This window comes from Methylobacterium sp. R2-1, assembly GCF_014191355.1.
GTDB lineage: Bacteria > Pseudomonadota > Alphaproteobacteria > Rhizobiales > Beijerinckiaceae > Methylobacterium.
Genome location: NZ_JACHWM010000018.1, coordinates 1 through 57,671 on the forward strand (window position 1 = coordinate 1; position 57,671 = coordinate 57,671).

The 57,671-nt window shown below is 63.2% G+C and carries 35 protein-coding genes, 1 tRNA gene and 2 pseudogenes (1 of these 38 running past the window's edge); 13 read left to right on the plus strand and 25 right to left on the minus strand.

Translation table 11 applies throughout. The annotated features are described in order from the left end of the window. Window positions 1-218: 218 nt before the first annotated feature. The 5 genes from FHU13_RS22510 to FHU13_RS22530 form a co-directional block, all read right to left on the minus strand. Complete coding sequence (locus FHU13_RS22510; RefSeq protein WP_183438083.1) at window positions 219-3,575, minus strand: helicase-related protein; 3,357 nt, start codon at window positions 3,573-3,575, stop codon at window positions 219-221. Window positions 3,576-3,940: 365 nt separating this feature from the next. Further along, window positions 3,941-4,693 (minus strand): TerC family protein, encoded by a 753-nt coding sequence (locus tag FHU13_RS22515; RefSeq protein WP_183438085.1) that lies wholly within the window; start codon window positions 4,691-4,693, stop codon window positions 3,941-3,943. A gap of 239 nt (window positions 4,694-4,932) precedes the next feature. After that, window positions 4,933-5,904, minus strand: coding sequence for a tripartite tricarboxylate transporter substrate-binding protein (locus FHU13_RS22520; RefSeq protein WP_183438086.1), 972 nt, complete (start codon window positions 5,902-5,904; stop codon window positions 4,933-4,935). A gap of 67 nt (window positions 5,905-5,971) precedes the next feature. Then, window positions 5,972-7,477 (minus strand): tripartite tricarboxylate transporter permease, encoded by a 1,506-nt coding sequence (locus tag FHU13_RS22525; protein ID WP_183438088.1) that lies wholly within the window; start codon window positions 7,475-7,477, stop codon window positions 5,972-5,974. Between the two features lie 16 nt (window positions 7,478-7,493). Next, entirely contained in the window at window positions 7,494-8,159 is a 666-nt protein-coding gene (locus FHU13_RS22530; protein ID WP_183438089.1) for a tripartite tricarboxylate transporter TctB family protein, read from the minus strand. Window positions 8,160-8,613: 454 nt separating this feature from the next. Between FHU13_RS22530 and FHU13_RS22535 the strand changes: the two genes are divergently transcribed. Next, window positions 8,614-8,865 carry a hypothetical protein gene (locus FHU13_RS22535; protein WP_183438091.1) on the plus strand — a complete coding sequence of 84 codons (252 nt, stop codon included), beginning with the start codon at window positions 8,614-8,616 and terminating at the stop codon, window positions 8,863-8,865. Between the two features lie 139 nt (window positions 8,866-9,004). Here the strand turns inward: FHU13_RS22535 and FHU13_RS22540 are convergent, their stop codons facing one another. Continuing rightward, on the minus strand, window positions 9,005-9,472 hold the full coding sequence (locus FHU13_RS22540) for a 5' nucleotidase, NT5C type (protein ID WP_183438092.1): 468 nt from the start codon (window positions 9,470-9,472) through the stop codon (window positions 9,005-9,007). 262 nt (window positions 9,473-9,734) lie between these two features. Between FHU13_RS22540 and FHU13_RS22545 the strand changes: the two genes are divergently transcribed. Next, window positions 9,735-10,379: a 2,3-bisphosphoglycerate-dependent phosphoglycerate mutase gene (locus tag FHU13_RS22545; protein WP_183438093.1), complete on the plus strand. Its 645-nt coding sequence runs from the start codon at window positions 9,735-9,737 to the stop codon at window positions 10,377-10,379. Window positions 10,380-10,593: 214 nt separating this feature from the next. Here the strand turns inward: FHU13_RS22545 and FHU13_RS22550 are convergent, their stop codons facing one another. Together FHU13_RS22550 and FHU13_RS22555 are read right to left on the minus strand one after the other, a co-directional pair. Next, window positions 10,594-11,595, minus strand: a complete 1,002-nt coding sequence (locus FHU13_RS22550; RefSeq protein WP_183438095.1) for a phosphoribosylaminoimidazolesuccinocarboxamide synthase — start codon at window positions 11,593-11,595, stop codon at window positions 10,594-10,596. A gap of 1,714 nt (window positions 11,596-13,309) precedes the next feature. After that, a complete protein-coding gene (locus FHU13_RS22555; protein ID WP_246714797.1) occupies window positions 13,310-13,933 on the minus strand; it encodes a DUF938 domain-containing protein in 624 nt (207 codons plus the stop codon). A 190-nt stretch (window positions 13,934-14,123) separates the two neighbouring features. On the opposite strand from FHU13_RS22555, the gene FHU13_RS22560 reads away from it, so the two are divergent. After that, entirely contained in the window at window positions 14,124-15,620 is a 1,497-nt protein-coding gene (locus FHU13_RS22560) for an MDR family MFS transporter (RefSeq protein WP_183438097.1), read from the plus strand. 24 nt (window positions 15,621-15,644) lie between these two features. On the opposite strand, the gene FHU13_RS22565 is transcribed toward FHU13_RS22560, so the two are convergent. After that, window positions 15,645-16,610 (minus strand): GlxA family transcriptional regulator, encoded by a 966-nt coding sequence (locus tag FHU13_RS22565; protein ID WP_183438098.1) that lies wholly within the window; start codon window positions 16,608-16,610, stop codon window positions 15,645-15,647. A 118-nt stretch (window positions 16,611-16,728) separates the two neighbouring features. On the opposite strand from FHU13_RS22565, the gene FHU13_RS22570 reads away from it, so the two are divergent. From FHU13_RS22570 to FHU13_RS22580, 3 genes are all read left to right on the plus strand, one after another. After that, on the plus strand, window positions 16,729-17,406 hold the full coding sequence (locus FHU13_RS22570) for an HD domain-containing protein (protein WP_183438099.1): 678 nt from the start codon (window positions 16,729-16,731) through the stop codon (window positions 17,404-17,406). Window positions 17,407-17,592: 186 nt separating this feature from the next. Beyond that, a complete protein-coding gene (locus FHU13_RS22575) occupies window positions 17,593-18,372 on the plus strand; it encodes an alpha/beta fold hydrolase (protein WP_183438100.1) in 780 nt (259 codons plus the stop codon). A 596-nt stretch (window positions 18,373-18,968) separates the two neighbouring features. Beyond that, window positions 18,969-19,235: a hypothetical protein gene (locus tag FHU13_RS22580; protein WP_183438101.1), complete on the plus strand. Its 267-nt coding sequence runs from the start codon at window positions 18,969-18,971 to the stop codon at window positions 19,233-19,235. Between the two features lie 290 nt (window positions 19,236-19,525). Here FHU13_RS22580 and FHU13_RS28615 read toward each other — a convergent pair whose 3' ends face one another. Then, entirely contained in the window at window positions 19,526-19,972 is a 447-nt protein-coding gene (locus FHU13_RS28615) for a DUF559 domain-containing protein (protein WP_183438102.1), read from the minus strand. Between the two features lie 212 nt (window positions 19,973-20,184). Between FHU13_RS28615 and FHU13_RS22590 the strand changes: the two genes are divergently transcribed. Together FHU13_RS22590 and FHU13_RS22595 are read left to right on the plus strand one after the other, a co-directional pair. Further along, a complete protein-coding gene (locus FHU13_RS22590; RefSeq protein WP_183438103.1) occupies window positions 20,185-20,727 on the plus strand; it encodes a hypothetical protein in 543 nt (180 codons plus the stop codon). Between the two features lie 411 nt (window positions 20,728-21,138). Further along, a tRNA-Arg gene (locus FHU13_RS22595) sits at window positions 21,139-21,215 on the plus strand. On the opposite strand, the gene FHU13_RS22600 is transcribed toward FHU13_RS22595, so the two are convergent. Then, on the minus strand, window positions 21,186-22,853 hold the full coding sequence (locus tag FHU13_RS22600) for a recombinase family protein (RefSeq protein WP_312889632.1): 1,668 nt from the start codon (window positions 22,851-22,853) through the stop codon (window positions 21,186-21,188). The two genes, FHU13_RS22595 and FHU13_RS22600, sit on opposite strands and share 30 nt — an antisense overlap. Before the next feature lie 918 nt (window positions 22,854-23,771). Between FHU13_RS22600 and FHU13_RS22605 the strand changes: the two genes are divergently transcribed. Further along, complete coding sequence (locus tag FHU13_RS22605; RefSeq protein WP_183438104.1) at window positions 23,772-24,977, plus strand: hypothetical protein; 1,206 nt, start codon at window positions 23,772-23,774, stop codon at window positions 24,975-24,977. A gap of 400 nt (window positions 24,978-25,377) precedes the next feature. On the opposite strand, the gene FHU13_RS22610 is transcribed toward FHU13_RS22605, so the two are convergent. From FHU13_RS22610 to FHU13_RS22670, 13 genes and pseudogenes are all read right to left on the minus strand, one after another. Further along, a complete protein-coding gene (locus tag FHU13_RS22610; protein ID WP_183438105.1) occupies window positions 25,378-26,073 on the minus strand; it encodes a hypothetical protein in 696 nt (231 codons plus the stop codon). Next, a pseudogene (locus FHU13_RS22615) lies at window positions 26,057-27,162 on the minus strand (IS3 family transposase); the annotation flags it as partial. The pseudogene FHU13_RS22615 and the gene FHU13_RS22610, both read right to left, overlap by 17 nt. A gap of 75 nt (window positions 27,163-27,237) precedes the next feature. Next, window positions 27,238-29,061: a cytochrome P450 gene (locus tag FHU13_RS22620; protein WP_183438106.1), complete on the minus strand. Its 1,824-nt coding sequence runs from the start codon at window positions 29,059-29,061 to the stop codon at window positions 27,238-27,240. Between the two features lie 172 nt (window positions 29,062-29,233). Next, window positions 29,234-30,337, minus strand: a complete 1,104-nt coding sequence (locus FHU13_RS27940; RefSeq protein ID WP_246714798.1) for a DUF3047 domain-containing protein — start codon at window positions 30,335-30,337, stop codon at window positions 29,234-29,236. Window positions 30,338-30,449: 112 nt separating this feature from the next. Then, complete coding sequence (locus tag FHU13_RS22630) at window positions 30,450-31,232, minus strand: thioesterase II family protein (protein ID WP_210287802.1); 783 nt, start codon at window positions 31,230-31,232, stop codon at window positions 30,450-30,452. A gap of 14 nt (window positions 31,233-31,246) precedes the next feature. After that, window positions 31,247-33,040, minus strand: coding sequence for a fatty acyl-AMP ligase (locus FHU13_RS22635; RefSeq protein WP_183438108.1), 1,794 nt, complete (start codon window positions 33,038-33,040; stop codon window positions 31,247-31,249). A gap of 78 nt (window positions 33,041-33,118) precedes the next feature. Further along, entirely contained in the window at window positions 33,119-33,382 is a 264-nt protein-coding gene (locus FHU13_RS22640) for an acyl carrier protein (protein WP_183438109.1), read from the minus strand. Beyond that, window positions 33,373-35,388 (minus strand): acyltransferase domain-containing protein, encoded by a 2,016-nt coding sequence (locus FHU13_RS22645; protein WP_183438110.1) that lies wholly within the window; start codon window positions 35,386-35,388, stop codon window positions 33,373-33,375. Before FHU13_RS22645 ends, FHU13_RS22640 begins: the two co-directional genes overlap by 10 nt. Then, a complete protein-coding gene (locus FHU13_RS22650; protein ID WP_183438111.1) occupies window positions 35,385-38,366 on the minus strand; it encodes a type I polyketide synthase in 2,982 nt (993 codons plus the stop codon). Before FHU13_RS22650 ends, FHU13_RS22645 begins: the two co-directional genes overlap by 4 nt. Before the next feature lie 29 nt (window positions 38,367-38,395). Then, the gene (locus FHU13_RS22655) at window positions 38,396-43,417 is read right to left on the minus strand and encodes an aminotransferase class III-fold pyridoxal phosphate-dependent enzyme (protein WP_183438112.1); all 5,022 of its coding nucleotides are present in this window, start codon (window positions 43,415-43,417) and stop codon (window positions 38,396-38,398) included. Window positions 43,418-43,466: 49 nt separating this feature from the next. Further along, window positions 43,467-44,759 carry an NAD(P)/FAD-dependent oxidoreductase gene (locus FHU13_RS22660; RefSeq protein ID WP_183438113.1) on the minus strand — a complete coding sequence of 431 codons (1,293 nt, stop codon included), beginning with the start codon at window positions 44,757-44,759 and terminating at the stop codon, window positions 43,467-43,469. A 50-nt stretch (window positions 44,760-44,809) separates the two neighbouring features. Further along, on the minus strand, window positions 44,810-51,643 hold the full coding sequence (locus FHU13_RS22665; RefSeq protein ID WP_183438114.1) for an SDR family NAD(P)-dependent oxidoreductase: 6,834 nt from the start codon (window positions 51,641-51,643) through the stop codon (window positions 44,810-44,812). Between the two features lie 55 nt (window positions 51,644-51,698). Next, a complete protein-coding gene (locus FHU13_RS22670) occupies window positions 51,699-52,439 on the minus strand; it encodes an SDR family oxidoreductase (RefSeq protein ID WP_183438115.1) in 741 nt (246 codons plus the stop codon). A 1,582-nt stretch (window positions 52,440-54,021) separates the two neighbouring features. Here FHU13_RS22670 and FHU13_RS22675 point away from each other — a divergent pair. Next, on the plus strand, window positions 54,022-54,480 hold the full coding sequence (locus FHU13_RS22675; protein WP_183438116.1) for a helix-turn-helix domain-containing protein: 459 nt from the start codon (window positions 54,022-54,024) through the stop codon (window positions 54,478-54,480). A 93-nt stretch (window positions 54,481-54,573) separates the two neighbouring features. On the opposite strand, the gene FHU13_RS22680 is transcribed toward FHU13_RS22675, so the two are convergent. Next, on the minus strand, window positions 54,574-55,161 hold the full coding sequence (locus FHU13_RS22680) for a DUF2380 domain-containing protein (RefSeq protein ID WP_246714799.1): 588 nt from the start codon (window positions 55,159-55,161) through the stop codon (window positions 54,574-54,576). A 110-nt stretch (window positions 55,162-55,271) separates the two neighbouring features. On the opposite strand from FHU13_RS22680, the gene FHU13_RS22685 reads away from it, so the two are divergent. From FHU13_RS22685 to FHU13_RS22695, 3 genes and pseudogenes are all read left to right on the plus strand, one after another. Beyond that, window positions 55,272-56,291, plus strand: a complete 1,020-nt coding sequence (locus tag FHU13_RS22685; protein WP_246714800.1) for an AraC family transcriptional regulator — start codon at window positions 55,272-55,274, stop codon at window positions 56,289-56,291. Between the two features lie 47 nt (window positions 56,292-56,338). Beyond that, a pseudogene (locus FHU13_RS22690) lies at window positions 56,339-56,674 on the plus strand (transposase); the annotation flags it as partial. Window positions 56,675-56,997: 323 nt separating this feature from the next. After that, a protein-coding gene (locus FHU13_RS22695; protein ID WP_183438117.1) for a hypothetical protein crosses the window boundary here: on the plus strand, window positions 56,998-57,671 show its 5' portion. Its footprint extends 118 nt past the window's final position; only the first 674 of its 792 coding nucleotides appear in the window; it begins with the start codon at window positions 56,998-57,000; its stop codon lies beyond the right edge, outside the window.

Below are 57,671 nucleotides of genomic sequence, written 5' to 3' on the forward strand. Positions count from 1 at the left end.
AACCCCTTCACCGCGCGCCGCGCCAAGGACGGATTCTACGGCGGCTTCACCCTCGTCGTTCCGCTCGGAACCCTCCTCGGACTCGCACCGGGCTAAGAGGCGGTTCCTCGCTCGACCCTCCCGGTCGCCTGACCGGGAGGGTCTTCTTCGTTTTGATGCCTTTCAGGATCTATTCGGTCGACCTGTTCGGACGTCCGTCACGGTCCTCATCGAGGCACTCAAGTACGCCTGTCGCAAACCTCTTCGAGGCGGCGCAGGAAGACCGCGGCCTGCCGTCCGCGCTCGATCGCGTCCTCACCGCCCCGGCGCAGCACGATGCGCCCGTCGCGCACGGTGATCTCATCGGAGACCGGAAGCACCGGCGTCGGCCTGTCCGGGTGGAAATCGGCGGCGATGCCCTGCGGACCGCCGCTGAGACGGACGATGCCGAGGGTGAGGCATCCGGTGCGCAGGCGCGCGAGGGTGAACAACGCCTCCACCGCCTCCGGTGGCGGCCCGAAACGATCCTCGACCTCGTCGCGCAGGGCGTCGATCTCGGCCTCGTCGCGCAGGCGCAGCAGGCGGGTGTAGAGGCTGAGACGGATCTCGGGCTCGGGGATGTAGTCGGCGGGTACGCGGCCGTTCAAGCCGATCCGCACCTCCGGGCTCCAATCCTCGGCCGCTTCGCCCTTGGCCGCGCGCAGGGCCAGTTGCAGCAGGTGCTGGTAGAGGCCGAGGCCGACGAGCTTGACGTGACCGGATTGATCGTCGCCGACGAGATCGCCCGCCCCGCGCAGATCGAGATCGCGAGCGGAGATGGCGAAGCCCGCGCCCAGCCGATCGAGCGCCTCCAGCGTGCGCAGCCGCTTCTCCGTCGAGGCGCTGAGCGGCTTCTCGGGATGGCCGAACAGGTACACCACCCCGCGCCGCTGCCCGCGCCCGACCCGGCCGCGCAACTGGTGCAACTGCGCGAGACCGAACCGCTCCGCATCCCAGATCAGCATCGTGTTGGCGCGCGGCACGTCGAGCCCGCTCTCGATGATGCTGGTGGCGAGCAGGACATCGCCCTCGCCGTCGGCGAAGCGGACCATCGCGTCATCCATCTCGGCCGGCTTCATGTCGCCGTGCGCCGTCACGACATCGAGCGTCGGCACGAGCGCGCTCAGGCGCTTGGCCATCGGTGCGATGTCCTCGATGCGTGGGCAGACCACGAAGCTCTGGCCGCCACGGCGATGCTCGCGCCGCAGGGCGGCGGCCAGTGTCGCCTCTTCGAACGGGGCGGTCACCGTGCGGATCGGTTGGCGCACCGCCGGAGGCGTGGCGATTACGCTCAGGCTCTGCAGGCCGACCATCGCCGCCTGGAGCGTGCGCGGGATCGGCGTCGCGCTCAAGGTCAGGATGTGGGCGTCGCCCGCCGCCTTGCGCAGGCTTGCCTTGGTCTTCGCCCCGAAGCGCTGCTCCTCGTCGATGATGGCAAGCCCCAGATCATGGAACGCTACACCGCGCCCGGCGAGCGCCTGGGTGCCGACCACGAGGCGCACGCTGCCCTCGGCGAGGCCCTGCTTCACCCGCTTGGCCTCGACGGGAGACACAAGGCGCGACAGGTGCGCCACCTCGATGCCGAAACGGGCAAACCGCCGCCGGAATGTCTCGACATGCTGGCGCACCAGCACCGTGGTCGGCGCCATCACGGCGACCTGACGGCCGGCGAAGACCGCCGCCGCCGCGGCGCGCAGGGCCACCTCCGTCTTGCCGAAGCCGACATCGCCGCAGACTAGACGGTCCATCGGTGCCTCGCTGGCGAGATCGGCCAGGGTCTCCTCCACCGCCCGGGATTGATCGCCGGTGAGCGGATAGCCGAAGCCGGCCGCGAACCGCTCCATCTCGCGCTCCGGCGGCACGATCAGCGGCGCGTGCGCCTTGCGGCGCTCCTGCGCGGCCTTCAGCATCGCCCGTGCCGCCTTGGCGAGCGTCGCCTCCGCCTCCAGGCGGCGCCGGCCCCAGGTGCCCCCGTCGAGCCGGTCGAGGGTCACGGCCTCGGCTTCCGAACCGTAGCGCCAGATCCGGTCGGCCTGGCTCACCGGCACCATGAGGATGGCCTCGTCGGCGAACCGCAGACGCAAGGCATCTTCCTCGTCTTCCTCGCCAGCGCGGATCGCTTCCAACCCCTCGAATACGCACAGGCCGTGATCGCGATCGATCGCAACATCGCCCACTCGCAGCTCGACCTCGCCGATCGGCAGCACGGCGGCCCGCCGCTGCGTCCCCGCGGCCAGATGCCCGAACAAATCCGCGGCGGCGATCACCGTTGCGCCGGCCTCCGGCACGCGGAACCCCGCCTCGATAGGCGCCTCGATCGCCAGCATCGCGCCGGGCTCCGCCGCCTCGGCCTCGGCCCAGCCATCGATCAGGCGCACGGTCCGCTCATCGACGGCGGCGGCCGCCCGCACGAGGCGGCGGAGCGGCGCCTTGGGACCGGCGAGCACGACGCGCTCACCGGCCTTGAGGGCCGCGCGCACGACTTTGGCGAAGGCCGCCTCGGGCCGGCGCTCCCGAGAGAAGACAGGCCCGGCCACCCGCTCCGCTGCGGCTCCGGTCGCGGCCGCGAGGTGGCGGGGCTCGATCAGCGCCTCCCACGCCTCGCGCGCGAGATAGAGATCCGGCTCCCGGCAAGGTTGGCGGCACGGCTGGGATCCCGGCCCGCTTCCGGCGGAGGATGACAAGTCCTCCGCCTCGCGCCCCTCGACGATCTGCTCGAAAAACGCGGCGGTGCGCTCCTCCACGCCGGCCTCTACGACGAGGCGTGCCTCGGGCACGTAGTCGAGAACCGTCACGAGCGACGGGTAGAAGCGTGCCAGACGGTGCTCCTGGCCGGTGAAGGGGTCCAGGGAAACGCCCGAATCCGGGTCCAAGATGATCTCGGTAGCGGGATCGATCACCAGCCGCTCGGCCTCGACCCGCGAGCGCTGCGACACCGGATCGTAGGAGCGAATCGCCGTGATGCGGGCGCCGTCGTGCTCGACCCGGCAGGGGAGCGGCGCGGCCGCCGGGAATACGTCGATGGTCCGCCCCCGGACCGCCACCTCGCCGGGCTCGTCAACGCGATCGTCGAGGATGTAGCCGAGCCGTGCCAGCTGTGCCGTCAAATGCTCCGGATCGAGCGGATCGCCGACGCGCAGCTCGACATGGGCGTCGGCCCACGTCTCCGGCGGGGGCACGCGCTGCAGGAGCGCGGGGGCGGTGGTGAGCATGATGTCGGGTTGCGCCTGGCGGTCGGTCAGCCAGCGCAGCACACCGGTGCGCGCGCCCATGATCCCGCGCGAGGGCGAGGCGCGATCGTAGGGCAGGCAATCCCATTCGGGATAGACCGCCACGGTCCGCTCCGGTGCGAACGCCCGCAGAGCCGCGGCAATCTCATCGAGGCGGCGCCCGTCGCGGGCCACGTGGATCAGCGGTCGCGTATCCTGCGCGAGGCCGAGCAGGGCGACCGCCAGGGCACCCGTCGGGATCAGCGGAGCGACACCCGCGTCTTGGTTCGCATCCTGATCGTCTCGGGGCTTCGCGGTCGTGTGCGTCGCGGTCCTGGGCTTTGCCATCTCTGTTCCGTCGAGCGACTTCCGGGGTCGGCTCCCGGGAACGCCGCACGGGCCGCCGGCGGTTCCTCCGCGAGGACGCGATCGCCCGCTTTCCCCAAACTTCGCTGGGGACCGCTGGGCACGAGGATGGGAGGACGGCACGGCCGCGCCTTCGGCCCTTACGATCTCGGCACGCTCTCGCGACACCATCGCGCCCGCAGCTGAGTTCGGCCCTCACGAGCCCCGGTCGGCACCCATGGTTCAGCCGGATCGGCCCACGCCTCTGATCACGTGGGCTGTAACGCGCAACTGCGACGGATCACTCGCCGCGAGCGTGCCCGTCATGCGCTCCTCTCTACAAGTGCCGCGACCACCCGGCCAAAGCCTCAGCGGCCGAGGACGTCGGCTTCCGCCGTGCCCACGGCCTCGGCCTGCTCGCCCGCGACGGCCCTGTCAGACTTTCGCTTGAGAAGGGCACCGATGCCGACGACGAGAGCGGCGCCGAAAGCGCCCGCCGCGGAATGCAGCGTGGGCTGCAGGACGGTGGGCAACGCCTCGATCCCGTGCTGCTGCACCAGCCGATCGGTGATGATCATCTCGCCCGCCACCCAGCCGAGAAGCCCGCCGCCGAACCAGATCAGGATCGGGAACCGGTCGATCAGACGGGTGATCAGGGTCGCGCCGACCACGAGGAGCGGGACGGAGAGAGCGAGGCCGATGATGAAGAGTTCGTCGTGCCCCTTGGCGGCTCCCGCCACGGCGACGACGTTGTCGAAGCTCATGACGGCATCGGCCACGGCGATGGTCCAGATCGCCTTGGGAAGGCTGGATTGCTCCTTGATGGCGCTCTCGTCCTCCTCCTCGCCTCGCACCAGCTTTACGGCGATGTGCAGCAGGATGAGCCCGCCAACGACTTTCAGCAGCGGCACCGCGAGAAGCTGCGAGATGATGAGGGCGAAGACGATCCGCAGAAGCGCCGCGACCAGGGCACCGGCATAGACCCCGATCCGCCGCTGCCGCTCGGGCAGGCCGCGGCAGGCCAGGGCAATGACCACGGCGTTGTCACCCGACAGGATGATGTCGATCCAGACGATCTGGAGAAGGGACAGCAGGAAGGAGGAGCTGAGATAGGAATCCACGATCGCACGCTTTCGCTGCCCCAGCCCGTCGCAGCCGCGACGCGAACGGCAGGCGTTCGCACCGCGATCTCAGAGGACAATGAGGATGTTCGGTGAGCCCTGTCGCGTCTCCCGGTGGGAGCGCCGGCTCGATGTGCTTCTCCGGCGAAGGGACGCCGGATCGCTGCAGGTCACGCAGCGGCGTTAACCGAGAGCCGGTCCCGATGGCAACCTGCCCGGGCCCGGCCCTCGAACGAGCGTCAGGGATTGGCGTCGACGGCGGATCTGAGAACGGGCGTCCAGCGGGCGACCTCGCTCTCGACGAGCTTCTGCAACGCGTCGGGTCCGGCCTCGGCCTCCTTCGGCACTGTACCGCCGAGTTCCAGGATGCGCTTCTTCGCGCTCGGATCCTTGAGCGCGGTATCGAGGGCGGCCACGAGCTTGGCCCGGACATCGGCTGGCAGCCCCTTCGGCGCGAAGACGGCATTCCAGGCGCTGACCTCGTACTCGGGCAGACCCGCCTCCTTCGTGGTCGGCACATCGGGCAGGCTCGGGGAGCGCTCGGGCGTGGCGATCGCGTAGGCCTTGATCGTGCCGCCGGTGATCTGCGGGGCGACATTGACGATCTGGTCGGTCATGAAGTCGACCTGCCCCGCCACCAAGTCGTTCAGCGCCGGCCCGGTGCCGCGATAGACGACGAGCGTCGGCTTGGCGCCGACGAGCGAGTCGAACAACACGCCGGTCGAGTGCGAGACGGAGCCGACGCCCGCATGCGCTTGGTTCATCGAGGCGCCGCCGGTCTTGAGCGCCTCGATGAAGCCCTTGAGGTTCTCGGCCGGCAGGGATTTCTTGGCGACGATGACGATCGGCGTGCCGGCGGCGAGCCCGATCGGATCGAAGCTCTTGGCCGGATCGTATTTCAGGCCCTTGAACAGGGCCGGCGCCGCGCCGTGCGTGCCCATATGGCCCATCATGATGGTGTAGCCGTCGGGTGAGGCCTGTGAGGCCCGGGTGATCCCGGTCGTGCCACCGGCGCCGGTGACGTTCTCGATGACGACCTGCTGGCCCAGCGCGCGTGACATCGGCTCGGCGACGATGCGCGCGACGACGTCGGTCGGGCCGCCGGCCGCGAAGGGCACCACCATGGTGATCGGGCGCTGGGGGTAGGTGTCGGCCGCCGCTCCGAAGGCGGCGAGCACCGACAGGAGACTGATTGCGAGAGCCGTTCTCATGGGTTCCTCATCCCTTCCTGATCTTGTCTTGTCTCAAAAATCTTCGAGCCCTACGGTCTTCCGCCGCTCAGGCTTCCGTGAAGACTTCGTCGCGGCTTCGTCGCAGCGACGGCAGCAGCGCCAGCGCCAGAATGGTAAAGGCGACGAGGAACAGCAGCGCGCTGACCGGACGCTCCAGGAAGACCATCGCGTCGCCGCGCGACAGGGTGAGCGCGCGGCGCAGGTATTCCTCCATCAGCTTGCCCAGCACGAAGCCCAGCAGGAGCGGCGCGGGCTCGAAGCCGAACTTGATCAGCGCGTAGCCGAACACCCCGAAGGCCGCGATGAGCATCACGTCGGTCGGCAGGGAATTGATCGAGTAGATACCGATCGAGCAGAACATCAGGATCGCGGGGAACATCAGCCTGTAGGGCACCTTCAGGAGGCGCACCCAGATGCCGACCAGCGGCAGGTTGATGACGAGCAACATCAGGTTGCCGATCCACATCGAGGCGATCATGCCCCAGAACAGGTTGGGGTTCTTGGTCATCACGCCGGGCCCCGGAACGATGCCGTGGATGGTCATCGCGCCGACCATCAGCGCCATCACGGCATTGGGCGGGATGCCGAGGGTGAGGAGCGGGATGAAGGCCGTCTGCGCGCCCGCATTGTTGGCGCTCTCCGGACCGGCGACGCCTTCGATGGCGCCGCGGCCGAAGCGGCTCGGGTCGCGGGCGAGGCGCTTCTCGACGGTGTAGGCCGCAAACGGGCCGAGGACGGCGCCGTTGCCGGGCAGGATTCCGAGCGAGGCCCCGATCGCGGTGCCGCGCAGGGTCGCGGGCATCGCCTGCCGCAGATCCGCCAGACCCGGCAGCAGGCGGCCGATCCGCGCCCGCGCGATGTCCCGCGTCTCGGTCTGGTCGAGGTTGCGCAGGATCTCGGCCACCCCGAACAGGCCCATGGCCAGCACGGAGAAGTCGACGCCGTCGGTCAGGAAGGTGAAGCCGAAGGTCATCCGCTCCTCGCCGGTCTCGAGGTCGGTGCCGATGCAGGCGAACAGGATGCCGACCAGGATCATGGCCACCGCCTTGAGCACGGAGCCGTGGGCGAGGACGACAGCGAAGGCCAGCCCCATGACCATCAGAGCGAAGTATTCCGCCGGCCCGAAGATCAGCGCGAGGCGGGTGAGCGGCGCACCCAAAGCCGCGATCAGCAGAGTGGCGACGGTGCCGGCGAAGAACGAGGCGATTGCGGCGGTGCCGAGCGCGATACCGGCCCGGCCCTGCCGCGCCATCTGATGCCCGTCGAGGGTGGTGACGACCGAGGTCGCCTCCCCCGGGATGTTGACGAGGATCGCGGTGGTCGAGCCGCCATATTGCGCCCCGTAATAGATACCCGCGAGCATGATCAGCGCGCCCACCGGATCGAGGCCGAAGGTGATCGGCAGGAGCATGGCGATCGTGGCGATCGGACCGACGCCGGGCAGCACGCCGATCAGCGTGCCGACGAGGCAGCCGAGGAAGCAGAGCAGCAGGTTCTGCAGACTCAGCGCGACGGCGAAGCCGAGACCGAGATTAGAGAGAAGATCCGGCACGGGGTTGCGCTTCCGATCAGGCGGTCATCGAGTGCCGGGCGACATCGGTCCCGCCCCGCCGGGCAGACCGGCGCTGCAGGAGCAGCAGCCCCAGTCCCGTCAGGGCGAGTGCACCCGCCATCAGCCGCAGGAGCACTCGCGAGGGAATTTTTCCGCTCGCCGCCTCGACCAGGGCGGTGGGAAAGAGCGGGATCGGCAGGTTGAGCAGATCTCCGAACAGCAGCATGCACCCGGCCGTGAGGAGCAGCGCCAGGATCAGTAGCTCACGGAACCGCGCTTCGGGGCTCGCATAGCCTGCGAGGATGACCGCGAGGGGGCCGGCGACGATCAGTCCGAGGCCGGGCGTGGTGATGGGGCCGAGGGCGGTGGGCCGGATCGTCGCTGCGAAGGCGAGAATGGCCAGGACGACGACGACCGGGCCGCGCAGGCCGACCGTCTGAAGCCCCGCGCCCCCGCGGACGAAGCCCGTCGCGGCCAGCACGACCCCGCAGATGGCCACGCCGATCGCGACCCAATGCGGCAGCATGCCGGGCCCCATCGCTCCGAGGGTACCTCGCGGCAGATCGCCCGCAGCCCAGACGCCGAACACGCCGAGCAGGACGAGGCCGAGGCCGGCCGCCACGTTCTGCGACAGGCGCGGAATCGCACGGTCCGCCCTAACGCCACTCGACCGGTCCCTCATCGTCCCCTCTCAACGGGCATGCCCGCACCGGTATTCCGGTGTGCGCGGCACAGCGGGAACGACCGGACCCTCCCCCGAGGAACTTTGTCCGGAGCCTATGCTGCGAAACGAAGCCTCGGCAAGACCTCACGCTCTCGAAACACTCTTCTCCCAGATCGTCTGCTGTCGACAACAGAGTCGGCGGCTCCGACGCCGGGAGCGCTCTTGGCTGACGTGGGTGCCGGCCCCGCACCAAGGCGTGCATCAAAACAGTCAAAATCGCAGGCTGGACAATAGGCCGGAATCGCCCCGGAGTGCCACGTCGCGAAGGTTGTTCGGTTGGCGGCAGGATCTGAGCCGCAACTCAGACGAACGCTCGAGCCGGAGCGACGGCGCGACCCGACGCATGAACCCTTTTCTGTGGTTGCGCGTTTGTCCACCCGGTTCAACAGCATAAAGGAAGGGGAGAACGTCCATGCGCAAGATCCTGGTTGTGACGGCCGCCCTCGGATCACTGATGATCCTCGATGTTCCGAGCTTCGCGCAGGGGATCCGCATTGGTCCCGGCGGCGTGGAAGTTGATGATGGCCGCGGTTACCGCGAAGAACGCGATGATCGCCGCTACCGCCGCATGTGCCGAGAACTCCGCGACCGCTGCGAGAACAAGGACATGTATGGCGAGGAAGGTCAGGGCAACTGCCGGCGCTACCGCCGCATGTGCGGCTGAACGCGTCGAGGCCTGCTGATTGCCGAGCGCCGTATCCGACCTGATTGAATCGGGTCGGATACGGCTTTGGCCAAGCCAGACAGACATGCGCGCCAAACTCGATGCAGCAGGCACGTTCAAAACACCCTGACGGTCGCGATCAGATGAACCCGTGCGCGCGCAGGGCCTGAATCGACGAAGCAGCGTCCCGATGATGGATGAAGACGCCGCCGGCCTCCTCCCAGCGATGCCTGTGCGTGGTCCAGTCATCGACGAGCGCGTCGCCCGGACGGCAATGCTCGCGCTTTAGCGCGGCGGTCGTCGCGATCATCGGAACGCCGGGAAAGTGGCTCTCAGCCCAGCGCCGCTTTTGCGGCTCGGCCCAGTTCCCCCGCGGCAAACCGGTGAGGATGATGGGGCGGCAGGCGCTGACGGCCTCATAGAGCTCCCGTGCATCCGGCAATAGGTCGAGCTCCGCGAAGAAGTCGGGCTCCGCTGCCAGCCGGCTCCAGAACGGCTTCAGACCGAATTGGCGTTGGAAGGCCTCCGGTGACATGCCGAGCACGCGTGTGGCTCCACGATCGAAGTCGGCCAACACTCCATCACAGTCGAGAAACACCGTCGGCATCGCTGCGTCACACCATCCATTGTCTTGCGTCGCGCACCCGCGCGAGGACCGACGGATAACGCGTATCGACGGCTTCGGCTCGCAGCGGCAGCAGAAGGCCGCGGTTCCCATCCCGGCGCGTCGGTCAAGGCTCGAAGCGCCCCACCCCTGGCATCGTCACCGCCGCGGCCAAGCGTCGGCAGGAGCGGGTACCGACACCCTCGCGGGATATTGTTGCGAGCGTGTTCGTAACGCGATAGCTCGCCCCTGCGAGCGGATGGACATGGAACGCCACAAACACACTCTCGTGCTCGTGCGGCACGGCCAGAGCGAGGACAATGAGCGGGAGCTCTTTTCCGGATTGCGAGATCCAGCCCTCACACCTCGCGGTGTCAGGGAAGCTAGCGCGGCCGGCGCCACACTCAGGACGCTCGGATATCGGTTCGACGATGTGTTCACGAGCCGGCTCCAGCGTGCTCAGCACACCCTCGCGCTGATCCTCGATGCATTGGGCCAATCCGATTTGCCCGTGCATGCGGATGCGGCTCTGAACGAACGGGACTACGGAGCCCTTGCTGGCTTGAACAAGACGGAAGCGCGCGCTCGGTTCGGAGTTGATCAGGTCCGCACTTGGCGGAAGTCCTACGATGCGGTGCCGCCCGGCGGCGAGAGCTTGGCGATGACAGGGGCTCGCCTCTGGCCGTTTTTCGAGAGCGCCATTGCCCCCCGTGTTCGAAGCGGCGGGTGCGTGCTCGTCGTCGCCCATGGAAACTCGCTGCGATCGCTGCTCATGCGCCTCGACTGCATCGAACCTCGGCACATCGAAGATGTGAATATCGGCACGGCCGAGATCCTCGTCTACCGCAGCGACGCGGCGTCTCGAACGTTCACCCGGGCGGCGGCGATCGCAACGACTCCGCGCGCTTGATCGGCCGTCGAAACTCGGCTCATGGGGAAACAGCCACGAAGTCTGCGCGCTCGTTCAGCGTGGTGATGGCGACGCTCCGTCCGGCCTGCATCCTGTTCGCTGCATCTCCGGCAACGCTTTCACGGGCGCCGGTCGCGCTTGGTACCGGCCTGCCAGCGCCCTGATCTCCGCGCTACCCTTGCGCGCGAAGTGTCGCACGCAAGGGTAGCAAGGCTCAGATCGGCTCTTTCGGCGTATCGCCACGCAGGTACGTTTCGAGATTGCGTTGGATGCGCGCGAGCGGAACCTCGGCCGGATCGGGCAGGACGAAGGTCTCCTGCGTGATGGTCTCGTAGGCGCGGATGTAGACGGCCGCGGCCCCGAGCACGACATCGGGCGGGATTTCCGGAATCGGATCACGATAGGGGTCGCAGCGCGCCACGACCCAGTTGCGGACATAGTCCTTGTCGAAGCTCTCGGGCGCCGTTCCGGCCGCGAGCCGATCAGGGTAGCTTTCCGCGAACCAGTAGCGGCTGCTGTCCGGGGTATGGATCTCGTCGGCGAGCACGATCCGTCCGTCAGGGTCGGTCCCGAACTCGTACTTCGTGTCGGCGAGGATGAGGCCGCGCTCGGCGGCCAGGGCTTGGCCGCGAGCAAAAAGCGCCAGCGCCATCTCGGAGACGGTCTGCCATTGCCGCGCGGTGAGCAAACCCTGTTCAAGGATCGCCGCCTCGCTGAGCGGTTCGTCGTGTCCTCCGTCCGCGGCCTTTGTCGTCGGCGTGATGACCGCCTCCGCCAGACGCTCGTTTGCGCGCAGACCATCGGGAAAGCGATGACCGTACATCTCGCGCTCCCCTCGCTGATAGCGGGTGAGGATCGAGGTGGAGGTCGTCCCCGCAAGGTAGCCTCGCACCACGATCTCGACCGGCAGAATGTCGAGGCGGCGTCCGACGACGACATTGGGGTCCGGATAGGCGAGCACGTGGTTTGGACAGATGTCGGCGGTCCGCTCGAACCAGTAGCGCGCGGTTTGCGTCAGCACCTGCCCCTTGAAGGGAATGGCGGCGAGCGGGCGATCGAACGCACTGATCCGATCGGTGGTGATCAGGATCCGGCGGCCATCGGCCAGATCGTAGTTGTCGCGAACCTTACCCCGGTAACGGCTGGGCAGCCCGACGATCTCCGCCTCGTCCAGAACGTGATGCGCGTACTGCGCGAGGGAGCTTGCGTCCTTCATTCGTCTCACCCGCTCGTTTCAGGAAGGAAGGTCAAGCAAGCCTCGTAGCAGGGAACTACCCCGTCCGCCTCTCTCGATCGCGCCCGCATTCCGAGACGGACGGAAAGGGTTTCGAGGCCGACCATTCGTACGTCGTGGCCGGAGTTGGAGCCACGCCCAATTCCGGTGGATCGGGTCACGTTTCAGGTCCTGTTTGAGACAGGACCTTTGTTTCGGCGCGCCTTCCGACGTCGAATCAGCATACATTCGTCCGAACCAGCAAAAAGCGCCCTCACATCTGCTCGGGCCCTCAGGAAACCTCAGATCATTCTGCGCCCGAGGAATATGCCCCAAATTATATCGGTACCAGCTCGATCTTACGCGCACTCACCGCTATCGAGCGACGACCATTGCGAGAAATCGAAGCCGCTTCACCATCCTATTTCTGGCCATAGACTTGCAGCGAGTTGATCGTCCTGTTTGAGGCAGGATCCCAACGGCGGCGCCTCAGGGTCTGCGGACACATTGCCGGCGCTTGAGCGGCCCCTCCACCGCTCCCTGGCGGGCCTGACACGACTCGAACGTGTGACCTTTGCCTGAGGAGGTCTGCGCTAGCATCCCTTTGAGCGAACAGCACACTCGATCGCCCTGCACAGCGCCGTTACGTCGGCCGCCCAGTTGGGCTGCTCACGAGCCACGGTCAGCACCCGTAGCTCAGCCGGATAGAGCGTTGCCCTCCGAAGGTGGAGGACCCGGCTCTCCAGCCCACTAAGTGCCTCCTGCAACATCAGAAACTTAGCTCGCGGCCCTCGGAGATCCGAGGGCCGCGAGCGTTGCACGGCGCAATTGGGCCACATCCGCGAGCGGCCGGGAGGTGGGACCAAGAACCCGATCTCGGCACTCTGAAGGCGGATGCGATCAGGCTGTTCTCGTGCGGCGCAGATCAGACCGAGCCGTTTGCCATGCTCGGATTGAGAGAGAGCGAAGTCCTAGAAAATCTGCCTTCCCGGCAGGGGAGTGCCTTCTGAGCTCACGAGCTTCGCCGAGCCATCCTCGGCGCACGGATGGCATCTCATCGCACTAGCGAAGCTGCGCGCTGCGCGAGCTGCCACCGGATCAAGTTTGGAGCACCTTGAGTATCAGAATGGGCGACCCCATCCACGCAAGATCAGCGATGCTCCGTCTTCCGGTCAGCTCCCGAAACGGGGCTCCCCGCAAGGCTTGTTCGGATGAACGCCCGCTTCCAAAGCCCGGACACGCCCCCAGGCGATGTGCACGCGCAGGCGAGTGACGTGTAAGATCGCTTCCCAGCTCTGAGGTCTGGCTGCTTCCGGCCTCATCGTCTCCAGACGCCGAACTTCCTCTACGAGGGCGTCCCACTGCTGCCGTTGCTTCTCTAAAACGGAATCCATGCTCGATCTCGCAGAAGTTCAAGAAGCGTCACGTGGCTCATCGTGCCGGGGTGGCGCCGTCGCATCCACCTTATGCAAGGGAACTCAGCGGAGGGTAACACTCAGCGCACTCCGCCGCCCACCAATCCCGCGGCAGGGCATTCATTTCACTCCGTTCGGATGCTGCTCAGCCTACCCCCAGCAACGTGCCGCAGGCGTCGACGACGCGGTGGTCCTAGGCACTGAGCTGGAGACAGCTCGTCGCATTGGCGGAGCCAAGCATTGCCGGAACTGCAACAGGATCAGGTGCAGAGCACTCCGAGCCAGAGACGTACTACGAAGGTTCAAGCCCCGGCCTTCCTCAAGACCACGCTGAGGTTGTTGGCTGGCATGGGGATCTGGCTGGCGAGGTGCAGGCCGTGCTCGGCCGCGACGGCGAGGACCGCCTCGAAGTCGCGCACGCCCCACTCCGGATCGCGGGCCCGCAGGTCTTCATCGAACTGCGTGTTGCTCGCAGCCGTATGCGCGCCGCCGATCCGGAAGGGGCCGTAGAGATAGAGAGGCCCGCGATCCGGAAGCAGGCGGCCGGCGCCCGCGATAAGTCCCACGGTCGCCGTCCAGGGCGCGACGTGGATCATGTTGATGCACACGATCGCGTCGGCTCGCGTCACGGGCCAAGCCTGTGCTCGAGCATCGAGCTCGACCGGAGTGAGGAGATTTGGCAGGCCGGCGCTGCGGGCATGCGCGGCGATGCTCCCGAGCGCTCTGCGGTCTGGGTCGCTCGGCTGCCATCGCAGGTCCGGCAGGCCAGCTGCGAAACGCACCGCGTGCTCGCCCGATCCGCTCGCCACCTCAAGGACCTGGCCGCCACGCGGCAGGACGTCCCGTAGGACATCGAGAATGACCGCCCCGTTGCGGGCCGCGGCTGGCGCGACCAGGGCCTCGTCAGTGGCGTTCTCACCGCTCAAGATGCATCTCCCGCAATCTTGCCTCAGCCGGCGGCGTGGCAGCACGCCCCGTCCGTGCGCCTCCCTCCCGCCCCAATCAAGCTCTGTGTGGCTCGACCGAAATAGGACAGCGCCGCTCGCTCCTTGAGCCCATCGTCGGGCGAGACTTAAGGCTCGACGGCGCCCCTCCCTCATCCAAGGCAAACTAGTCTTGAACGCACCCCATCGCGCCGCTGCATCGCCGCGCCTCAGCCCGGCCGAGATCCGCTCGATCATCATTGGCCTCGTCGCCGCGATGCTGCTGGCAGCTCTCGACCAGACCATCGTGGCCACTGCCATGCCGACGATCGGGCTCGAACTCGGCGATGCCGCGAACCTGCCCTGGATCGTTACAGCCTATCTCCTCGCCTCCACCGCGGTCACGCCGCTCTACGGCAAGCTCTCCGACATCCATGGCCGGCGGATCATGCTGCTGATCGCGATCACGACCTTCAGCGTTGGCTCCCTGCTCTGCGCGCTCGCCCCGACGATGATCGCTCTGGCGCTCGCCCGCGGCCTTCAGGGCATCGGCGGGGGCGGGCTGATCGCGCTGTCACAGACCATCCTCGCCGACATCCTTTCGGCCAAGGAGCGGGCACGCTATCAGGTCTACATTGCGGGCGTATTCGCCCTGTCCTCGGTGGCCGGGCCGCTGCTCGGCGGCTTCTTCGCTCAGCACCTGCACTGGTCGGCGATCTTCTGGATCAACCTGCCGATTGGGCTCGCAGCCTTCATCCTCACCAACGACAAGCTCAAGCTCCTGCCGCGCAACGAGCGGCGGCACAGCGTCGACTATCCCGGCGCGGCCCTCCTCGTCGTGAGTTCGACCAGCCTGATGCTGGCCCTGAGCTGGGGCGGCGTGCGCTATCCCTGGGCCTCGGCTCCCGTGCTCGGGCTCGCCGCCTTCGGCCTCCTCAGCAGCGCGGGTTTCGCCGCCCGCCTCGCAACCGCGGGCGAGCCGCTGATCCCCTTGAGCGTCCTACGCGACCGCGTGGTCACCAGCGCGACGCTCGCCGCCTGCTTCGCCATGGGCACCCTGATCGGGCTCAGCATCTTCGTGCCCATCTTCCTCGAGGGCGTCATCGGGCTCGATCCCAGCCGCTCGGGCCTCACGATGGTGCCGCTGATGGTCGGAACGGTGGTGGGCGCTACCCTCTCGGGCCGCTCGATGGCCTATCTCCGGCACTATAAGCGCGTGCCCCTGGCGTTGCTGACGCTGAGCGTTGGCGCCTGCGCGCTGCTCGCCTTCGCAGGCCACAGGCTTCCGCTTTGGCTTATTGAGATCCTGTTCGTGGTGCTCTCGATCGGGATCGGCACGGTGCTTCCGCTCTCGACGATTGTGGTCCAGAACGCGGTCGCGCCGCACCAGCTCGGCATCGCCACCGCCTCAATGAACTTCTTCCGCTCGCTTGGCGGTGCTCTGATCGTGGCGATCTTCGGCACCCTCGTGCTCGGCGGCGTGGGCGGGACTGGGGAGAGTGCGGCGCACGACATGGCGGCGCTGATCCAGGGGGCCGATGCCGGCCAGCTCGGACAGACCTTCCGCCTCGTTTTCCTCGCGGCCTGCTTCGGCCTCGTACTGGCCCTCGGCTGCCTCAGCTTCGTGGAGGAGCGCCCCTTGCAGGACTCCGGCGGTCACAAGCGTGACAGGCAAGGTCAGAAGGGATAACGCCCGCAGATCTGAGATGTCTCTTCAGCCACGTGCGTGCCGGCGCCGGTATTCGGCCGGCGTCGTCCCAACCCGGCGCATGAAAGCCCGCCGGAGCGTATCCGGATCGCGAAAGCCGCAGGCGCCGGCAACTTGCTTCAGGGCAACGTCATCCCGCTCGAGAAGCCGGCGGACGGCCTCAATCCTGACGTTCTCAACGTAAGCGGCCGGGGTGAACCCTGTCTCCACGCGGAACAGGCGAGCGAAGTGCCGCGGGCTCATCCCAGCCCTCTCGGCCAGCCGCTCGACGCAGTGATCGTCAGCCGGATGGGCCGCAACCCAGCGCTGGACCTCCTGCAGGGCTGAGCGTCCGACGGGCGCGCTCAGCCCGCGGCGACTGAACTGCATCTGGCCACCGCCGCGCTTGAAGAACATCACGAGCTGGGCGGCGACTTGGCGCGCGATCTCGGCGCCGAGATCCTCCTCGACGAGCGCCAAGGCGAGGTCGAGCCCTGCCGTTACGCCGGCAGCCGTCCTCAGCTTTCCGTCGAAGAGACAGATTGCATCGGGTTCGATGAGCGCTTCGGGGTAGCGGGCTGCCAGCGCATCGGCCACGGCCCAATGCGTCGTGGCCCGTCGGCCGTTCAGAAGGCCCGCCTGTCCGAGAAGGAAGGCGCCGCTGCAGACCGAGCCGTAACGGCGACTATGCTTGGCGACCTGACCGAGCCAAGCGAGGAGATCGGCCTGGAGATCAAGCTCGTGGATGCGGGGTGCGCCGGCCACGAGCAGAGTGTCGAAGCTTGTCGGGGCGACTGAAGGCGCGACGGCATCGGCGATCAGCCCACGCCCGGACGAGCTGATGATCGGGCCGGCTTGGATGCCAACGACGGCGAGATCGTAGACCGCCTCACCGACTTGCGCATTGGCCTCTGCGAAGACGTCGAGTGGGCCGGCGACATCCAGAAGCTGAACGCCGGGAAGGGCGAGAATCGCGATGTGCCGGGGGGCCATGCCGCCTCCGTGGCTGTCGCCGTGTGCCTGATGGCAGAAATCGCCTGGTATCGACGATTGATGCCATTGGTTGGATCGCCTAGCAGATTAGGAGGCTTCCCGCAAAGGAAATTAGACCATGAGCATCCCGTCAGAAGCAGCGATCCCTGATAGCAAACTCGCCCAGGCGATCACGGAATTCGTCAGAGACAACGAAACCGATCTCCTCTTCAATCATTCAAGCCGAGTCTATCAGTTTGGTGCACTTGCCGGTCTCCATCGCGACCTAAACTTTGATCGCGAACTGCTCTATGCCGGTGCCATGTTCCATGACCTTGGTCTGATGCCCGAACACGGCAGCACAACCGAGCGCTTCGAGGTGGACGGGGCCAACGCGGCTCGGAACTTTCTGAAGGCGCACGGGGTGCCGGAGGCGGACGTCTACACGGTCTGGACCGCCATCGCGCTCCACACGACGCCAGGCATTCCAGTCCACATGCATCCCGTGGTCGCGCTGGTCACGGCGGGTGTCGAAATGGACGTCCTTGGTCTGACCTATGGCGAGTATACGGATGCTGAGCGCGAGGCCGTCGTCTCCACCTTCCCGCGCACGCCGGGCTTCAAGGAGGACATCATCCAGGCCTTCTACGAAGGCATCCGACACAAGCCCGACACCACCTTCGGTAACGTCAAAGCTGATGTGATTGCCGACAAGGAGCCGGGCTTCCGCAGAGGCAACTTCTGCAGCCTGATCCGCAATTCGCGCTGGCCGGGCACGGCACATGCATCGAAATGCGGATGCGGGCAGCACGACTGAACAACGCGTCCGCTCGTCGGAGCGGCGCGCCCACCGCCGGACGTCGCGTTACTTCGATCAGTTGATGTAGGATCGTGCCGGCAAAGCCGCTGTCATCGGCGAGCAAGAATGCGTTTCCTTCGACCCTCCGACAAATGGGGACGAAAACCCGCTTTGCACGCATCCTCCAGAACGGAGACAACCACAATGATGACCAGGAGAACACTGAACCAAGCGCTCGCAGCCGGCGCGGCCATCGCTCTTCTTTCAGGAAGCGCGTCAGTCCAGGCGTTGCCGCAGGCGCGCAATGTCGTCCTCGTGCACGGCCTCTTCGCTGACGGTTCGTGCTGGTCCGAAGTGATCCCGCGGCTGCAGGCGGTGGGCCTGAACGTGACCTCGGTGCAAAATCCGCTGACCACTTTGGATGAGGCGGTTGCATCCGCTCAGCGTGCGCTTGCCCGGCAGGAGGGACCGACGGTCCTCGTTGGACACTCGTTCTCCGGGATGATCGTGACCGAAGCCGGCATTGATCCCAAAGTTACCGCGCTCGTCTACGTTGCGGCCCGAGCACCGGATGCTGGCGAGGACTATACGGCGCTGGCCAAGACTTATCCGACGCCGCCCGCCTCGGCTGGCATTGTGTTCGACGGGGACGAAGGGCGTCTGAGCGAGGCAGCCTTCCTAAAGGACTTTGCTGGCGATCTTCCACCAGAGCGAGCGAAGGTGCTGTTTGCCGTCCAGCAGCCGTTCCGCCGGTCTCTGCTGACAGGAAAGACCACCCAGGCAGCGTGGCGGTCGAAGCCTAGCTTCTACGCGGTGTCGGCCGAGGATCGGACGATCAATCCCGACCTTGAGCGTTTCATGGCCAAGCGCATGAACGCGAAGACGGTCGAGCTGAAAGCGAGCCATCTGTCATTGATCTCGCAACCTCAGGAAATTGCCAATCTGATCCTTGAGGCTGCCGGCCATCCGCAAGAGCGCCCTTGATTGTTGTCCAGTCTTGGCAGCTACGCGAGCGCGGCCGGTGGGGTAACGACGCAGTGCGGGCTCCGGATCGCGGGCAACATGAAGCCGCGATACCGCGCTCGCATTTGAGGCTTGAAGCCCGGGCTGCCGACCTCATGGGCGTCGCAGCAAGACACCGATGAGACTAAGCCTGAGTGACCTCTGCGCGTGCCGTTGAGATCTCGCGTTGGGACGCGATGGCTGGCACCAGCGGGCGGACGAACATGGACAGCATCGCGCATACTCTCGTGCTCGTGCGGCACGGCCAGAGTGTCGCCTGTGTCCCTTCCCTAGCGATGGAGGCGCGGGGCGCGGCCGGGAGCGAGCATGCAAGTTCCTGATGTTCCAGGCTCCGGCGAGCTGGACGTTGCTGTCATCGGTGCCGGAGCGGCCGGCTTTGCCGCAGCCCGGCAGCTCGCCGAACGGCACTGCGCGTCGTCGAGCTGGACATCAAGCTCACATGGGGCTCAACACCCAGCCCGTGGCCCCCTTTGCGGAGACAACCTAGACGACAGCGAGACCCCTCGCGGCCTGCCGTCGGTTGAAGTAGCTTCGGTGTCACCACAGGAGTGTTCGAGATGGCCCTACTCATCCGCGAGCTTCAACGATCCGCCAAAGGCCCTGTCGAAAACGATGAGGATTGGTGGCGTCTGGTCTTCGACACGGACACGAAGCGCCTCTACGTCGAGCACGAATGGCAGCATACGGACGTGCGTGGGGCTGGCCACTCAAACCAGGGTAAGGAGCAGCTTGAAATTCCGGAGTATCTCTTGCAGGCGGGGCAAACGACGGGGCACCGCGAACTCTGGCGGCTCATCCGAACACTCTTTGCTGAGGCGCACTGACCGCTGCGCTTGCCGGCCTACAGATCCCGTCACGGCATCGCTGCCGATCTGGACCACCGCGAGATCCCAACTGCGCAGGGGGGCAGCAGAAGCAGCTTTGGCAACACTGCACCGGTCTCCTCGACCTGCCGCAGGCCGCTCTTGATGGCGCGCTAGAGGCAACCAATCTTGAAGGCAGGGTTCGAGGTTCGCCCGCCGCTTGGTTGGTGTCGCCGGCTACGGTGTGGTGGGTGAACGGCTATCGCGATGGAGGAACTGATGGCGCGCCTGACGCAGTCGCTACGCTTGTTCTATGACCATCTGTGCTCACAGATCCGAGCATCGGCCGAGAGGCACGAAGCCGAGGCGGCACGCCTTCGAGCTGAGCTCGCCAAGCACTCCGGAGGACCGCCCGAAACTGCCCGTTGAGGTCCTGGCCGTGCCGGCCGAGGAGACCCCAGAGGATCAGGGCCTGTTTCGGCGTCGGCATCCCGCCGATCGCTCCCCCTCGGTCGTGCCGCCCGCAGTCGAACAACGGCGCGGATCTTCTCAATCGCCAGAGGCAGGTCGGCCGCAACCTGCTCGTTGGTCAAGCGCAGCACGAGGTAGCCCGCGGTCAGCAACTCGTAATCGCGGTGGCGATCATTGCCGAATTTCGGCTCGGTCCGATGCTCGGGTCCGTCGAGTTCCACGACGACGCGATGCGCGCGACAGAGCAGATCGACGCGCGGTCGCGCGCCCCAGGTTCCGACCGGCACCGAGGCGTTGCAGGCGAATAGACCCGCAAGCTCGGCGTCCTGTTCCCAGGCTGCCGCGCCCCACCGCTCGATCTCGCTGGCATGGTGTGCCCCGAGCAGTGCGATGAAGCGCGCGAGCGCCGCAGGCTCCTCCCGGACGAGCTCACGGGCGCCGTAGAGGATGCGGTCATAGGGCGGCGGTCTCGGCCGGCTCCACGGTCAGAGCCACCACCATGGCAGCCCCCCTGCCGGGAGCACCATTCCAGCGCCTCGATCGCCGGCCGGGCTCGCATCGCCGAGGCGGGATCGACCTCCCAGATCAGGACGACACCGGCAGAATCGATCGCCCGAAGCAGCTGCCCGAATTCGAGCGCCGGCGTCATCCGCCGAAAGCGCGGCGGATGGGCGAGCCGGGCGCGCTTCGAGGCGGCCTTCAGCCAGGGATCAGTTGCAACCGGAACGACGTCTTCACCCTGACCGTGCCAGCGCGGCCAACGGTCGAGCGCCAATTCGGCGAGGTCATTGAGCAACTGATCGACGATGTCCGTCGCTGCGGGAAATCCTTCACACGAGACCAGAAGTGCGCTGCGGCTGCAATCAGAGGCCTCCGAAACAAGGGCACCAATGCCCTCTCGGCCGGTCCCCACAACGACCATGCACTGCCCCGGCACCAGGCGGAGGATGCCTTGAGCCAGATCGCCTGCCGTGATCCGCGGTCGCGCCGCAACGTCAGGATTCAGGGACGGTTGCAAACCGAAACCGTATTGCTGAGGTAAGCGCCGACGTTCGAGCGCCGAGCGGCCTTCGCGCTCGTCAACCCAGCACAGGCGTTTGATCCTGGCTAGCGGATTCGCATCCTCAAGTTGCCCGTGCTGTGGAGACCGTCTGGTGCTCCACCGAGTGCTCGAGCCGTCGTCGCGATCGCCCGATGATCCCACCAGACGCCCAGCGGCACGCTCGCGGCACATGCACCTCAACCACGCCGCACGCCGTCCACATCCGCGGAGACATTGCCGGCGCTTGAGCGGCTGCTCCGCCGCCCCTGGCGCACCCGACACGATTCGAACGTGTGACCTTTGCCTGAGGAGGGGCGCGCAACCATCCCATTGAGCGATCAGGGCATTTCATCACCCCGCACAGCGCCGTTGCGTCCGCCGCCCAGTTGGGCTACTCACGAGCCACGGTCAGCACCCGTAGCTCAGCTGGATAGAGCGTTGCCCTCCGAAGGCAAAGGTCACACGTTCGAATCGTGTCGGGTGCGCCATTTCCGTACAGAACTGCGAACGCCGGACACGGCTTCGTCGCCCGAACCGGACAGGGCATTCTCCAGGCTCTCCTTGTCGCCGACGATGCGGATTACGTCCGCTCCCACCTCGACGCGATCGACAATCGCCTGAAGCCACGCTTTCCGGAACGGGATCTCACCCGAGGTCACATTCTCGCGCAACAGACGCCCGAAGCGCTCGATCAGTTCAGGCCCGATCTCAGTTGGATTCGGGTTGACCATACGGATCCGGCCGAGGGCAGCTTTCGCCAGATCGCGCTCGGCTCGCAACGTTGAGAGCCGCTCCTTCAGCAGATCGTCCGGCTCGTCGTCGCCGTTCTCCACCAACCGATAAAGCCGCCTCAGCTTCTCCTCCGCGGTCGCGAGCTCGCTGCGTAGTGCAGCCACGCGGCCATCGACCTGCGTCGCTTGCTCAGCGCGCAGCGCCCACAGCGAGGCCAGTGTCGCCCGCAATCGGTCAGGCTGCAGCAGGTCGGCCACGAGACGTTCGGTAACCAGGGTGTCGAGCGTGTCCATCCGGATCGTCCGGCCCGAGCAGCCCGTCGGACCCTGCCGTCCCTTCGTCGAGCAACTGTAGTAGCGGTGCACCTGACCCGATCCCGAGGTGCCGGTGCGCAGCGTCATCGCACCGCCGCAACTGCTGCAGGTCGCAAGCCCGGTGAGCAGGATCGGGCCCGTCACCACCCGCGCCGGCGTGACGCGTGGGTTGTGCGCCTTCAGCGTCGCCTGCACCGCCTCGAACTCATCCGAGGCGATGATAGGCGGCACCGCGATGCCTATGTGCTCTGCCTTCGGCTTGGCTTGTCGCGTCTTCGAGCAGCGCTTGTTGAAGCCCCACTCCCCCACATAGATCCGGTTCGTCAGTATGCCGTGGATCGTGGCTACCCCGAAGCGGGCCCCGGCGCGTGTGCGATAGCCGCGCTCATTCAGGTGGCAGGTGAGCGCCTTTACGCCGAGGGGGCCAGAGCGGCCGTCGCCGTGCCGGTAGAGTTTGAAAATCGGCCGAACTGTTTCCGCCTCGACCGGATCGACGATCGGACGCTTCTTGACCCGGCTGCCGCGCCGCTCGATCTCTTCGAGCGTGTAGCCGAGCGGTAGCGTGGCCCCGTTGTAAAAGCCCTGGCGCGCGTTCTCGTTCATCGCGCGCTGGACGTGCTTGCTGTTCTCGAGGCTGTTGTACTCGTCGAACAGCGCGATCATCTGGCGCATCATCTTGGCGGCAGAATCGTCGCCGAACTCTTGGGTGATCGAGACGAGCCGTACCCCGACCTTCAAGAGGCGGCGCACATACATCTCCAGTCCAAGCGCGTCGCGGAAGAAGCGTGACAGTGAATGCACGACGATGACGTCGTAGGGGTGATCGCCATCCTCGGCCCGGTTGAGCATGGCCTGGAATGCGGGGCGGTTGTCGTCGAGGGCGGAGGCTCCGGGTTCGACATGCTCAGCGATGACGGGCCAGCCATGGGCGGTGCAGTACGCGCGCACCGACTTGCGCTGGTCGGGAATGGAGAGGTCGCTCTCGGCTTGCCGGCCCGTTGAGACACGTAGGTACAGACAGGCGCGTAGTTGACCGTCCCGAGCGGGTAGGAGGCAGTTCGAGCGGTTGATCATTTTCATCGGTCAAGCCTCCGACGCAGCTGGCGGCAAGGTGAGTCGGCTGAGGGGAGAGGCAAAGCCGGGATGGTACGCGATCCACAGACCTCTCGCCGCGCCCTGTTCGAATGGGGCTTTGACAGGCACCGTCGAGACGAACGGGCGCGTCATGGCAGCAGGTCGCGAAGAAGCGCGTCGATCTCGGCCCCAAGGAAGGTCTCGAGTACGTCGAGTTGGGCCCGGGAGACCGGCAGTGGGCGCGGGAGATCGTTCACGACCTGAGGCGGATCAGGCTCGCGTCGGGACAAGCGCCCGCGTTTGCGCCGCGGAGACAGCGGCGCGGGCACGTCGGTGCCGAAGTGTGCTCCCCGACCTTTGACAGGTGCTCCGGCGGCCGGGGACTTCAGCGATGTCTCGGCGCCGGCTACCGCGCCCGATGTCATCCGTGCCGGCTTCGACGCACCTGGGGTGCACGCCGCCGGCGGAGCGGAGGGTCGATACACCACGAAGCACGTGAGGTCCCACGCCGACCGGCAGCCTACGCATCCGAGGCTGGCCGCCGGCCAGCGTGGGGCAGTTTCTTCACCTTCCCCGGCGCGACACGACGCGTCCGCGCAATCGCGAACCGCCATGTACGGCTAAGATTCCTGGAAACTCGGTTGAACGCAAGCCGTGTTCTCACGCAGGTGTTCAGCCGTGCCTTCCGACGGCGGTACGGCCTCTCGCCTATGCAGGTCGAGCCGGGATCGGCGCCGATTGCAGCAGCGGCCGAGAGCAGCTTACGGCTGGCTACGGGATCTGTAGCCAGCTTGACCGTGCGGGGGGGGCTGCAGAGGGTGGCAAACGGTCGTCACCTTAGAAGAAGAAAGTGTGCGTATCAGGTCGCCCTATCGAGTCCGCTCAGGTACACACGGAAGAGATCAAAGCGCGTACGAGTGGGCCATGTCACGGCACAACTTCTCAGATGAAAATCGGCATGTCATTGCAGCTCGCGCTGGGTTTCGATGCTCATATCCGGGGTGTAATCAGCTTACCATCGGCCCTGCAAAATCAAGCGACACCTTTGAAAACACTGGCTTCGGCTGTCATATATATTCAGCCTCCGAGAAGGGCCCGCGTGGCCAAGGATTATTGACGCCAGAACAGATAAAACATCCAACTAATGGTATATGGATGTGCGGTAGTCACGAAAATCTTATCGACAAAAAAAGTGGTGTCCGTTTCCCAGTCCATACTCTGCAGAGCTGGAAAGCATTACATGAATATAGGACGTCTTACGAGCATAGTGGTAGACAAGCGGCGTTTGGTTTCGTCAAACAAATAAAAATGCTAAATACGCCACTTTTTGGCGCTAACGCACTAATTAATCTAGCTAAAACGACGTTCCTGATTGGCCGCAATGGCACTGGAAAATCCGCGATATGCGAGTGGTTGACCGTCCTCGATACGGGGCGAAATTTAAATAGATGGCTTGAATGCGATGATCTCGAATATATCATAACTTTCGACGCACCGGCGGAGCACCAGCTTCAAGCGAAAATAGCCGGGGGCATACTGGACCTCAATCTCGATAAATGCGCAGTCAGTCGCAATTACGCCCGGTCTGCAACCGTCTTCCTAAAAGACCGAGGTGATCCCAATATATTCTGTGATCTCAAAAAATTTATGGATTTATTTGGGATTGAAGAACAAGCGTTACGCAGTCTGATCGCACAAGTGTCCAGCAATTTTATCAATAGATTGTATTTTTCGGTACGAAGCGGTGATGCGGACGAGGCGTACGATGGGGAAAGAACCTCGCCTATTTATGAAATGCGCTGTGAGCTTGCTAGAGGCGACTCATTCTCCTTCTTACAGCTGTCTGGAGGTGAACAGGGACGCATTCTTCTCGAAATTGCAATGGCAATGGCGCAAGAGGCCGTGCAATTTGGCCCTGTCTTAATGATTGTTGAACTCAACTCTTTAGGCATAGATTGGGGCGCCATCAAACCATACTTGGCGCACTTCGCAAATGGAGACTGCCTATATCAAACCATTATTACTTCTTACGGGCTGCCGACAAACATCGAAATGCTTGGCTGGCAGATTTACACATTCGAGGATGACAAAAACGGGAAATATTCTGTAGCGCCGACGCTTGTCGGCTAGGTACAATCACAATACCGATTTAGAATCTAATTTTTTATCATGACTTCTGGATTTTTTTTAAACGGAATCATCTCTATCGAAATCGGATCATCTGAGTATCTGGTAGTGGGCCTAACATAGCCGGCAGCAGGGAAGCAGACCTTCCGAATGCCTGGGAAGAGTCGGAAGAAGGACCTCAGATGATCAGGCTCTGATGTCGACGAGTATCGGCCATTCGGCTCTCGACCCTTTAGGGTCTTTCGGGAGTTCGCTCTTATAGGTCCGCTGCCGAAGCCCTTGCGTTAGACGATCCGAGTCTAAATAGAAGCCGCCAAGGGTCAAATACAGTACGGCGATGTCACAGATGTGCTGCAACGAGTTTGAATGTAACACTGTTTGCTGCTGCACCTCACAACGAGGCTCAGTCCGCGACTCTAGCGAAAAGGCTCTCGGCAGCCCCTTCGAGACGCTCGACTTCGCTTTCGTTGAAATGTTCCCAATCCTCGGCTTTGAACAGCATTGACTCTATCTGGATGTATGAACGCGGGTCGCGTTCGAGCACGCGCAAGACCGTCTGCTTCTCGTACCATCGCAGCGACCCCTGCAGCACCGGTGACAGCAGTCCCTGCCAATCCTCGATCTGATCGAAGCGGGGGTGGCCCGCGAGATCGTTGAAGGCACGCCAAAGTTCAATGCTCGTCCCTCTCGGGCCAGCTTCTCCTCCACGCGCGAAAGACCCCGTCCAGCGCTGGAACAGCGCGGTCAAAACCTCGTCGATGAATGGAGACACGATGGTGCGCGCGAGCCCACAGAGGCCTGCGAAGATCTCGTCCGTCCCGGAAGATAGATGCACGGTGAGGAACGGGATGAGCCGGTCGCCGATGAAGGCGGCGATTTGCTGGCGTCCGGAGTATGAGCAGATGTGAGGGAGCAGAGCATTGCCATCACGGTCAAGCAGCCGGAAGAAGATTTCAGTGTTTCCCGCCGCAGCGAGACAGGCGAGCAGCCGCTCGGCGTACGCGTTCGGGTACGGCCCGGACAGGAGTTTCTCGTGCCAGCGGATAGGAATGTCGCAGTGGTTTGCGGCAACTAAGGCAGGGCGGATCCAGGCTCCCACCGCCTCCGAGCTGCTGCTGTAGGTTGTAGTCCTCAAACCAACCCGGCAGAAGCCGCATCACGGTCTCGGCGTCGTCCAAGATGGTAAGGCGTGCGTAGTCGCGCTTGAGCGTCTTCACGAACGCCTCCGCGATGCCGTTGCTCTGCGGCGAGCGCACCGGCATGAACAGCAACCGGAGGCCGAGGGCGGCGGCCGTCTGAGCGGTCTCCTTGGCGATGTAGGCGGAGCCGTTGTCGGACAGCCACTCGACTGGGTGCGGGGTCTTCGTCGCGCCGAACCGGCGCTCGCAGCAGGCGATCATCAGGTCGCAGACCATCTCGGCTGAGACGCCCGTCGTGGTCGCCGACCACGCCATGATCTCACGGTCGCAAGCGTCGATGGCGAACAGCACGCGAAGGACCGCACCGTCCCGGCAGCGCAGTTCGAGGCGGTCCGAGCACCAGCGCACGTTCGAATGCAACGCCACCACGATGCCGTCGTGGGTGCGGCCAGGCCGGCGGGCAGTGTGCGGCGCGAGGGTGAGCCCGTTCGCCTGCAGGATGCGCAGCACCCGCTTGGCATTGACGCTCGCCTCGCCGCGCGAGCGCAGTGCCCGGTTCACCAGCGCGGTGACGCGGCGATAGCCGTAGCTCGGGCGGGCATCGACGATCGCGCGGATCGTCGGCAACAGCCGCGCATCCTCGGGCTTGTGGTAGAGGCCGTGCGGCCGAGCAGGTCGGCTCAGGCGCTCGGCCAGGTGGGAGCGGGCCACACCGAGCGTGTCGGCGACCGTCTTCACCGTGAACCACCCGTCGAACCGCTCCAAGAGGTGAGCGGCGAGGTCGTCTTTTTTATGCGCGCGAGGTCGAGCGCCTCCTTCAGGATTTCCACCTCCATGGTCTTGCGCCCGAGCAGGCGTTCGAGGTCGCGCACGCGCCGCTCGAGCTCGCGCACCCGGCTGGTGCCGACGACCTCCTCGTCGGCTTGCACAGCCTGATGGCCGCCCTCCAGCATGCGCCGCTTCCACGAGAACGGCAGGCTCGGCGAGATGCCGTAGCGGCGGGCGACGAACGACACGGACGAGCCCGGCTGCTGGCTTTCCTCGACGAGCTAGCCGAAGTGTTCCTGTCAGAGCATCGATAGCTACGTTCCCGCTGTGGGACGGGCGCTCAAGCCGTATTCGGATTACGCTCCCAAACGCACGGACTCTGCCGTGGGAGCGCTAAACCGTGGCCCAGAACGGTACTTAATTCTTTCCTTGAATCTCAGGCGAACGTTTGTCGGGATCAGGGTGAACGCAAACCGCTCGCCGACTGGAGGGCCATCGGTTGAAAGTTCGAGTTCGAAGCGCCGAGATACCATCGACATCACAGCTCTAATCTCCAGAAGGCTGAGGCTTCGGCCTGGGCACAACCTCGGACCGGCGCCGAAAGGTACCATCACATTGTCGAAATGCGTAGTAGACGCGTCCCTCCTGAGCCACCTTTCCGGATCGAACTCCGGGGCAGGGGTGCCATTCTCGTCGACCAAAGTGGGAATCCGAGTAAGCAAGAACACCGGGGTGCCTGCTGGAACAGCAACACCGTCCATGACGACATCGGAGCATGCCTCCATAGGCCAGATCGACGCCACCGGCTTGAGGCGCAAAGCCTCGTTGATCACCGCATCATGATAGACAAGTCGGTTAGCCGTCTCCATGTCAGGCAGCACATCGGACTCACCGAGAACCTCGTCAGCCTCCTCCTGCATCCGCTTGAAGACTTCCAGCCTGGAGCTGAGGAAATGAAGGATCCAGACCATTGTGTTCGCAGTTGTGTCTTCGCCAGCTATAAGAAGTGAAAATACGTTTCCAAAGATTGCGTCGTTCGTAATGGCTCCCTCTGTCTCCTGGAGTTGCAACATAGCCTCTACGAGGTTGCCTGCTTCGACGTTTCCTCCGTTTTGCTTGAGTCGCTCCCTACTCTTGTCAATGATATCGTCTATAATGTCTTTTAGTGCGACGAGCGCTTTGTCGAGGTCCCTGTCCCGCTGGAACTTGAAGTACCGCCAGTAAGGAACAGCCGAGTTTACGCGGCGACTTATCATAGGGAATACATGTTCTAGGTGGTCCTGGATGACGTCTCCTTCTTTCTCAACTGTGTTCATGTCATAATTGAATGACAAGTTTGACGTGACGTCTACCGTATAACGCATCAAGTCTTCTTGAACGTCCACGACGCGCCCCTCCTCGCTTGCCCTTGACCAGCGACGCATCAGCCTTTCGGTGATCTGTTGCATCTTCGGGAAGAAGAGGCGGATTTGTCGTGCGTTCAAAGCTTGGGCGACGATCCGACGTTGATACCGCCACTCTTCTTTCTCTACGGAGAAGAGGCCCTGTGCATGCATTTCCTGAAACACGGACTCGATGGAGCTGATCCTGCGGAAGTTATGCGGCCGTTCGCGCAAGACCATGCGGATGAGGTGAGGATGCGCTACTGCGATGGCGTTCTGGCGAAGGATCCGAAATTTGAAGAACGAGCCGTACTGCTCGTGCCAGTTCTCCATCGTAACATGGAGCTGCTCCAGATTGATCTGGTGTGCGTTGCCCAAAACCGGCAATCCCACTGGGCCTGGAAGGTCGTCCACAGTCCTCTGCGCATGAATCACGCTCCCCGCAGTTTCGCTCGAGCGACCCTCCGTTTTCCTTCTATCAGCCAGGGCGCGGACAGCTTCGGAGTCGGCTAGGATGTCGTCACCTTCGATCCGGAGTGGAATGGAGGCCAGAGCGGTGCTCTGCTTCCCGCGGCACACACCCGTATCGGCGTCGAACGCCCAGCCGTGAGCTCGGCATACAAGCGCACCGTTCCGGACGGCACCTTCATGGAGAAACGCGCCCTGGTGGGGGCATCTGCTCTCGAACAGCGAGATCTTGCTTCCGGTGCCGAGCAAAACGAGATCGACACCTTCAACCTCGATATGCGTGGGCTTGTTCTGCTCCAGGCCAGAAACATGCGAGACCTTGATGAACATTGCTCTCTCCTATTCGGTCAGTGAGTGACGCTAGGTAGGAAGGCACTCGTGGGTGCATCTGGCTGGGAAGCCGCACTACGGTCCGAGCTCCCCGCCGCACCCCGGCGGCGCGGAGGGGATGCCGGCTTCGGACCGGCAGATCGGTGCACCGTTCGTTAAACGTCAGTAGGGGCTAGGGCCCGACCTCGACCGTCTCCGTGTCCGAGGACAGTATGATTTTCCGGTACTCGGCCTGCCCGTTCCTGCGCTGGAAGGGGCTGAGTGCGATAATCCACACCCCGACGACTCTTCCGGGGTGCTCGCCGCCAACAGCGCCCTCGTAGTCGGCAAGGACAGCTCGACGGTCCGCGACCCAAGTTCCGACCTGCTCCTGACCCGTCCGTACTACGATGTGGGTCTCACGCTTCTCCCAGCCTGGAATGGGACAGCGGAACGACGTTTCCAGTGGAAGCGTCGAGCTCCAGAAGTAGGTCAAGTCCTGCCCGTTCTCGAATTCGACGGCGATGGACAAGTAGTCATGCGTGACTAGCGTGTTTTCCGGGACCTCCGATGGGAGCGCCCGAACTAGCCACTCCCAGGACAGGGTTGTCGAACGGTCAAGAGCCACGTCGACGGGATACTTGATGATGCCCGAATCCGCTGTGCAGTTGCAGGCCAGGACAGGGCGACCCTCGGTGACCGACTCGCAGAAGATGTCGGTTCGCCCGACGCGCCATAAGTGATCCCATCCCTTTGGAAGCGGTCTCGAGGAACGGAGCCGCTCCAGTTCCGCTCGTGCCAAATCGGTATCGTCGCTGCCGGCGAGTCTCTCGAGCCCATCCTCGGCGGCAGTCTCCCAGGCCGCAACCCCAACGGTCAGCCCCCCCTCCATCGGCATGGGCGGGACATCCGGATCCAGTCTGCCGGTGTCGTCGAGCCAATGGCCTGCCAAGCGACAGGCGAGTTGCAGGGGGCCATCCCGACCGGCGCGGAAAGTGGTGGTTCTACCGGCCGATTTCTCGATCGTACCGTTTCCGACTCTATACCAGAGCGCCGCGTTTCCTTTTACTTGAATGTCGTGTTCGCGGGATAGCCAAATAACTCCTTCTGACAGGAGGCTGACCTCCTGTCCTTCTCTGACGAACACACCCGTATCAATCCAATCCTCTTTGTCTGCCGCCAAGTTTAGGACCGTGCTTCCGTCTATAGCCGAAGATGCCTTCTCAAAACTCGATTTCAGACCCGCGGCAATGCTCGTTGGATCCGTTTCGTAAGTCAGCGGTTTAGCTGCTGTCATGCGTTTCTCCCGTTGTTTGTGATTGTTCCTGATCCTGCCGGCGATTTCTTCTTCTGTGCCCCATTTGTATTGTTACTGCTCATGGATCTGAGGTGCGGCAGGGTAGATGGATTTAGTCGCAAGCCGCCGCGAGCTGCTCTTCGATCGAGGCAGACGCGACTCTACCGGCGATGCGGTCAGCCTTGTCGAGTATCGACGCTGGTTGCTCCAGTGGAGCGAAATGTCCGCCATCGATAAGGGATAGGGACAGCTCGCCGGCCGAGAGGCGCGACCAGCCGAGCAGTGACTCGAATTTGACGGCGTGATCGTGGATGGCTCCGACGACGTGCAACGGTATTTGGAGCGGCGCCCGGGGACGGAACCAGTAGCTCCTCAGCAGATCGAAATCAGACTGTAGGATCGGACGCATCATGGTCATGTAGGCGTCGTCCCTCAGGATCGATTCCGGAGTGCCTGACAGGTCCTGCAGGTACTTCCTCATGGCCGACATCGACGAGTCGGGCAGATCCCTTCCATGTTGATCGACGTCGGGTGACTGGCGGGCCGCTGCTACCAGCCCGATTGCTTGTCGGCTGCCTCGTTCGCGCATGGCGTATGCCGTTTCATAAGCCAGCAGCGCGCCCAGACTGTGCCCGACGAAGATGAGCGGCTTCTGGGGTAGGTGAACTGCCTCTTCTGCGAATTGGGCAGCCGCCTCGTAGACGGACGAGGCAAAGGTCTCGCCGTAGCGCCGCCCCCGTCCCGGAAGTTCGGCTGCGAGAAGGCTGTAGCGTCCCTCCACGTGCTTCCGCCACGGAAGAAAGGTTTGAGCGCTTCCACCGGCGAAATGGAAGCACACGAGGCAGGGCAGCTCTGGGGCGTCCTCCCGGAGGACGGCCCAGGATCTGCCGAGCATGCCTGGCTGGACGCTCACGCGGCCGCGCCGACGGGTTCCAAGGCGCTGAGCGCGCCGTTCACGTAGATCTGACGCATCAGGCCGCGCTGTACCTTTCCGCTGGTCGTCTTGCACATGCTCGACGGCGGGATGAACAACAGTCGATGCAAGGTGACGCCGTGATCTGCTGCTACCGCCTGTCGAATCGCTCTCTCGATCTCCGCTCCCTTCTCAAGCAGTGCCCGTTTCAGAGAGCGGTCGATCTCAATGGCGGCCACGATGAGCTGTCGATCATCGTACTCGATGTTAAAGACGACGGACGAAATTGTTTTTGATTCACCGCGCGCAGCTAGAGCTTCGCTGATAGTGTACTCTATATCCTCGGGGTGTACGTTCCGGCCTTCCGAGATGATGAGGTCTTTGATCCTTCCGCAGATGTACACCTGTCGGTCTTCCGGATGGATGAAGCCTAGGTCGCCGGTCCGCAGATAGTTCTTTCCAACATCATCCTCCGTGTGTGCCCTGAAGGTGCGCTCCGACTCTTCGGGGTCCTCCCAATAGCCGATCCCGACCGTCGGACTGTGGATCCAGATCTCGCCGACCTTGCCCGCCGGTAGTTTGCGTCGGGTTTGCGGATCGACGGCGATAGCCTCCACTTCCCAAGACGGCTCGCCGCACCCCACGAGCAGCCGACTCTTGGCCGGATCTGTCGGCAGCCGCACGCGCCGATGCTGCTCAAGTTCTTCGATGTCGACCGCAGCGTAGCGGGGTTTCTTGCCGACCGGACCAGCGGACAGGAACAGAACCGCCTCCGCCATGCCATAGCATATCAGGAAGGTCTCAGGCCTGTAGCCATGAGGTCCGAACCGCTCGGAGAACCGATCCAGGGTGCTCGGTCTGACGATGTCCGAACCGTTCAGCGCGAGACGCCAGTTGGACAGGTCGACCCCTTCCATCCTTGTGGGTGCGTAGCGCTCGGTGGCCATGTCGAATGCGAAATTCGGGCCTCCGGCTACCTCTGCCTTGTACCGGGAGATGATCTGGATCCAAAGCATGGGCTGTCTGACGAAGGTAGCCGGCGTCATGAGAACGGTGTGGTTTCCGATGACGACCGGCAGAAGGACCGCGCAGATCAAGCCCATGTCGTGATGGTGCGGCTGCCAAAACACCATGGTTGAATCTTGATTCAGCCGAAGGGTGTCTCGGATCATCCGGCAGTTGGTCGTCACGTTGCCGAACGTGATCATCACGCCTTTGGGGTTCGATGTTGAACCCGAGGTGTACTGCAGGTAGGCGACCGCCCCCATGTCGACCGTGGAGGGCTGTTCGGGAAGGCGATGCGGGCCATCCTCGAGAGGCAGCGTATCGGTCGCGATCCAGTGCAGTGTCTCGGCTTTCGTTCCTTCGAAGCTTTTGCGGAATTCCGGAACTTGGTCAGAGGGACCCATGGCGACCTTCGCACCGCAATCGGTGACGATGTTGACCGAGCGGTCGACACGCCGACGGGCGGGAAGGTTGGAGGGGACAGCTACGCGCCCAACCATCAGGCAGCCGATGAAGGCGGAGATGAAGTCGAGGCCGGGCGGGTAGAACAGCATGATGCGATCTCCGGGATCGCTCACTGCGGAGAGACTTGCGCCGACGGCCCTGCAACGGCGCCAAAGATCGAGGTACGTCAGCCGGCCGCACTCTTCGCCATCGTCGTCGAGGAAGGTGAAAAGTGTTTTGTCGGGAGTCAGCCACGTGCGGATCGCGAGGACATCGTGAACCGGCAGCGAGCCCGCTGCGGAGAACAGTTCGAAGTCGGTCATCTCCGATTTTGCAAACATCGTGTGCTCCCTGCCTAGAAGATCGATTGATTACGATTTGCGCAGCACCTCTTCCCGCCGCCCGGCGGGTGCCCGACTCTACGCGGCGTCCGAGGCGGGGCCCCTTGCGGCGATGGCCTCTGCAAGTCTGGAGATCGTTGGATTTTCGAACAGCATGCTTTGCTTAATCCTCGTCTGTAATTCCTCCTCTAGTCGGCCGACGAGCTTCATGCCGGACATCGAACTCAACCCGAACGCTCCGAAGTTCAGGTCATAATCCACGTCGGACTCTGGGATGCCGAGCTCCTTTGAGATGAAACCGGCAATGTATTTTTCGATCCGATCAGCACCTGTCAGTTCCACGGCCGATCTCCTTTCGCGACTTGAATTTCGCCTGCCGGCATTCCAGGAATCAGAAGGTCGGCTATGGCCGACGCTCTCAGGCTTCGGCTCGGGTCCGACCCGCGGAGGCCAGACCACTCCCGGAAGCGCGGGAATGCGGGATCGCACGGCACAGTCCTGCTCCCGAAGACAATGGCCGCCGCTTCTCTGAGCGTTCCTCTCGCCTCGTGGGCCTCCGACTTTCCGAACCGTTGTGGGAGTTCTATCCCCAGCTGAGAGATCACGTCGTAGATCTCCGCTATCCCGGCAGTTCCGCGCAGGTATAGATCCTGGAGGGATTTGATTTCCTGAGCGGTCGTCCCGCACTCGAGCCAAAACATCGATCTCGAGGCGAGTTCGGGGAACCACCAGTCGGGCAGCGTCTCCACCAATCCTTCCGCACCGCCGTAGATCGCGTGCCTGGCGCCATCTGGCAGATGGGCCTCTTCGGCGAAGATCATGGTGGAGCCGGAATGGATGAAATCGCACCCCATCGAGAATGCCATGGCCGCCCCGTCACGACTGCTGCAGACTCCCAGCACGCCGATCAGGACACGACCCGCCGGCCGGCCTCTGTTGCGATGCTCGGCGCGGATCGCCAGGAGTTCGCGCAGCAGATCGAGCGTTCCTCCGCCGGCCGATCGCCAGAACCCCATGTCCACGCACAGAGCGGCTGCGAAAGGCTTCCCGTCTCCAGCGGCCGGCTCGAGGAAGCGGTCGGCTGCGGCGCGGCAGCCGATTCTTGCCAGCACTTGGCCGACGGAGCCGTCCCTGTAGCGCGCTGCCGCTTCGGAGGGCCGTTCGAAGCCTCGAATCTCGATCGCCGGTACGTTTGACCGGATGAACAGATCGATGAGAACGTCCTCCCGTCCGGGATCAAGCGGAGAGGGCGACAGACATGCTCCGTAGCGTCGGCCGACGGCCGGATCGGAAGCAAGCGACTTCAGGCCGTCCTCGACCGCCGCAAGAGGCAAGTCTTCGGTATCCAGGAACCCGAACGCCCCTGCCGACGCGAGTGCGCGCACGAGATCGACGCCGGCCATGCCGCGTCCAAGTCCGCCTCCGACCAGAGGGCGGCATCCGAAGACCTCGCCGAAGGAGGGTACCGTGCGCGAGCCGGCGGAGCGTGCGAGAGGCCCGGCCGGCGAGCGGCTTCTGATCTCGGCCACCATCTTCGTGAGAACGCCCGGGGAGGGAACCTCCTCGAACTCGTCGGCCCCGGCCGCCGCGAGGGCTTCCACGCAGTGCGACCAGAGCACGGGACTGGCGATCTGCGCCGCCAAGATGTCTCGAAGGTCCTCGCCGGCATGCAACCGGCCGGTGACGTTGAGAGCCACAGGAATCCTCGGACGTCCGATGCGGATGCCCGCAAGGAAGCTGCGGAACCGGTCCGATGCCTCCTGCATCGCAGCCGTGTGGAACGCGCCGCTGACCCGGAGTCTGACAGCTCTGTGCCCCTGATCCGCGCACTGCCTTAGAAGCGTGTCGAGTTGCTCGACAGGCCCGCCCACCACGGTCTGGGTGGGCGTGTTAAAGTTGGCGACCGAAAGATCCTTCAGGCCGGCGGCGGAAAGCAGCGAAGCGACCACCTCACTGGGTGGACCGACGACCGCGACGAGCCCCCCTCCGTCTGCCTGCCCCATGAGGGCGGCACGGTGTTGTACGAGGGTCAGACCCGTTTCGAAATCAAAGGTGCCTGCAGCAGCGAGAGCTCCGATCTCGCCGACGCTGTGTCCGGCCAGAAAGTCCGGCTCCTGGAGTCCCGCCTTCCGCCGGTCGTAGTAGGCGAGCATCGACACGACGAAGATCGCGGGCTGGGTGAATGCCGTACGCGAAAGCTCGTCCCGAGGGTCATCCAGGCACAGTTCCTCAAGGCTGTAGCCCAGGATGCGGTCAGCTGCCGCGACCATGAGGGGGTAGCGGCCGAAGAGTTCTTGGCCCATTCCCTTCCGCTGTATGCCCTGGCCCGGAAAGAGTACGGCTTTCATCGGCCGGCTCCCGCGGCTCGGGAGCGGAGCTCCGTTCGGCCCACCGGCGCGAGCGAGAAGTTGCGAGTCAGGACATCTGTCAAGCCGAGGGCGGGTTTGCTACGATCGTTGCGGGCCCAGACCGATATCGTCCCGTCCTCAGTCTGAGCGATATCGATGCGCACGACATGGTCGTAGGCGTCTGCATCGAAGCGGAGCATCCCGACACGCCAGATCATTCCAAAGCCGCTCGGCGACAGAGCGGGATCCAAGAGCCACCCGATCCCCAACACCACCGTGGAGATGAGGGCTGTCCAGAAGCGCCCGTCCTCAGCAGCAGTCCTGTGGAGGTCGACCTCGAAGCCGAGATGGCCGCGACCGATGGCGACACGGCGGACGCATCTGTAGCGTGCGTCGGGCTGAAAGCCCGCTCGTTCAAGCATCTTGTAGAACTCAGAGCCGTCAACGGTCCCGGTGCATTCGGCCGAAGGCTGGGGAATGAAGCCGGGTGCTACAGATGCCACCCTTGCTTCCAGCAGGGCAGCGGTCGTTGGACCCTCGGCGATGCAGTGGATGACGGCCTTCTCCCCGTCCCCGGACTTGCGGGCCGTAGCCCCGGCCTGAAGGTCGCAGGGGCGGCCGAGGCCGATCCGATCAGCGGCCCCCGCCCGAGAGCCGCTCCGCTCCAGATGTTCAACGAGAACGGGCAGAGCGACCAGGGAAGACGGGAGGCCTACCGTGGATGCCCCCCAGCACTCCCGCCAGGCGACGGAAATGGGTAGCAGACGCCTTCCCTCTCTCGCCTCAAGCCCACCCTCATGCAGATGCGTGACGTTGGATCGGCTCTTCTGGCCTTGCTCTTCGGCTTCGGCGGCAGGAGCCGGAGCGGTCGATCTGAACCAGATGCGCTTCAGCTCGAAAGGATAGGCTGGCAGAGGGGTTTTCGCCGGCAGTGGGAAGTCGGGATAGATGCCGGCCCACGGGGTTTTAGGGGCTTTGACCAGCCCCCAGTACTCTGCCCATCGCATCAGATGGTGTTCGGATGGGTGACCGGATGACGGCTCCGGCGGGACGAGTTTCTCGCCTCTCCCGCGCAGCGTGAAACGCTTCCACTCGCCGTCGGCATCGGCGAGAAAGCTCTCGAGGCGCTTGGTCAGATCCGAAAGGCCACGAACCACGAATGCGAGCCGCTCGGACATCGGCTCTCTGCCGAGCATCAGCGTACGGGTGATCGAAGGCACGCTGATCGAGCGCTTTGCATTCTCCGGAAGCGTGGTCCCGCTGATCAAGCGGGACACGTCCCTTAGCACGAAGCTCGACGGGCGCCGGGCGATGCGCTCGGCCACTTCCTCGACCGTCACGCAGTCGCGGACGTCGGCAAGGGTCACCCGCCGTCCCGCAGTCGTCGACAGCTGCTCAAGAGCACGTGCAAGCTTCGTCGGGCTGACCACATTGGCCGCTAGGTCTGCCGGTGCGGCATCCGGGGTCCGAGGGATGGCGAGCGCGTCGTAGAGTTCGAGCGCAAGCTGTCGTTGCCGGGCCGTTCCCTCTGCATACTGGACGACGTCGAGGAGCTGCGCGGCACGCGCTCTCAGTCCGGACTCGTCCCTGGCCGACAACAGAATCAGGAACGGACGCCCCTCTCCGTCGACGCCCCGCTGCGCGGCTGAGTCACCTCCTTCGAGAACGACGTGTGCGTTCACCCCCCCGAAGCCGAAGGAGCTCACACCTGCACACAGCGGGACGCCACGTGTTTGAAGAGGGACGTTACGTTCCGGAATAGCGAGGTGTGAATCGCCGATTTCTATTTGCGGATTGAGGTGCTCGAAGTGCTGGTTTCCCGGCAGCTCCGATCGCTGCATCGAAAGCACCGCCTTGATCACGGCTGCGATCCCAGCTGCGGCTTCGAGGTGGCCGATGTGACTCTTGAGGCTCGAAACGTATATCGGAGGATCGCCATTCGGCCTATCGCTGCCGCCGGAGAGGGCAAGCGCCTTCTTGATCCCGTCGATCTCGATAGGATCTCCGAGCGGCGTCCCTGTGCCGTGAGCCTCGATGAACGCCGCATTTTCGAGCGGCAGGCCGGCCCTCATCCAGGCATCCCTGATCACTTCTGCCTGGGCGTCCGGGTTGGGAGCGGTAAAGCTGTGGGCGCGGCCTCCGTGGTTCTCCGCGCTTCCTCGGATCAGCCCGTACACGTAGTCTCCATCGGCCAGCGCAGCCGAGAGAGGGCGAAGGACCAGCGCCGCCACACCCTCCCCGCGAACGTAGCCATCCGCTCCGGCATCGAAGGTTCGGCACCTACCGGTTGGACTCAGCATCTCGGCTTTGGAGAAGGCCACGTAGAGCTCGGGACCGAGAAGCAGGTTCACTCCACCCACCAGAGCGAGCTCGCATTCCCCGTCTCTGAGCGACGCGACGGCCCGGTGAAGAGCGACGAGCGATCCCGAGCAAGCAGTGTCCACCGCGCTGCTCGGCCCTCTCAGATCGAAATGAAACGAGACCCGGTTCGGGATCGCGGTTAGCGCCATGCCGGTGCCTCGATATGCATCGACCGGCACGCGATCGCCGCGCAACAGGACCGGATAATCCGCATTCCCCACCCCTACAAAGACGCCGACCTTGCGGCCTGCTAAATCTCGTGCAGCGAAGCCTGCATCTTCAAAGGCGCTGTGTGCGGTCTGAAGGAACAATCGCTGCTGCGGATCCATGCTCTCGGCTTCACGCGGCAAGATCCCGAAAAAGCCCGCATCGAAGCAGTCGACGTGCTCCGTGAAGCCGCCCCAGCGGCTGTAGGAGGTTTCACCTTCCGCCGACTTTTCCCCATGCAGCCTCCTCCAGTTCCATCGGTCGCCGGGAATTTCCCCCACGACATCCGTTCCGGCGACAAGGTTGCTCCAGAAAGCGGCCGTGTCGGCCGCGCCCGGAAAGCGGCCATGCATGCCAACGATGGCGACCGGTGGCGCGCTCTTGCCATCACTGGTGGCGGCAGTCTTCATGGTGCGGGCCCTTGTACCTGCCGGAATTGTCACTGATGGCTGGCCATAGCGCCGAAGAAGAATTTCGGTGTCGCTTTCGCCTTGCGCATACGCTTGTGCCCACGCCGCATTTCCAATTGCATGTCGCGCATATACGTCGGCCCGTGAAGATAATACTGGTTTCGAAGACTCTTTACGTACTCGCGTTCAATTCTGGTGCGCTCACGTTCGATTTCTGCCTTCTGATCCGCAACCGAAGGCAACATGTACTCGCCCGCGAAATACTGGGCTGCGAGTTGACCCTGTCGTTCCATGATATCCAAGAAACCCCAGGTGATCGCCTGAAACAGCCCAATGAAGACGAGATTGTCTACCTCTGGATGGAATATCCGCTTGTAGAGCTGAACCCTGTTGTCGGGCGTATCGACAATACCCCGGTCCAGAAATGGGAAGGAAGTCTTGTAGCCCGTCGAGCAGATGACCGCGTCAACCTCTAAGCTCGTCCCGTCCTTCATGTGCAACGTCTTACCCTCCGCCCGGCCGACGTCGCTGACGATTTTAAGCTTTCCGTCACCTATCCTATTGACGAGGTTCTCCGACATCGTCGGAAGGCAGGACATCATCCAGTGATCCGGGCGCGGCATTCCGATGTTCTTATGCCGCGCGATGAAGAGGTTGTATGTTGAAGTCATCAGCATCTCATGCAGCGGGTATCGCAAGATTTTTTTGACCCACCACGAATTCAGCGGCCCCAGAGCTTTGTCGATGCGCATGCCAAGAAGGTAGTGAGGCAGCACGTACACGCCCCTGCGCACAGCGAGATATGTCATCGAAGCATCATGGCTGACGTCGACAGCGATCTGAGATCCGCTGTTGCCGATACCGACGACCATGACGCGCTGCCCGCGGTACTCGTGCCTCGTCCTGTATTTTTGGGAATGCGTCACTGTGCCAGTGAAGGTGCCGTTCTTGATGAAGTCGGGAACCGTCGGCTCGTTGTGATGTCCATTTGCGACGGCCAAAGCATCGAAGAGCTTCCTGCTGCCGTTTTCAAGAACGACGTCCCACTTCCCATCCACCCTCCGCGTCGCCTTCGCGACCCTGCAGCCGAGATGAATGTTGTCACGTAATCCATTCTTATCGACGTAGGCTTCCAGGTAATCTTTCACCTGCTGCCGGTTGGGATAGTCTGGGTAATGCGAGGGCATGGGCATGTCCGCGAACTGATAATGCCCTTTGGGCGTATTCATGTTCAGGTTCGCCCAGGTCGAAGTCTGTCGACCCTCGTCGTCGTATGCCCAAATGCCTCCGAGCTGATCCCTCGCCTCATAGCATTCGAACTGGATGTTCTTGTCCTTAAGCGCCTTGGCCATCGAAATCCCGGCGACGCCAGCTCCAACGATGCAGACGGACGTGTATCCGGGCCCGCCGCGCTTCGTTCGAGGCTCGCTCTTTGTCTCGCGGCCGAGGGAGGAGGAAGTTGCGGCAGGCAGATCCGACACGAGGCCGCCGATGTAGGTCGCCGTGCGCATGTCGCCTCTTTCCTCGCAATAGGTCGCGCAGTCGCGCAGCACGCCTGGGATCCCGACCGTAAGTGCTCGGTCGAAGCCGGCGACGATCGCGTCGATTTCATTGCGGGTGATGGTGAGCGGAGGTGCCAGCCGAAGGCAGTTGTTGTGCAGTGGGCAGACGACGGTGGCGACGCCGCCGTTGGCATCTCTCAACATCCACCCCCAGAGGAGATAGCCGAAGCTCTGCCGGACAAACTGCGGTTGCGCGTCGAGATTCAGCTCGATGGTGAGAAGCAGCCCCTCTCCTCGGACGTCGGCGACTATGGGATGACGGCTCTGTAGCGCCTCGAGAGCCGTGCGGAGGTAGATTCCGTTCGTGCGCGCCCGTTCCAGCAGTCCTCTGGCCTGGATGTCCTCCAGCGAATGCAGCGCCACGTGTGCGGAGAGCTGACACACGTGCATCCGTTCCGCCGCACGGGCCCAAGACGGATGTGCCTTGTAGGCAGCGCCGAGGAGGGTGTCTCGGGTAAGCACGCCGCCGATCGGCAGAACTCCGTCCGTTAATGCCGTACCGAGGACCGCGATGTCCGGCTCACGCAGCGTTCGTGCACTGTGGATCATATGTCCGGTCCACAGCGCCGTCTGCGTCTCGTCGACCGCGACCAGATACCCTCCACTCCCTCGCATGCCCTCGACGGTCTCGAGGAGCTCGCTCGGGAGTGAACGGGTGGCGTTCCCCTCGACCTGGATCGTCTCCAACCAGACCAGGGCAACGTCGCCGCCGGCGAGTTCTTCCTCAAGCTTCGCTCGCGCCTCGGGGTCGTCCGGATCAATGAAGACGGTCCGTGCGTAGACGGGCTGGAAGGGAGTTCGAAAGCTGTCGAACAGGGCGTCCCGTGCGACCGCGGCAGAGGCCAGCGAGAAAGCGGCTCCGCCGGTAAAAGCGACGATCTTCGTCCGTCCGCCCGATCCGGCAAGGCCGAGGGCGAGCGCCGTATCGATCGCTGCAACATAGCTCGGAGCCTGCAGAAAGACTTCGAAGCCGGTTGTTGCGTGCAGGAAGGAGCGTAGGTCCGCATTGTAGTCGCGCTCGCGGGAGTGAGCGCCGGCCACCTCGGTCGCGATATCGAGCGGATTGATGCCGCGGGGGCAGGTCCCAACGTTCGAAAGGCAGTCGACGATGTCTCGCGGCGGACGATTGGCCAGTACCATCCGGGACCTGGCACCGCGTCCCTCGTAGAACCGGGCGTCGAAGCCGTGCATCCGCGCGACCCGGGCATAGCCCGAGTTCCCGTATCTGCTGTGGGCCTCGTAGTTTGCTTCCGGGTCGCTCGCGATCCGGCGAAACTCCCGGACCCTGGTTGCGTCCAGCGGCAGGTGTTTCGCGAGATGCTCGAGCACCACCCGGGCTGTGAAGCCGAGATTGGCCATCGGGTGTCGGACGTAGCCCTCGTTCGGCGTCATCAGCCAGGGATTGGCCACGTGATCGCCCACGACCATGGCCGCCGCCGGCACCTGGAAGCCTCCCAGAGCTTCGCCGAGCACGACAATGTCGCTACGTTCGGGCATTCGGACGGAGAGCCAGTCGGAAGGAAGTGTCCCCGGATCGTTGCGATCGATGAGGATGCTCGTCAGGGAAGCTGCCTTAGCCATGGCGAGAAAGCGCCCGGCATCCTCGATCGTGTCCTGCGGGTCGGCCACGTAGGCGAGCGCCACGATTTCGTGCGCGCCTGAGCCTGCAAGGATGCCGCTGGCGGCCCCGAGGTCGCTGACGGACTGGATGCCGGGAACAAGAGCCCCGGATGTGCCCATTCCGAGTGGGTCGAAATGCCGGATGACCCGGTCCGTGCGATCCACCAGGAGGATGCCGCCGCGGCTGCTGCCCGAACGGTTTCGTGCGAGGTGCCGAGCGAACCTGAAAGCGGAGTCGACCGCCTCGATCCCCGAAGTCAGGAAATAGGACCTCGTCGACCTCTTCTCCCCCTTCGACGCTCCCAATCCCGCATCGAGCAGCAAGGCGGCTTGGGCGACTGCGGGGGAAAGCATGATCGTGTGACCCTGCTCGCCCGAGCGGACGTATTCCGACAGGAGCTGTAGAGTCTCGTCAGTAGCTTCGCTGCAGATGGCAGGGGAGCCGGGATCCTCGGCTCCGTGGACCGGCCGTCTACCGTGCGCCTCGGCCAGAAAGTCGAGCACCGCACGGTTGAACTCTTCGTGATGGGTGAAGCCGACGAGGTGCCCGGCATCACGGAACTCAAGGAGCCGCGCATTCGGAATTCGCGCCGACAAGGCGGAGGAGTAGGCCGGCGTCATGTACCGGTCGTCCTCTGCGGAGATGACAAGCGTCGGCATTCCCAACCGTCCGAGAGCACTTCTGAAATCGAAGCCTTCAACCACTCGCCCGTAGGTCGGAAGCGCGGCCATCGGCCAGCCGCGGTTGACCTCCATGAAGCGGGGGCTCTTCTGCAGTTCCTGCATCAGGCTGCGGAAGTCGCCCACTCCATCCGCCGACGATGTGCTGACGCAGACAGCCAGAGCCGAGCAACGCGCGGGATGCCGGAGAGCGAACGCCTGGGCCAGGACGCCCCCGAAGGAGTAGCCGAGGACCGGAGCCGCTTCAGCGATCCCAAGCTCTTCGAGTACCTGGTCGACGTCATCAACGAGACTGTCGAGGGTGACGCCATCGTACAGCGAGGCGCCGCCGCATCCCGGCATGTGGAACATGACGAGCCTGTGTTCGGCTCCCCATTGTTCCAGCTGGAGCTGCCACATGACGCTGTAGTGCATGACGAGGCCGCCGAGCAGCAGGAGCGGGCGACCTCGGCCGAAGGTAGCACATTCCAGCTTCCCGCCGCCGCGCCGCTGGAAGCGGTGCAGTTCGGCGGCTTCCACGAGGGGACGGCATCGGCGCAGATCCTCCACGGAAGGTTCGCGGTCGGCCGACTTGTGGAAGGCAATCACCCTATCGAGTGGACTGCGGGCCTCAACGGGTTCCGAGGCGGGGCTCGCAGCCGGTCCGCGAGTAGGGGATGACATCGACTGCCCGGCATCGCCCCAGAGTGCCTCTATCGATGAAAGGTCGCCCACTGGGTCAGGCGAAGGGCGAACATGCTTCGGGGGAATGGCAGGCGTCGCAGAGGGCGCTTTCGCGACGAGGCGAGGAAGGTGGCTCGAATACTTCCTTTCCAGTTCGGTTTTATGGCTGGAAAGGAGATAGTCCGCAAACGAGTCGATGTTCTGGAATTCGAAAAAGATCGTCGGCGGCAGCGACAGTCCGTACTTTTCGGTAAACAGGGTCGCCAGCTCGGTCGATGCGATAGAGTCGAGACCGTAGTCCATCCATGTCCTGCTGGGCGACAGATCTTCCAGCTGAAGTTTCAACACGGACGCGATCAGCAATCCGAGATCTTGAACGATGCGGGCCTTGAGATCGTCCGCGCCGTTCGGCGCAGACTGCCTTGTGCCGATGGCGTCGAGCATGCTCAGCGCCTCTTCCGCACTTATCTCCCCGTCCGCGGCCAAGCGGTCGGAACCGACACGGTGGTCCTCGAAGTGCGTCATGACTACGAACCTCGTGAAGAGCTGAGATGAATACCGTCGGTCAAGACGTTCATTGCCGGAGCTTCGCGGACAAGAAATTCATGGTCTTGATGAACTTCCAGAGATCCACTTCGTGAGAGTGGCGTTTGGTTCGCATGAACCGCTCCTGCCCGAGATCGACAGGCGCATTCTCGCGCTTCAGCAACTGGAATTTTTGCCAGCCGGCCGTCGCCCCGGCACGTCCCTGAAGATAGGCCGCCGTAAAACTGCCGAGTACGTTCCCGACGTTGCCGAGACCGGACGGCGTATTGAGGTACCCGACATACAGTAGATCATCATATCTGCGTGACGCAACCTTTAAAAACGCGGATTTTAGATCCTCTGCCGCGTCAAAATCAGATTTGTTAAAGAACGGAAGGTCTGGATCGTACCCGGTAGCCCAGATGATGATATCTATTTCCTCCCTTTTCCCGTCAGAGAACTCAATCCCTCGGCCTGACATCTGGACAATGTCGCCAACAGGAGAAATGTCACCATGACCTATGTGAAACAGGATTTGCGAGTTCAGAATCGGGTGAGCTGATTGGATGCCATGATCCGGGGGAGGCAGGCCGAAATCTCGGCCATCGAAGCCGGCAAGCCGGAAGGTCTGGGTCACGTGCTCCCAGTACGCGTCCGGATCGGAAAACTCCGGGGCGATGTCCATCAGCCACTCCTGCGTGGGACGCCCGGCGATGAACTTCGGCATGTAGTGGTAGCCACGTCTCGTGGAGTGGAAGACCTTTGCTGCGCCATGGACGGCGTCGACCGCGATGTCGCAGCCCGAGTTCCCTCCTCCGACCACCAGAACCCGCTTGCCGTCGAGCATGCTGCTCGAACGGTATTCCACCGCGTGGATCGTCTCCCCGTCGAATCGGCCAGGGTAGAAAGGAATGCTGGGCCTGCGCAGGAGACCCGAGCAGACGATCAGAGTGCCATAGAAGGCGTCTCCCCCTTCCTTAAAGCGGAGACGCCAGCCGCTACCGTCGTGGCGCGCCGATGTCACGGTGGTATCGAACCTTATGTTCCTCTGGACGTCTGCAGAGGCGACGACGGATTCGAGATATCCATGCATCAAGGAGTGGTGCGGATAGTGTGGATAGCTGTCCGGCATTGGGTAATCTGAAAACTGAGTGTTGCGCTTGGAACTGATCAGGTGCGCAGACCTGTACATCTTCGAAGCCGGTCCGTCCGGCTGCCAGTTTCCACCGACCCTACTCGTTGATTCGAGAAGGTCGAACTCGATCCCTTCGCGGCGCAACGCTTTTGCGATGCCTATTCCGCTTGCACCGGCCCCGATGATACCAATCCGTTCCTGCCTCATTTCAGATCCACTTCTTGCCCGCGGGATTTCAGGTGTCCGGTCAGTCGCCCTTAGCGCATGGCAAGGAGCAGCTCTCTGGCAGTCTCCTGCGTCATATCCCCGGCCTTGACCTTCGCGATGATCCCGCTCGGCGTGAGATCCGGATCGATGGCCTTCGACGGTGACCTGTGCAGGTCGACCACCGCCCTGTCTGGACCCTCGTTCTCTGCGGGTAGGTTGCCGAGCCAGAAGCGCCTGCGCTGAAACACGTATCCGGGCAGCGGCACGCGCCTCCACGGCGCATCCGGCGGGGGAGGGGGCCCACCGTCGACCCAGGCACGCGCTTCCCTGTAGATGGCGTCACCGTGGACGGTGGGCTGCAATCCTCCAATAAGGATGCCGAGGCGCTCGAAGTCGCCCGACGCGGCTCCTACGTTGCTGTCCGTGCGAAGGAACAGGGCGAGTTTCCGGCGGAACTCATCGAAGTCGGCCGCTATGATCGCGAGCCGGTGATCGCCGTGGTACCTACCGTGACGAAGGGTCAGCGCCACGTCTCGCAGGGAGAAGTACCGGGAGCCGATCCAACACTGCCCGGCGTCCGGAGAGATCTCCCCCTCGCGTTCGAGATGCTTGAGAAGAACACGGGCAGTCTCCCGCAACTGACCTTCGTTTGCCGATGAGAGCAGCAGGGCGACAGGCTCCCTTGAGGGCGCCTCCGGCATAGTCGGGTCGTCCCAACTTTCCACGACAAGGTGGGCGTTTGCCCCACCGGCTCCGAAGGAGCTGACCGCCGCCAACCTCCGCCCTCGGACCGGCTGCCATTCGGCCTGCTCGCGCTGCACTCGGAAAGGGGTCCGGCTGAAGTCGATGAAGGGATTAAGTTCAGCGGAATGAATGGAGGGTACCAGTCTGCGGTGCTTCATCTGCAGTAGCACCTTCGTCAAACCGGCAATTCCCGCCGCGGATTCCAAGTGCCCGATGTTCGCCTTGATGGACCCGATCGCGCAGGTGCCGCCTTCGGGGAAGCGTTTGCCCAAAGCCTTGCTGAGGCCGCGTATCTCGATGGGATCTCCGAGGCTCGTCCCCGTGCCGTGCGCCTCGATGTAGGAAAGCTCGGCAGGATCCACGCCGCCCCTCTCGAAGGCGCGACGGACCACTTCGGCCTGGGCATCGGGGTTTGGTACCGTGTAGCCGGACGACCGCGCCCCATGCCCGATGTCACTGCCCCGGATCACGCCGTAGATGTGGTCGCCTGCGGCAATGGCTGCTTCGAGCGGGCGCAGGACGACGACGCCGCAACCTTCTCCTGGCACATAACCGTCGCCGCCTACCCCGAAGCTGCGGCAGCGCCCGTCGGTCGCCGCGAACTTCAGCTCCGAGAGCATCCTGTACTTGTAGGGATGTACAGAGATGTTGACGCCTCCGGCGAGTGCGACGTCGCAGCCGCCGCTCCGGAGCAGTTCGCACGCAAGGTGCATGCTGGTCAGCGAAGACGAGCACATGCTGTCGACGGCGAAAGAGGGGCCGTCGAAATCAAGACAGTAGGATACCCGGTTCGCAATGGAGGCGTAGGAGGAGTTGGTAAGAGCGCCCCCCTCCGACGTCCCGGTCGCTCCGAAAAACTGGTATTCGCCGTACATAACTCCGGCGATGACTGCCACCCTACGGCGCGTCCCGCGCTCCGATCCTCCTGACAAGCCTTCGGGCGTGTACCCTGCGTCTTCGACGGCATGCCATGCTGTCTGCAGGAAGATCCGCTCCTGCGGGTCCATGCGTTCCGCATCCCGTGGCGAGATACCGAAGAAGAGGGGATCGAACGTGTCGACGTCGTCGATGAAGCTGCCCCATTTGGCATAGACGCTGCTGCGCTCTTCGCCCGCACCAAGGCGCGGCGGCAGTTCGGTCACCAGGTCGCTCCCTGCGCACAGATGGTCCCACAAGTCCCATAGGTCCGAAGAGCCTGGATAGCGGCCGGCCAGACCGACGATGGCGATGGCCGAACCGTTACCTTTCGTAGGTCCCGCCTCAGGGCTGCCGCCGACCACTGCGGCGCTTAAGGCTAGATGGGATGGCTCCTCCCGAGGCCCATCGTCATCTACGGAGACTCCGGATGCCACGAGTTTTGCGACGTCCAGTGGAAGTTCGTCGATCAGCAGGCGGGCCAGCGCTCGAAGTGTGCGGGCCTCGAAGAGAGCGGTCCTGGCAATGCGCGGGAAACGCTCCTGCAAGCGGTCGCTCATCTCCAGCACGAGCAGCGAGTCTAGGCCGAATGCTTCGAGCGGAGTGTCGGGTTCGATCCGTTCCGGCGCGGTCCCGGTCACACCAGACAGCGTCTCGATCAGGTAGCGAAGAACTCGATCCTCCTGGCCGCCGTTGGCGTCGGCGGTACCGGCTTGCGGTTCGAGGGTGGCGTCATCCGTATTGCCGGTCGGTATTCCTGCATCCTTGATGCCGAGGATGAGGGAGGATCGCTCCCCGTCGCCCTTGATGGGAACGATGAGAGGGCGGTCGCTCCAGGTTGCGGCCGCGAAGAGGCGAACTCCTTCATCGGGTTCCAGGAGATCGAGTCCCTCATCCTGGAGCCTGCGCAAGAAGCGTTCGGAGGCCTGCATCCCTGTGCGGGTGTTCCAAAGAGGCCAGGCGACTGCGACGGTCCGACCCGGAGCGCGGCCTGCCGCCGTCAAAGAGTTGCGTTCCTCGGCGAACCCGTCGAGCCAGCCGTTCGACAATCCGTAAACGCTCTGTCCGATGTTGCCGCAGACGGCAGCGAGGGCCGAGCTGAGTACGAACCACCGCAGCGGATCCTGCCGGGTCATCTCGTCGAGAAGTCGGGCGGACAGAACTTTCGACTTGAGGACCTCATACCGCTCGGTGTCGGTGTGCCTCGTGAAGAACGCATCCTTCAACACGCCGGCGCAGTGCAGGATGCCTGTCAGGCGCCCCAATCGCGACCGGATGTCGGCAAGGGTTTGGGCGAGATCCTCCCCGGAGGAGCAGTCGCATTCCCAGTAGCCGCAATCGCCTTCCGCCATTCGGAGGGAAGCTACAGCTGCCCGGCTATGCTCGTCCGGACGCGAGCGTCCGAGCAAAGCGATTCGTACCCCGCGGTGGTGGGCCAGATGCTTCGCGATGTGAAGCCCAACGGCACCCAGTCCACCGGTGATCAGGACGACATCGCCGGACCGTACGTCGGCATCTCGGCTGGGCAGGTCCAAAGCTGCGTGGCGCCGGACCAGGGGCGTGCCTTTGATGAAGCGGACGTGTCTGACGCCGTCTCCAGCCGTGCGCTTCGCCTCTGCGTCGATGAATAGGTCTAGATCCGCGGCTTGCTCCGCGCCGTCGGTTTCGAGGACAGTGAAATCCAGGCTCGGCGCCTCGATATGAACGGACCGCATCATGGCCGCAGCCGCGGAGGCAGCCGGCCCCTGACAGATCAGGATCACTCTGCAAGATTTTGACGGAGCGTACGCTTCGACGACGCTCTTGAGGAGCGGCATTGCGCTGATGAAAGGCCCAAGGCCGAGATCTTGCTCCCACCCGTGCGGCGAGACGGCCGGTTGGTACCGCAGGTCGGCGACCACTGCGGCGGGGAGCGAGCCATCTGCCTTGAATGTTCTCCAGAGATGCTCGATGTGATCCTTGCGTGCGGGATCGAGCGTGACCGTGCGGCTTCCGTCGATCTCGAATGCTCCGCCGGGACGGAGGCGGACCTGTGCGGTTCTGCCGGTCAGACCCAGACGGATGTCATTGCGGTGTTGTCTTTCGAGGGCGAGAAGCGCGGTAGGAGGCCCTCCAAGTCCGACAGGTGTGTCGGGAGCCCAAACGGGCTCGAAGATGTTGATGCTCCCCTGTGCCCGCGCCGATCTGCCCCGCACAGCTTCGATCCTCTGGAAGGTTAGGGACTTGATCTCCCCAATCACCGCTCCCGAGGGCGCCATGAGGCGGTAGTCGAAAGTAGAACTATCCGATTCCTGTGCGACCGCTTGAACGTGGATCAGAAGGTTGGAGCCAAGATCTCCGTGGATGCGCACGGCCTTGGCCCGTACTGGGATGTGCGGACCATCGAAACCTTCCTCGACCGCGAAGAAGGCGCTTTGAAAGGCTGCGTCGAGGAGCCCTGGGTCGACGGGCAGATCAGTGCCGCCACGCATGCTGCCCGTCGGAAGTTTGGCCTCCACCAGCGCTTCGCCGCGGCCCTTGCTCGCGCGGGCTATGCAGCGGAAGCTTTCTCCGAACACCATGCCGAAGTCGGCGGCGAGCGCGTAGAAGCCGGCGACTTCGGCAGATCGCGTGCACCGCTCCCGAATCGCAGAAATGGGTTCGCGATCCGCTATTGGAGAGCGGCCAGCCAGCTCAGCCCGTGCGGTGAAGTGAGGGGGCCGCGCATCAGACGATGAAGCGATTTCGATCGACAAGCTCGGGCCGAAGCGACGTCCATGGACCGAAAGCTGCTTTGCAGCGGTGGGACCCCAGCGGTAGGGTGACGACCACGCGAGATCCTGGAGGTCGAACGCCCAGCCATCACCCCCAGCCTGTCTGACCAACACGCTGCAAAGGCCCACATAAGCAGTCCCGGGCAGTATCGGGCTGTTTCCGATCACATGGTCTCGGATATAGCTCTCGTCGCCGGTGAGGGTGTGAGACACCACGATCTCGACCTGTTCACTCTGCCTTTCGCGCCCAGATTCCATCCGGATCTCAGGAGGAGCCAAAGCATGCCTATCGCGCAGGAAGGGATAGAGAAGCCCGCCGACAGGGCACGGAAGGCCCTGCCACAGTGTCGGCCAAGCGACCTCTTCTCCTATCGACCAGCGGGCGGCCAAGCGCTCGTCCTCTGAATCCTCGACGCTTCGCGAGCCAAGGATCGCTCCAGTCGCCACTTCTCTCAGGAAGGTGCTGATGGCCGCAGTCAGATCGCGTACGCTCGCCGCAGCTGCCGCGAAGCGGCAGCGGTATGTCGCTCGTCCACACTGCAGGGTATAGGCTAGTCGAAGCAGCGTCGTGCGCTCGTCGCCGGGCTGCACCATCCCGATCCACTTGAGGAGGTCTTGAGCCAGGAGTCGCAATTGTTCGGGCGACTGCGCCGAAAGCGGGAAGACGAGCGGCCCAACGGCGGAGCTGACCGGGACCTCCGGCCCTTCCTCGATGATCGCGTGCGCACATGTGCCGCCCGCACCGAAGGAGCTGATACCGGCTCGCCGACGGCCATCCGACGCCGCTTTCGGCCATGGTCCGAGTTCCTGTGGAACGAAGTAGCGTCCACCATCGAGCTTGAGATCTGGGTTCGGTATCCTTGAATGGATTGAGGGGGCGATCCGGTCGTGCCGAAGTTGGAGGAGCACCTTCACGATGCCCGCGATTCCCGCCGCCGACTCGAGATGGCCGATGTTCGATTTCAAAGATCCGATTGCGCACGGCTGACCGCTATCGCCAAGAGCATCGCAGATGCCGGTGATCTCGATCGGGTCGCCGAGCTTGGTGCCAGTTCCATGAGCCTCGATGTAACCAATCGAATCTGGCCTGAGCGCTGCTCGATCAAGAGCCTTGCGGATGAGTGCAGCTTGTGATGCTGCGCCTGGGACGGTGTACCCGTTCGTTCGTCCGCTGTGGTTGACCGCTGTTCCGCGTATGACACCGAGGATGCGGTCGCCATTCTGCAAAGCGTCGCGCAGAGGGCGAAGTACGACCGCTGCCACTCCTTCCCCCGGGACGAAGCCATCGGCATCGGCCCCGAACGAGTGGCAGCGTCCAGTCGGCGACAGCATCTGGTACTGGCAGAGCTGAACGTATTTGGCAGGATGAAGATAAAGGTTCACTCCGCCAGCGATCGCGGCTGTGCACTCGCCGGCCGCAACGCTTTCAACGGCGAGATGCAGCGCGACAAGCGACGACGAACAGGCCGTATCGACCGCGACGCTCGGACCCGACAGGTTGAGGAAATAGGAAACCCTGTTCGCGCTCGACCATGGCATCGAGGTGGGCACCTCCACACCTCCCGCCGTCCAATGACTCGGGCCCTGCAGGCTGTAGGTGTTGGTAGTTATTCCTACGAAGACGCCGACATTGAGGGCTCCCTCGCGACTGAGGCTTTCCTGCCGTGCTCCAAAAAGAGCTGCATCCTCCATCGCGTGATAGGCACACTCAAGAAACAGACGTTCCTGCGGATCCATGAGGCGGGCATCCCTGGGAGGGATGCCGAAGAACTGGGCGTCGAACTCGTCGACGGCAGGAAGAAAAGCCCCCCATTTGGAATAGCTCTTCCCAGACTTTCTTGAGGCGGAGTCCGCCTCGTAAAAGCCCTCGACGGACCAGCGATCAGCAGGAATCTCGCCTACCAAATCGGCTCCGGACGCGATCAGTTGCCAAAATGCGTCCAGCGAAGCTGCCCCTGGGAACCGCCCCTGCACCCCGATGATGGCGACCGCGTTGTCAGGAGGCAGCCGATCTTGCTGGATAGATAAGCTGGGCGACATCTCATCGCTTTGAGCTGTCTCGTGCCCGGGCCCAAAGTCCGCGAGTACAATTTCCGGCCAGTCTTCGGCCTCCGACGCTGGGGCCGCTGCCTCTGGGACCGGACCCTCCCCCAATTGCCTGGGCGTTGGAGTCGCCTGCGAGAATAGGAAGCCTAATTCCGGCTGATGGTGCGTCAGCAGGTGGTCGCAGATCTCGCCCACCGTTCGGCAGTCGTAAATAAATGATCGCCGCAAACTTTGGATGTGGCGTTCGATGCGAGTGCCAAACGACACGATCGCTAAGGAGTCCATCCCGATTTCTTCGAGACGAGCAGATTGGCCGACCCGCTCAGGATCAAGACCTGTGACGTCGCAAATCGTCGTGGAGACCCATTGCTGAAGCAGAAGCTTTGTTTCTTCCAGATCGTTGAGGTTTTCAGAGTCCATCTGCATTGGCAGCATATCCTCGCAGTCAGGCGGCGACGCTAATTCGCGCGACCACGTGGCTCTACCTCGCGTCTGCTGCGTATAGTGCCGCGAACTGACGCTCAAGTACCTTCGGATCTCTCCGCCATGCATCTGCGGCCTGCCTGGACATCCGGTCTGGCACAATATCCTCTTGATCATCCTCGACACCATCGACAATCAAGCGAGCAACTTCATGTGGATTTGCTTTCGGGATCTCGAAATCGCGGGTCATGTCGGTATTGACGGGACCGGGATATGCGGCCAGAACCGCGATGCCTCGGGGACCAAGTTCCGCTCGAAGAGACTGCGTTAGAGAATGCGCAGCCGCCTTTGACGCGCTGTAGCCACCTGCATCGGGCGAGCTGGCCCACGCCGAAACCGATAGAATGTTGACGATGCCTCCGCCTCCGTTGCGTTCGATGACGCCGGCGAAAGCCCTGATCATTTGCAATGTACCGAAAAAGTTAGTTTCCATATCACCGCGCACGTCCGCTAGGCTTGTGTTGAGCAGCGGACCGCGCGTCATCGATCCTGCGTTGTTGAATAGGAGTGTTACATCGTGAGCTAGTCGTGCAGCTGCGATAACACCGGAGGAGTCAACCACGTCGAGTTGCACGGCAAGGAGGCCCGAAGCTTCTGCTGTTCCTGGCTTCACGCCACGTGGTGATCTCGAAGCGGCGTATACCCGCCGCACACCACGCCTGAGTAGCTCGCTAACCAGAGCGCTTCCGATGCCTCCATTGGCGCCGGTCACGAAAGCGACGCGATCCTTAATGTCCATCTGCTACCTGATCCATTTCTGCAGTGGATAGTCCGGCGAAGACTCGACTCAAGGAGCCATCCAGTGCTCGGAGGAGTGAATTCAACACACGCGGGTGCAGATATTTACTTGCGTAATAATCTGGTTGATGAGCCAATGCGTGGACTTTGGACGCAAGTCCAATGTGGATGCTGCGCTATCCGCTTTCAGCACCCTACCGACTACACAATGCAATCGGGGTTTGGCCCATGATTCGCGTCACCGGCGTCGGAGCAGGGAGAGCCCATACCAACAATGAGACCGATGAGGGGGGCTCTTGAACCGTGCGACGAACCTGACAGGAAAGCCCTCCCCGCCTGAGAGAGTCGATGCTTCAGGAGGCCCTCGGCCTAGCTCAGGACTGCCATCATTGATCGTGTTTGCCGCGGTCATGCCCCCCCCATTTGAAGTTATACCGCCTAAGCGTGCAATTGAGGCCCCGCTGGAGCTGCCCAACACGCGAGCCATGTGCCGGGCTTCCGCGCTTCTAAGAGCTGAGCGCCCCAAGTAGATACATAGGTTGCGCTTCCCCGCGACCATGGTCACTGGCGCAGCACGCTTCGACGCTAATCGGAAGTCACGCCGGGTGATCGGCCGCCCTCGTTTGGGCGCCCCCGTCGCAACACGCTAAGAGTGTAGGCAATGCGTGCTGCGAGGTCAAACGATTCCTCCAAAGAAATCGCGCCTCTGAGGCATGGTTACGTCCTCCGCCTGCAGAAGCGGCCGAGTAGCTGCTGGCATTTTGCATAATCTCAAGTGCGCAGATTGGAACCGCATGACCCCGCGGTTGCTGGAGTCGCACGCGGGCCAAGACAGCAGGCAGTCGCCTTATCGCTCCGCAGACAGGTTTCGACGCGCCACAATTCCGAGATGGATATCTCCATTTCTCGCAATCCCTAGCTCCGCGTGTACCGTAGCATCTGCTTCTACGAGATGAAGAAATGCCAGGAGTGTGGCGCGGACCTCTCCGGTCTGCCTGAGGACGAAGTCCTCAAATTTGGACGTAAGGTGCTGCAATACATCGGGATCGCCGACCTCAGGTATGCTATGCTGCATGAGTCCTCAATCTCACTCGTGGGCGCTGCTGAGCGCGCTCATGCCCGGTATTTTGTGGCAGGGGAGCAAGAAGGCGGTCGCGGCACTGTCTGGAGCTGGACGGTGCGCGATCAAGCTCTCTCGCATGCTGTGGCGGCGGTCGGGCGAAGGCTGAACGTTCAGATCCTGCTCGCGCCAAGGCATCAGACCCGCCGACTACCCCCTAGCCGCGGAAGTTCCGAGCAAACCGCCGGCTCCAAAGTGCTCAACATTGTACATTCCTACATATCCTCCACAGGTTTGATTCGAAGCTTGGCCGCCCGTTCTGGATCGAAAAGTGGCAATTTAGATCAGAACTTCCGCCTGTCAGAGAGACGTGTACCGCTGTCATTGCGATGCCCAGGCCAGGCCAGAGCGGAGCTCTGCTGATTGACAGGCCCAGGCTTCGGCCGGACAACGGGAGAGCGTAAGGTCGGCTGCAGTATCCCGCTCGTCGGCTACCGGTAGCGTTTTATGGCATGGGCATCCTGTGACAGAGGAGAACCGGACTGCATCCCGTCGGTCATCTACGGCCCGGCAGGCCACGAAGAAGGTCCCTTCTCAGCCGGACCAAGCATCGGCGAGGAAGCCCGACGAGATCGACAAGCGCGTCGGCGCACGCCTTATGCGATTGCGGAAGGCAAGGGGCCTCTCGCAAGTCGGACTCGGCGAGGCGCTTGGTGTTCGCTTTCAACAGGTCCAGCGCTACGAGAACGGGAAGAACAGGCTGGGCCCAAGTAGACTCAGCAAAGCGTCCGAGTTGTTTGGGGTCAAGATCGAGTACTTCTTCGCGGAAGAAAGTGCCATCGAATCACTAGATAGCTTGGAAAGAGAAGCGCCGGAACGATACTTGAACAGAGCGATCGAGCTCTTCTCGATGATCAAAGATCCCCAGTTGAGGAAAAGTGTCATCAACGTCTTGGAAGGCATTGTTGGTCGCAACCCTTAAGCTGGTTGCCGTTCCGACTAGGCTGCGCTTTCCACCTCTTTTACATTCGTTCCGGCATCAATGAAGGGCGCTCCTAAGTTTAGCTTAGCGGCCTTAATGAGGCGCCTTCGCTTCTTTGTCGTGCGCTCCGTTCACAAACTGATCTGCAAGAAAGACTTCGGCGCGCCTCCAGGATTCGTCGTTGTCTCCTCGGAAGTTGAGATCTCTGCTGAATATTTCCTTTTCTGTCTTGACATCGTAGAGGCGCATGAACAGCTGCATTATCAGTGAACTGCTTTTATGTACGACGCCTATTAGCATATAGCTTGCGCCGGCCTGCCGAGCGGTTTGCAGCAGGCACTTTGCATCCTCCGACGGACAGTTTTTCTTGAGATCGGCGGCTGTGACCTCCACGACATTGTAGACGCCGGCTTTCGATAGGTCGGCAGCAAGACTGTTGCCCATCACCTCAAGGCGCCGCGTGTGATCGTTTACTTGATCCGTAGGCTCGGCGGATGTGTCAAGCAACTTCATCGGCAGCATGGCAACCGTTTTTCCAGATGGAACCGCCGCTGCGGTCAGAGACCATGCGCAGCCGATGGCAACGGCCGTAGTAGCGATCAATCGCCTGCGGACCCGTGACGCTTTCAGCGCGGTAATGCCCTGGCTCACATCGCCGGAGCGTGATCTGCGATCCCGCATGCATTCCTCCCGTGACGGCCTATTGAAGTTTTTTTGCCGACGCCGTCGCCCGGCTCTCGCAGGATACACCATGCCCGATTCCCATTCTTGCCATTTGGTGCCATGCTAGGTTGAAGGAGCTGAAGATTGATGGAATTTTAATGGGACAGGTGGGGCTGACCAAAGCTCGAGCTATGGGACCCATCGCGGACGCTGTCGAACGAGCCGGTGGCTCGGTGAAAAGGGTATTCGCTCGAGCCGAGATGCCGCTCGGACTCATGGACGACCCCGAGCGCCTGATCCTCCTCCGCGATCAGCTTCAGCTCGTCGAGTGTGCGGCAAAAGAACTGGGAGACGCCGCTCTGCCGGCGCGTTTGTCGACTGCCACAGGCGTCGCTGGTCTCGGCGCCATCGGCCGTCACGTATGCTCTTCCCCCACTCTCGGGGAAGCCATTCGAAAAGCCGAAGCCGTAACGCCGCACCTGCTGCAGACCGCGACTTGGACAGGCCTGCAGGTCAGAGGAAGAACCGCCACGTACGGCTACATGGTGGAGGAACGGATCGACACGGGACGGCAGATCAACGAAGTTCTGGCGCTTGGTTACCTTTTGGGCGTGGTTCGTCACTTTATGGGAGCTGATTGGCGTCCAGACCGAGCCCTCGTCACCGGCGCTTGCCTGCCTGCGAACGCCGAAATCGGAAGCATTTTCGATTGCGAATTGGCTCTTGGTCCACGAGCCGGCATCTCGTTTTCATCCGATCTTTTGAGCACGCCAAATCCTAATCCGGTATCGGTTCTCGAATGCGAGCCGGTTCGGCACTTGCCGGTGTCTGACGACCTTCCGTCGTGCGTCGAACAACTCATTCTTCTCGGTCTGGACCGTCGGAGGCCGATGATCGATTGGGTGTCGCAGAAGCTGGGAGTCTCGCGCAGAACACTTCAACGGCGCTTGGAAGAGAGACAGACTACATTCGCGGATTTGCAGCGTTCAGTATTTCAATCCGAAGCAAAACGCCTTCTCACTGAACGCTGGCGGCCTATCGGCCAAATTGCTCGAGAACTCGGCTACAGCGACCCGGCCCACTTCAGCAGAGCATTCCTTGATTGGACAGGAGTGCCGCCAAGAGCCTGGAGGAAGCTCCAGGTTTAGAGCGCCTAACAGAACGGCACGAAGCAGTCGGATCGGCGTTGGTGGGGATGGCTCGACCTCTGCTTCCCGACGATCTCTGGATCGAGATTGCCCCGCTCCTACTGGCGCCTCGGCCCCGGCCGAAGGGTGAGCGGCCTCCGATCGACAGTCGGGCAGCCCTGACCGGCATCCTGTTCGTGCTGCGCTCAGGACTGCCCTGGGAGATGCTGCCGGCCGAGATGGGCTGCGGGAGCGGCATGAGTTGCTGGCGCCGCCTGCGCGACTGGCAGGCGGCCGGCGTGTGGGCGCGGCTGCATCAGGTGCTGCTGAAGCGGATGCAGGCAGCCGGTGAGATCGACTGGGGCCGCGCGAGCCTGGACAGTGCCTCTGTCCCGGCCAAACGTATGGCCCGCCCCGTCCGCAAATGGCTCTGGATCCGCTGGTCTGAGCAGTCTGCATAAACGTATCCGGCCTTCTGGCAGAGCCGTTGGCCAAGATGGAGATCCGCGCGTCCTGGGCCTCATAAAGGGGTCGGCGTCATGCGCCATTTTTGCGGCCTTATGGAGCAAATGCACCACGGTGATGGCGGATGCCATCGCGGGTGATGGCGGGAGCCATCATCAAAGGTGCAACTCTGTGAGGCACATTTCGCGGAAATGGGATATGATAAACACGGAAAGCGAACAACAGACGCCAATCGTCTCAGCACATGAAGCATCCTGCTTCCATGTCGCGCCTACGTCTCGGCCTTGCCCGCATCGCCACTTTTTTGACGACGCTTTTCCTTTGGACGTGGGCAAGCACGAAGGTCTCGGTGACGCTCATAGGAGCGAGCACCGTGGGTGACGATTTCAATCAACTCCTAGACCGGCTTCCGATCTGGGCTAACTGGCTGTTTTCGACCCCGTGGTGGGTGCCTAGCATTCTGGCAACCGCACTCACGGCCTTTCTGCTCTGGCTTAGCTGGCCCAGAAAGCCGCCATTGAGCGAGCAGGGAGTTGGACAAGGCATTACAGACGCCCGCCCTGCCCCTGCGCAAGGAGACACTGATGGTCCTTGCGTTTCAGCGTCCCTGCGCAAGGTCGCCGGCATGGACGAATGGGTTATGGATGTTCAGGCCAAGAAAGATTTGCCCTCTCTGGTGGTCAGGCTAGATGTCCAGGAATATGTTTCACATCTTGACCGCTTCGATAAGTGGCGCTGCAAAACCACTTTTGCCAAAGACAGAGTGATAGAGGGAGAGACGTTTTACATCCACTTAATTAAATGGGACTGGCCTGGAAGAGATATCAAATGGGCTTTCTGGTGCTATGAGGGTCACGACAGCCCAGACCAGCAAACGGCGGAAGCTGGACGGCTGATGCTAAGCGACGAATTTTCCCGCTGTCGGCTTGTCTTTCG

Bases quoted from the DNA above. Each gene is read 5' to 3' on its own strand.
- FHU13_RS22510 (WP_183438083.1), bottom strand. From the start codon at position 3,575: ATGGCAAAGCCCAGGACCGCGACGCACACGACCGCGAAGCCCCGAGAC.
- FHU13_RS22520 (WP_183438086.1), bottom strand. From the start codon at position 5,904: ATGAGAACGGCTCTCGCAATCAGTCTCCTGTCGGTGCTCGCCGCCTTC.
- FHU13_RS22530 (WP_183438089.1), bottom strand. From the start codon at position 8,159: ATGAGGGACCGGTCGAGTGGCGTTAGGGCGGACCGTGCGATTCCGCGC.
- FHU13_RS22535 (WP_183438091.1), top strand. From the start codon at position 8,614: ATGCGCAAGATCCTGGTTGTGACGGCCGCCCTCGGATCACTGATGATC.
- FHU13_RS22540 (WP_183438092.1), bottom strand. From the start codon at position 9,472: ATGCCGACGGTGTTTCTCGACTGTGATGGAGTGTTGGCCGACTTCGAT.
- FHU13_RS22545 (WP_183438093.1), top strand. From the start codon at position 9,735: ATGGAACGCCACAAACACACTCTCGTGCTCGTGCGGCACGGCCAGAGC.
- FHU13_RS22550 (WP_183438095.1), bottom strand. From the start codon at position 11,595: ATGAAGGACGCAAGCTCCCTCGCGCAGTACGCGCATCACGTTCTGGAC.
- FHU13_RS22565 (WP_183438098.1), bottom strand. From the start codon at position 16,610: ATGGCCCCCCGGCACATCGCGATTCTCGCCCTTCCCGGCGTTCAGCTT.
- FHU13_RS22570 (WP_183438099.1), top strand. From the start codon at position 16,729: ATGAGCATCCCGTCAGAAGCAGCGATCCCTGATAGCAAACTCGCCCAG.
- FHU13_RS22575 (WP_183438100.1), top strand. From the start codon at position 17,593: ATGATGACCAGGAGAACACTGAACCAAGCGCTCGCAGCCGGCGCGGCC.
- FHU13_RS22580 (WP_183438101.1), top strand. From the start codon at position 18,969: ATGGCCCTACTCATCCGCGAGCTTCAACGATCCGCCAAAGGCCCTGTC.
- FHU13_RS22590 (WP_183438103.1), top strand. From the start codon at position 20,185: ATGGCAGCCCCCCTGCCGGGAGCACCATTCCAGCGCCTCGATCGCCGG.
- FHU13_RS22600 (WP_312889632.1), bottom strand. From the start codon at position 22,853: ATGAAAATGATCAACCGCTCGAACTGCCTCCTACCCGCTCGGGACGGT.
- FHU13_RS22605 (WP_183438104.1), top strand. From the start codon at position 23,772: ATGTCACGGCACAACTTCTCAGATGAAAATCGGCATGTCATTGCAGCT.
- FHU13_RS22620 (WP_183438106.1), bottom strand. From the start codon at position 29,061: ATGTTCATCAAGGTCTCGCATGTTTCTGGCCTGGAGCAGAACAAGCCC.
- FHU13_RS27940 (WP_246714798.1), bottom strand. From the start codon at position 30,337: ATGACAGCAGCTAAACCGCTGACTTACGAAACGGATCCAACGAGCATT.
- FHU13_RS22630 (WP_210287802.1), bottom strand. From the start codon at position 31,232: ATGCTCGGCAGATCCTGGGCCGTCCTCCGGGAGGACGCCCCAGAGCTG.
- FHU13_RS22635 (WP_183438108.1), bottom strand. From the start codon at position 33,040: ATGTTTGCAAAATCGGAGATGACCGACTTCGAACTGTTCTCCGCAGCG.
- FHU13_RS22645 (WP_183438110.1), bottom strand. From the start codon at position 35,388: ATGAAAGCCGTACTCTTTCCGGGCCAGGGCATACAGCGGAAGGGAATG.
- FHU13_RS22650 (WP_183438111.1), bottom strand. From the start codon at position 38,366: ATGAAGACTGCCGCCACCAGTGATGGCAAGAGCGCGCCACCGGTCGCC.
- FHU13_RS22655 (WP_183438112.1), bottom strand. From the start codon at position 43,417: ATGACGCACTTCGAGGACCACCGTGTCGGTTCCGACCGCTTGGCCGCG.
- FHU13_RS22660 (WP_183438113.1), bottom strand. From the start codon at position 44,759: ATGAGGCAGGAACGGATTGGTATCATCGGGGCCGGTGCAAGCGGAATA.
- FHU13_RS22665 (WP_183438114.1), bottom strand. From the start codon at position 51,643: ATGCAGATGGACTCTGAAAACCTCAACGATCTGGAAGAAACAAAGCTT.
- FHU13_RS22670 (WP_183438115.1), bottom strand. From the start codon at position 52,439: ATGGACATTAAGGATCGCGTCGCTTTCGTGACCGGCGCCAATGGAGGC.
- FHU13_RS22680 (WP_246714799.1), bottom strand. From the start codon at position 55,161: ATGCGGGATCGCAGATCACGCTCCGGCGATGTGAGCCAGGGCATTACC.